Raw genomic sequence first — 55,311 nt, forward strand, 5'->3', positions numbered from 1 at the left:
AGCCATCGACTGCCATTCCTGCTTTCAGTGGCTGATGCCGACGCTGGATGCGTTCCGCAAGGACTGGCCGGAAGTGTCGCTGGACCTGTCGGCCGCGTTCTCTTTCGCACCCCTGCCCGCCCTGACGCGCGGCGATCTGGACGTCGTCATCACCTCGGACCCAGAACCAATGGATGCGGTGCGATATACGGCGCTGTTCGGCTATGAACTGGTTCTGGCGGTGCCCAGCCAGGGGCCGCTGGGCACGGCCCGGCGGATCGATCCCGAAGACCTGGCCGATCAGATCCTGATCACCTATCCTGTGGACCGCGGCCGCCTGGATATTTTTACGGCCTTCCTGGATGTGGCCGGCATCGAGCCGGCCGGCGTGCGCACGGCGGAATTGACCCCCATGATCGTACAGCTGGTCGCCAGCGGCCGGGGGGTCGCCGCCCTGCCCAGCTGGGCGCTGGACGAATACCGGAATCTGCCTGGCGTCCGGATCATACCGCTGGGTTCGGGAATCTGGCGCACGCTGCAGGCGGGTGTGCGGATCGAGGACGCGGACACGCCCTACGTGCAGGCGTTTCTGGAACAGGCGAGCAAGACCTGTTTCGAGACCCTGCCCGGAATCCGCACCGTGGCCTGACAGGATCAGACAGGATCGTCATCCGCCAAATCGCCCGCGCCCTCGAAGCGGGCGGACAGCACTCGCCGGATGCAGTCGGTGGTAAACCCCCGGCCGGCCAGGTAGCGGTACTGACGGGCATATTCGCGGGCATCGGCGGGGGGTTGCCCGAATTTTCGCTGCCAGACGCCCTGCGCGCGGCCCAGTTCGGACCCCTGCAGTTCGTGTTGCAGATCGCAGAGCTGCTGCGCATCCACGCCCTGCTGGCGCAGGGCCTGCACGATGCGCCTCGCCCCCTGGCGCGGCGCGGTGCGGTGCACATAGGCCTTGGCGTATCGTTCGTCGGACTGCCAGTGTTCGCGCTGCAGGTCATCGAGGACGGCTTCGATTTCCGCGGGATCATCGCTATATGCGGATAGCTTTCGGCGCAATTCAAGGCGGGAGTGTTCCCGCCGGGAAAGATAGGCCACGGCCCTGGCCTTGAGGCTGGGGCCGGACCGGGAGGCATCACTCATTCACGGCGGCGGACAGCCCACCCGAATTGCCACCGGCCGACTCGGCGCGCAGCGTGATCCCCAGGTGTTCACGCACCCGGTTTTCGATTTCGAACGCCAGGTCGGCGTGTTCTTTCAGGTAGTCGCGGACATTGTCCTTGCCCTGCCCGATGCGGTTGCCGTTATAGCTGTACCACGCGCCGGATTTGTCGATGAAGCCGGCCTGCACGCCCAGATCGATGATCTCGCCTTCGCGCGAGATGCCGGTGCCATACATGATGTCGAATTCCACCTGTTTGAAGGGTGGCGCGACCTTGTTTTTGACGACCTTGACCCGGGTTTCGTTGCCGACGACCTCGTCGCCCTTTTTGATGGAGCCGATGCGGCGGATGTCCAGGCGCACGGACGCATAGAATTTCAGCGCGTTGCCGCCCGTGGTGGTTTCGGGGTTGCCGAACATCACGCCGATCTTCATGCGGATCTGGTTGACGAAAATCACCATGCAGTTGGCGCGTTTTATCGTGGCGGTCAGTTTGCGCAGCGCCTGGCTCATGAGGCGGGCCTGAAGGCCCGGCAGCGAATCCCCCATGTCGCCTTCGATTTCGGCTTTCGGCACCAGGGCTGCCACCGAGTCGATGACGATGAGGTCGACCGAGCCGGAGCGCACCAGCGCGTCGGTGATTTCCAGCGCCTGTTCGCCCGTGTCGGGCTGCGAGATGAGCAGGTCTTCCAGGTTGACACCCAGATGCGAGGCATACTGGACGTCGAGCGCGTGTTCGGCATCGACGAATGCGCAGGTGCCGCCGATCTTCTGCATTTCGGCAATGACCTGCAGGGTGAGCGTGGTCTTGCCGGAGGATTCGGGACCGTAGATTTCGACTACACGTCCCCGCGGCAGACCACCGACGCCCAGGGCGATGTCCAGCCCGAGCGACCCGGTGGACACGACCTGAATGTCGTGTTCGACCTGGTTGTCGCCATAGCGCATGATGGAGCCTTTGCCGAATTGCTTCTCGATCTGCGACAGCGCGGCGGCCAGCGCCTTGGCGCGTTCGGGATTGGCCTTGCCGGTGCGTTCGTCCATGAGGGGGTTCCTTTCGTTGGGATCTTTGGGATCTGGTGCAGGGGAAATTATGGCACTAAATTATACTGTATAAAAAAACAGATGTGACAATCCCGACGCGCTCCCCAAAAAGGTCCATCGTTAACCCTAAATGACGCCATTCCCCGCCCATGAGAAAATCACTGGGAAAAAGGCGCACGTCAGCGCCCACCACCCGCCCCCCTGGATGTCATTCCCGCCATGCGTATCCTGATTGCCGAGGACGACAGTATTCTCGCCGACGGGCTGTCCCGATCCCTGCGCTACGACGGCTATGCTGTGGATGTGGTCCACGACGGCTCCAGCGCCGACTCCGCCCTGCAACTGCAGGCGTTCGATCTGCTGATCCTGGATCTGGGCCTGCCGCGTCTGTCCGGGCTGTCCGTGCTGCGCAAACTGCGCCAGCGCGGCACCCCCCTGCCGGTATTGATCCTGACCGCCGCCGATTCGGTCGAACAACGCGTCGAAGGCCTGGACCTGGGGGCCGACGACTACATGTCCAAACCCTTCGCTCTCAGCGAACTGGAAGCCCGCGTGCGCGCCCTGATCCGCCGGCACGGCGGCGCCCGCGCATCGGTGCTGCGCCATGGCCGCCTGGCCTTCGACCTGAACGGCAGGGTCGCCACCATCGACGAATCCCCGGTCGAACTGTCCGCCCGGGAAACCAGCCTGCTGGAAATTTTCCTGTCGCGCAGCGGCCGCATGATCAGCAAGCACCAGCTCGTCGACCTGCTCTGCGAATGGGGCGAGGAAGTCACGACCAACGCCATCGAGGTCTACATTCACCGCCTGCGAAAAAAGATCGAACCGGCCGGCGTGCGCATCCTCACCGTGCGCGGGCTTGGGTACTGCCTCGAACCCGAAAACCGCAGCCAGCCGGCCGATACGGCAGCCGTCGACTGACGGCGCGCCATGTTCGACAACCCCAGTCCCGCCCATGGCCGGCGTCGCCCCCGGCGCCACCCAACCCTGCTGGGCCGCATCCTGCTGTGGATGATCGTCCCCCTGTTCGTCCTGTGGTCGATCGGGATCGTGATCACCTACTTCATTTCCCTGAATATCGCCAACTCGCCCTACGACAAAACGCTGACCAGCCATCTGCGGCTGCTGCGCCACGAGGTCGAACAGCAGCGCCTGACCGCTGGCGTCACGCTGTCCGAATCGGCGCGGACAGTCCTGTCCGGCAACGGCGACGAGGCCCCGACCACGTGGCAGATCCTGGACGCCAACGGCCACCTGATGGCCGGCAATCCCAACGTCCCCACCCCGGAAAACTGGACCTACGACATCGACCAGATCCGCTTTCGCAATGCCACGCTGGACCATCAATCGATCCGGCTGGCCTACCTGTGGGGCGGACGCGACCGGGACGGCACCGGCTTCCTGACAGTTGTGGCCGAACCGGCACAGGCCCGCGCCACGCTGCAACAGGAAATCCTGACCGGGATGCTGACGCCCCAGCTCATCATTCTGCCGCTGGCCGCCATGCTGGCCGGCCTGGGCCTGACCCAGGGTCTGGAGCCGCTCAGCCTGCTGCAGGAACACATGCGCCGGCGCAAGCCCAGCGACCTGTCCCCCATCCGCGACGATCTGGCTCCGGCGGAGATCGTGCCGCTCATCGACGCCATGAACAACGTGCTGCAGCGCTTGTCGGCGTCCATCGAATCGCAGCGGCGGTTCGTCGCCAATGCCGCCCATCAGCTGAAGACGCCGCTGGCGGGCATCCGCACGCAATGCGAGATCGCCCTGCGCGAGCGTGAACCATCCCGCATGCGCGACAGCCTGCAGCAGCTCATCACCGGATCCCAGCGGGCCACGCGCCTGGTCAACCAGCTGCTGCTGCTGGCACGTGCGGAATCGCTGGACCCCAATCAATCGCGCACCACAGAACAGCTGGACCTGTACGCGCTGGCCGAAGACTGCACGGGGGAATGGGTGGCAACGGCCCTGGCGCGCGGCATCGACCTGGGTTTCGAATCCCCCGACGAGCCGCTGCCCGTATTCGGCAACCGCACCATGATCCACGAGCTGCTGAACAACCTGATCGACAACGCCCTGCTGTACACACCGGCGGGCGGCCAGGTGACCGTCCGCGCACTGCCCGACGGCGACCGGGTCTGCCTGGAAGTCCAGGATACGGGACCCGGCATCCCGCCCGATGAACAATCCCGGGTCTTCGACCGCTTCTATCGGATCCTGGGCCACGAGGCCGAGGGCAGCGGCTTGGGGCTGGCGATCGTGCGCGAAGTCGCCGAACACCACCAGGCCACGATCGACTTCCCGCCCCCCGGCAACCACCATGACCCGGTCAGCGCCGGGACCCGGCTGCGGGTCTCATTTCCCCGCGACAACGTCCCCAGGACCCGCACATGAATCGAGCCCATTCCGTGACGCCCGACGCGCTGGACGAGGCCAACCGACCCATGACGCACGAAGAGCGCCGGGTCATCCTGGCATCGTCCATGGGCACCGTGTTCGAGTGGTACGACTTCTATGTCTACGGCTCGCTGGCGGCCATCATCGCCCAGCATTTCTTCTCGGCCCTGAACCCGACGACGGGTTTCATCTTCGCGTTGCTCACCTTCGCGGCCGGTTTCGCCGTGCGCCCGTTCGGCGCCCTGGTGTTCGGCCGGCTGGGCGACATGGTCGGACGCAAATACGCCTTTGTGGTGTCGATCCTGATCATGGGCCTGTCCACCTTCCTGGTGGGCGTGCTGCCGTCGTCGGCCTCCATCGGCACGGCCGCGCCGATGATCCTGTTGCTGCTGCGCCTGCTGCAGGGGCTGGCGCTGGGCGGGGAATACGGCGGCGCCGCCGTCTACGTCGCGGAGCACGCCCCCCCGAACCGGCGCGGGTTTTTCACCAGCTGGATCCAGACCACGGCCACCACCGGCATGTTCCTGTCCCTGGTCGTGGTGCTGGGCACCCGCGCCACACTGGGCCAGGAAAGTTTCGATGCCTGGGGCTGGCGGGTGCCGTTCCTGATCTCCGTGCTGCTCCTGGTGATCTCGGTCTGGATCCGCCTGCGCCTGCACGAATCCCCCGCCTTTACCCGAATGAAGTCCGAAGGGCTGATTTCGCGCGCCCCGATCAAGGAAGCCTTCGGCCACTGGCGCAATCTGCGCCTGATCCTGCTGGCCCTGATCGGCCTGACGGCCGGCCAGGCGGTCATCTGGTACACGAGCCAGTTCTACGCCCTGTATTTCCTGACGGAAACCCTCAGGGTGGACGCCAGCATCGCCAATATTCTCGTGGCCCTGGCGCTGCTGCTGGCCTGCCCGTTTTTCCTGGTGTTCGGCTCCCTGTCCGACCGGATCGGCCGTAAACCCATCATCATGGCCGGCTGCCTGATCGCCTGCGTCAGCTATTTTCCGGTCTTCAAGGGCCTGACACACTACGCCAACCCGGCGCTGGAACGCGCACAGGCCCGGGCACCCGTGCGCGTGATCGCGGATCCGGCCAACTGCTCGCTGCAGTTCAACCCGATCGGGATCGCCTCGTTCACCAGTTCCTGCGACCTGCTCAAGGACTTCATGGCCAGCCACTCGGTGCACTACGTCAACCAGGCCGCGCCGGCCCGCACCGTCGCCTACGCGCTGGTGGGCGACCAACGCATCGATGCCTTCGAAGGCGGGAACCTGCCCCGCGCCGAGTTTGCCCGCCGCAATGCTGCATTGCAGCAGACACTCCGCGAGGCGGTCCGCAGCCACGGCTATCCCGCTTTCGCCGATCCCTCGCAGATCAGCTACGCCATGGTGCTGTTGCTGTTGTTCTTCCTGGTCCTGCAGGTCACCATGGTCTACGGGCCGATCGCCGCCATGCTGGTGGAAATGTTCCCCACCCGCATTCGCTACACGTCCATGAGTGTGCCCTACCACATCGGCAACGGCTGGTTCGGCGGCTTTGTCCCGCCCGTGGCCTTTGCGACCGTGGCCACCACGGGGAACATGTACGACGGTCTCTGGTACCCGGTCGTCATCAGCGCGATGACCCTGGTCGTCGGTGTGTTGTTCGTCCGGGAAACACGGCATAACGACCTGAACGCGCCTTGAATCGTTCAGAATATCGTCAGCGGTTCTCGCCTAGAATCTTGATGTGCATCAATTGACGGCCCGGATATCTTGTTCCCCCTTGTTGTCCTAGCCGATCGGCGATCGATGCACCACCGTCCATGCACCCCCCGCGAGCCTTTTTGTGTACGGACGGCTGCCTCTCCAGGCCCGGCGCAATCCGGGCCATTTTTTTGTGCGCAACCGGCCGACCTGGCCGGACAAGATCGGAACTGCCATCGCGTACAATCAAGACCCATTTCCACCGCCGCCCGCCGGCCCGCCCGCACAAGACCATGTGGTTCAAGAATCTCAAGCTCTATCGTCTCGCCCCCAACGCATCCCTGACCGCCGCCACCCTGGAAGCGGCGCTGGAACCCCTGGCCTTTCGCCCCGGCGGCAGCCAGGACAGCCAGGTGTCGGGATGGATGCCCCCGCGTGAGGACAGCGGCCTGGTCTATGCCCAGCACGGCCAGATCCTGATGCGGCTGCAGACAGAAAAAAAACTGCTGCCGACCACCGTGATCAATCAGGCCAGCCGCGCCCGCGCCCTGCAGATCGAAGAACAGCAGGGCTACAAACCCGGTCGCAAGCAGATGAAGGAAATCAAGGAGCAGATGACCATGGAGCTGCTGCCGCGCGCCTTCGTCATCGCCCATGACACGCGTGTCTGGATCGACACGGTCAACCACTGGGTCGCAATCGACGCGGCCGCCACAGCCCGCAGCGACGAAGTCCTGGGTCTGCTGGCCAAGACGCTGACGCCGTTTCCCATCCTGCCGCTGCACGTGGAGATGTCACCGGCCGCCGCCATGACGCTCTGGCTGACCGAGGAAGAACCCCCGGCGGGCTTTTCCATCGATCAGGATACGGAACTGCGCTCCACGGGCGAATCCCGGGCCACAGTGCGTTACGTGCGCCAGACGGTGGATACCGACGAGGTGCGCCGCCACATCCAGGCGGGCAAACAATGCACGCGCCTGGCCATGACCTGGAACGACCGCGTGTCGTTCGTGCTGACCGACAATCTGGACATCAAGCGAGTCGCCCCGCTGGACGTGCTGAAGGAACACCAGGACGCCCAGGCCGCCAACGACGCCGAGCGGTTCGACGCCGATTTCGCGCTGATGGCCGGCGAACTGGCCCGCATGCTCGACGACTTGGTGGCGGCGCTGGGTGGAATGAAAAGTTAGTACATCCCGTGAAACACGCTATCGTCCGGGCCGATATGTGACGGCGGCGTCCAGGTGACGTCGCGCAGCGAATGCTGCACCAGGTTCTCCACCCCCAGCAGCACCGCGAAGATCGCCATGCGCACCGGAATACCGTTGTCGGTCTGGCGGAAGATCGCCAGACGCGGATCATGGTTCAGATCCGTGCTGAGGTCGTAGGCCCCCTCGCGGCTGTCGCGCGGCAACGGGTGCATGACAATCACATCCGGCCCGCAGCTGGCGTCCACGATGGCGCGATTGACCTGAAAATCGGCGCTGTAGCCTTCCAGGTTTTCACCCGTGAAGCGTTCCTTCTGCACCCGGGTAGCGTAGATGACGTCCGCCCCCTTCAGGCCGGCCGCCAGATCGTGGGTCTGTTCCAGCACATGGCCATTCTTGCTGACCTGCTCCAGCAGGTATTCCGGCATCTCCAGGCCCGGCGGGGACACCAGGGTGAATTTCAGGCCACGATACAGGGCCAGCAGCTTGATCAGGGAATGCACGGTGCGGCCGTACTTCAGGTCGCCCGCCATGACGATATGCGCGCCATCCAGCAACTTTCCCAGCCGGGAAAACTCGGTCAGGATCGTGTAGAGATCCAGCAAGGCCTGGCTGGGGTGTTCGCCCGCCCCATCGCCGCCGTTGACCACGGGGATGTTGGTCGCGGCGGCGAACTCCGCCACCGAGCCCTTTTCCGGATGGCGGATCACCATGGCATCCACATAGCCGCTCATCACGCGGCTGGTGTCGTAGATCGATTCGCCCTTGGCCATCGACGAAAACGTGAAGCCCGTCGTATCGCACACCGAGCCGCCCAGCCGGCAAAACGCCGCGCCGAAGCTCACGCGGGTGCGCGTGCTGGCCTCGAAGAACAGATTGCCCAGCACGGCGCCTTCCAGCACCCGCGAGACCTTCTGGCGCCGGGCGATGGGCTGCATCAGGTCGGCCACCCGAAACAGATCCTCCACGGACTCGCGGCTGAACTGATCGACGGACAGCAGCTGATGCTTGTTGTCGATGGCGATCCGTTCCCGCAACGGGCCGGATTGTGCGCTTTGCGCATACTTTTCCGTGAGTGCGCCGTTTTCCACGATCTCGGTCACAAAACGCGACACCACTTCCGGCATCGTGCGGGCTTCCTGGGAGCCCTCCGGCAGAAGCCACGTGTCCAGTGCGCGACGTTTGACACCGATGCGGGCGGCAAACACATCGCGTGTCAGGTTTAAACGACGCATCGCGTCACGCAGGAAAACTTGCTGGGAAACGGCCATGATCAGATCCAATATACGCAATGCGTAGATTTTTAATCCAATACAACCAGATTCGCAAGTGAAATTTGATTTCCCTGGCAATCCGCATGAACCGCAACAATCGTCCGGGGTTCGATTCGCCAGGCACTGGCAAGTACTGAACCGCGCTACGGCACCCCCGCCACGGAACGGGCAGCGATTTCGGCGTTACGCAGCGAGCCAACGGCAAAAGCCAGTTTCTGTTCGCTGATGGGCGTCGCATAAGCCGGTGCGGCCAGCATGATCTGCCCCACGACCAAGGCCAGGCGCAGGCCTGGGTGGGCCGACGTTGCGGCACGCAGCTTCGCCAGACCCTCGTCCTTCAGGATCAGCACCAGCAGGCCGCCGCCCGCCTGGTCGGTCGCCGACTGGATGCCCATCAGATCACTGCGGTTGATGATCGCATCGGTGCGGACATACAGAATACCGGAAGGCTTCAGAGGCACCGGAGTCCACCCCGGATGATCATGGACATCGGCCAGGAACACCCTCAGATCGGTTGCCTGGCGGTCATTGGCAAGCGGCTGCACGGGATCCGAGCGAACCGGGGTATCCGCCATCCGATCCGCCGGCGGGGGCGCGTGATCGGGGACAGGCCCCGGACCCGGAACCGGAATCGCGACGGCCTGCGCGGCAGCAGGGCTCTGGGGCCCTGCGGGCCGCGACACTGAAGCGCCAGCCGAACCGGCTGCTGGCCCTGACAGCGAGACCGACTGACAGGCAGCCAGCACCAATACCGACAGAATCACAGCCATACGCCGCATCCGGTATCCGACGACAATCCCGCGCCCTGTCGATATCCCAGTCATCCGGATTCCCTGTCTCCGGCATCCAGGCCTATCCTTCATCATGAAGCCCCTCTTCCTGTTCTCATCGGGATACTTTATCGCAACCGGGCCGATTCCGGCGGCGCCACTATGCGATAATTCCGCTTCTTCGGCTGCCGTCAGCCATTCGCGCCGGCAGTCCGTGGGCCTCTAGCTCATGCCTGGTTAGAGCAGTGGACTCATAATCCATTGGTGCCGAGTTCGACTCTCGGGGGGCCCACCAGAATTGAATTCTTATCCCAATGCGAAAGCAATCCCTTCCGGCCGGCCCCGATCAGGAATGCCGGTCGATAGCGGTTCTATGACGTTCTAACTCAACCTTCCGCGTCCACATACATCCATCGCCCGTCTTCCCGTACGAAGCGGCTCGTCTCGTGGATGCGCGAGGCCCGGCCGTGGATCCGGACTCGTGCGACGAACTCGACGATCGCGTGATCCGCGTCCGGGTGGACGTGGCGGCGCACCTCCAGCCCCAGCCAGCGCGTGCCGGGTTCGTTGGGCTCCAGCCGGGATGGACGGGTGTCGGGATGCCAGGTCTGCATCAGATAGTCGATCTCGTCCAGCACGTAGGCGCTGTAGCGCGAGCGCATCAGCGTCTGGGCGTCGGGAGCCTGCAGGTGTTCGGGGCCGTGATGCCAGCGCCCGCAGCATGCCGCGTAAGTGGCGGAAAGACCGCAGGGGCACGGCTGATCGGGGCCGGACTGAAGGGATTGCTTTCGCATTGGGGTAGGAATTCAATTCCGGTGGGCCGCCCGAGTGTCGAACTCGGCGCCAACCCATAGGGGATCTGCTGGTTTTGAGCTTTAGTAATGGTAACGACAGGAAATGACGGTGATGGCAGTATCATCCACCGCATACACCAGACGGTTCGTATCATCGATACGCCGCGACCAGAAACCTGATAAGTTTTCCTTTAAAGCCTCGGGTTTGCCGATGCCATCAAAAGGTGTGCGGCGCACGTTGTCGATGAGCTTGTTGATGCGTTTGAGCGTCTTGCGATCCTGATCTTGCCAGTACACGTAATCGTCCCAGGCTGCGTCGGTCCAGCACAGCAGACGATCAGCCATCGACCGGCTCCTGTGCCTTGACCTTACCGGCACGATACTGCTCGATCGATTGGTTCAGGTGCTTTGCGTTGGCGGGGGAACGCAGCAGGTGTACGGTTTCCATCAGGCTGTTGTAGGAGTCCAGTGACATCACCACAGCGTCCTCGGCATCCCGGCGCGTGATGATGGTGGTATCCGCGTCATTGACCACAGCGTCCAGGACCGCCTTCAGGCTGTTGCGTGCTTCTGAAAAAGAGACAATTTTCATGTGAGCCTCACTTGTTCAACCTTCTGTACAAGTTTATCCCAAAGTCGCAACATGTACAACATAGCAGACAAGAATTGCCCCATGAGGCGTTGGACCGGAAAGCCGTTCGCGATACAGTCGTGAGTCTGCTTGCCCGTGGCGGCCGCGGAGATCCCAAGCAGCGCATGCAGGCGCGCGCGGTAGGTCGAGTAACCTTCATTTCGCAGTGCTTCAGCAAACATGGAAGACCTCCTGACAGGGGATGAGCCCAACGGTAGTGTTACTGGCGCAGCGCCGTCACCGGGGTCACCGTGGCGCCGCAAGCCCGCACCAGTTCAGCATCGTGGCTGGCAAACAACACGACGCGGTCTTGGGACCAGACCTTGAATTGATCCGCCAACACGGCGCGGGCCTGCGCATCCAGCCCGTTGCTGGGGCCGTCCGCGACGATGACCGCCGGATCGCCCAGCGCGGCAGCCGTCAGAAAGACCTTGCGGCGCGTGCCCGTCGACATCTGTTCGAACCGTTTGTCCAGGTGGGGTTCCAGCCCCAGCCGGTAGGCCAGATCCAGCACAGCGTCGTTCAGCGGCGCATTCTTTTCCAGGGCGACGTGTTCCAGCAGCCCGCGCCCCGTTTGGGAAGGAAAAGCCAGGCAATCGTCCGGCACATAGGCCAGCCGTGCTTTAGCCTGTCGTGGCGTGCGGGCCAGGGAATGCCCGTCGATCCAGACGTCTCCCGCATCCGGCGCGATGGCGCCTGCGATGATACCCAGCAGGCTGGATTTGCCTGTGCTGTCTTCCTCGCAGAGCGCGACACACCCAGGCGAAAACGTATGGGTCAGGCCCTGAAACACGAGGTGGTCGCCGTAGCGCTTGCTGAGTCGATCGATGTGTAGCATGCCGTCAGTGTACTCATTAGAAGGCTGGATGGATGCTCAGCGCCAGCATGGACGACAGCTGGCAGAGCGGCCTGCCGCAGCTTTGCTGCAAAGCATTGAAAGCATCCTGCACGGCCTGCAGATCGCGCTGGTTGGTCGGTTCCCGGGCGATGACGCCTGCCGCCACCAGGCGTGCGACCACGTGACTGGTCAACAAGAAAGTGTCTTTGCCTGCCAGGCGCAGGAACCCGGCCGCCGAACGCCCGCCCAGGCGCGCGCCGCGTTTGGCAAGCAGGCGCCACAGGCCAATGATGTCGGGAACCGGCCAGCCGGCGATGAATGTGCCAAAGCTGGCGCCCTGTTCCTGGCGAACATCCAGAATGAACTGGGCATTCCGGGGGATGGTCCTTAATTTGGCGCGGTCACGGATGATTTGACGATTTTGCATGTGCCGCTCGATGTCCGCGTCGTTCAGCAATGCCATGGTCTCGGGCACAAAGCCCGAAAAGGCGGCCTCGAAGGCGGGCCACTTCGCGTCGATCACCGAATGCTGCATGCCCGCCTGGAATATCCGCTGCGTCATCGCCGACAGGTACCGGTCGTCGCCTTTGCGCGTCAATTCTTCAGGCGTGAGCGCCTGGGGCAGGAAAGCCTCCATGGCGTCGTCGGAATCAAAACGGGCACGCACCGTGTCGTAGAGCCACTGATAAGTCAAATCCACTGTCGTTTCCCTGAATTCGCGGGCATGATCCCGTGCGCGCCTGGCGATGCTGCTTCGCCACTGGTTCAATTCTACAATCGGAGAGGTGGATCGCACCCCTTGGCCCAGGTATTCGTCCCGGTAGATCAAGCAGGTGATCAGTTGCCTTAGGCATGCGCCACGACTGATTCATATAGACTAGCGGACCCATATAAATTAGTATGTAAAAATCAATTTATGATATTTATACACTATGTCAGTTCTTTATTCCCCGACCGACAAAGGCTTTGATTCTCGTCTAGAGGCAATCGATCGCTGCCAGATCAGTCTGTTGCGCGAACTCGTCGGCCAGCAGGGTGGCCGACTGATCCTCAAGGGGGGCATGGCCATGCGGGCAGCGTTCGGCAGCCTGCGGCTTACCAAGGACATAGACTTTGATCGGGATCCCAGCCTCAGCCAGGCCGCCCTGAAGAAGGGATTGCGGAACAATCTGATCCGGGCGGCTACGACGGCAGGTATCAGATCTCCTCAGGCTGAAATCACCAAGGATACCAAGACCACCGTCCGAGCCCGGCTGCAAGGTATCGTTGGACATGGGACAGACATTCGCTTCGATGTCGAAGTGTCGGGACGCAGCACACCAACCAGAGAGAACGTGCGGGTGGAAATCGTCAGCCCGCCGTTGCAGTACGCCATGGCACCGTTTCCGGTCACCACCTACACCAACGAAGCATTGACTGTGATGAAAATCGCTGCGGCTTTATCGGAACAGCGTCACGCGCCCCGGGACCTGTACGATTTGCGGGATCTCGTCCGGGCCGGAGTAGATCCGACAGATCTACTTTCGCAACAGGACTCCGAACTGATCCAGGACTTCTCCAATAGAGCGTTAGGCAAACTAGAGATGCTTTCCTATGCTTTAGCTCGGCAGGAACTGTTGCCTTATTTACCAGAAGAAGAACGCCGCACCTTGACCGAGGAAGCGTGGCTCGAGACCACGCTTGCGGTGGCCGATCGTATTGTGGAATGGTGTGAGGCCGCCATGCGGCGCCCATGATGACGGAAAGGCAATCACCATGAAATCGGACTGGAAAGTGAATGCGGAGCGCCTGCTGATGTCAGCCGACAGCCCGCCGGTCCTGACAACCGCCATGCTGCATGCGCTGGTGACGACGGAGCATAACCGTGCACCCTCGACAGCCACCTTTAGCCGCTGGTTGGCCGAAATGGCTCGCCCAGGCAAACTGCAACAGGTAATCAAGGGGGTCTATTTGAACCGGCTAGGCCATCGCGACATCAGTCCAGCCGCCGCTTCCCACTGGGTACGGAGCCGTAGTGTGGTCAGTCTGTCCTGGGTGCTGGAGCAAGAACACGTCACCAACAACTTCGGAGACACCATCACCTGCGTCATCCCGATCGAGCAGGGCTGGCCGAACCCTCAGATCGGCGACAGGCGCACGGCCGCTGGCACATTCCGCTTTTTCGCCATGCCAGCGCATCTAGTGGATGAGCGAGCGGGCAGATTGAACGACATCCGCGATTTGCGGTTCAACTATCCCAGAACCACGCTGGAAAAGGCGTTGCTGGACTGGATTTACCTTGGCGCTTCAGGGCGCAGCCGACTGACGCGCCCACCGTTCGACCTGGATCTGGCTGCGTTGAATCGCCGCCGACTATCCCGGATCGCCAAGGCGATGGGCCTGTCCTCGCTGCTGAATGATTGGGTCAGGCAGTATGAAGCCTATCAAGCGGATAAGGATGTTCGTGAAAACTCAGCCACGAGACTGAAGATCTGATCCCGGCTCAGCTTCGAAACGAGGTTTTTTCTCAGCCTGCCACAGGTCGTACTGGGCCTGCATGTTAACAATATGCGGTCGCCACAGGGGCAGTTGACCATGTTCAATCGAAGGCAAACAATACTCTCACAATCTGTCCGAGGGGCTTCCAAATGATGACCGTTTTTCTGATCTGGATCCTGATCGGCATCGTCATCGGGCTGGTATACATTCCCTACCGCATCCCGGTGGACGACCTGGTCATGGGCAGCATGTAGGTAATTAAACGAGACCGATGCGATCGGCAGTAAGCCGAATGACGGGGTGGCTACCGGTTGCCTCGGCGTAGCGCGTGAGTGTGCGCATGGACGGCAGGGCGCGGCCGCTTTCCAGTCGCGCTATCGTCGACTGTGTCGTGTGCATCTTTGCCGCCAATTGATCCTGCGTCAGGCCAGCGAGTACGCGTGCGGCGATCAATTCCCGAGCAATGGCAAATTCCGGCGCCAGTGCGTCATACTCGGTGCGGGTCTCAGGATCGGCCAGCCTCTGAGCCTTGAGTCGGTCTAGGTCTTTCATAATTCAATCTCTCGTAGCCGGTTCAGGGCGGTATTGATAGCCTTGCGCGGTGTCTTAGGTGTCTTCTTCACGAATATATGCAGCACCATCAGCACTTGGCCGGTACGGGCCACATACATGCAGAAATTTAGCTCGGGTGTCAGCGGATAACGCTATCAACTCCGGTTCCGCTGCGGGAATCACCTTTACATGCCACGTTATCATTCTATCTCTTTTATGCTATGTTTTGTGGATGCCCTATCCGTTGTTCATGGCCCCCGGTTGTCGTCGCTCACCGAAGGACGGCTAAACGATCACGTGACTATCATGATCGTCGGTAACCATTGGCGGCCTGCCATGATGGCGGCGCATCCGGTAATGGAACGCTGTCATTGTGGATGCCGCTTCTCAAGCCAACCAGAGGGGAAAAGTACGAAGGGACAAAAGGGTCGCTCGGCTCTCGGCCCGTACCTACGGACTACATCAGCAATCCTTGCCCGAGTATTCCGATGATCATGACCACCGCTTCCGGCGCTCATGACTAGTACGTTCCAGCAGGGTTAAACTGCCCCCGGGCCTGTCACAGAATGTAGGTTATCGACGAGACCGATGAGATCGGCAAAGCCACCAAAATATCGGCTTATCCGGAAATCAGTCGCAACGCTGCCTGCGGAAGCTGATTGGCCTGAGTCAACGCAGCCACGCCTGCCTGCTGCAGGATCTGGGCACGCGTCATGTTCGACACCTCCACCGCATAATCGGCGTCCTGGATGCGCGAACGAGCGGCGGTCAGATCCGCCCCCGTGCCCGCATTTTGCTGGACGATCGATTCCATCCGGTTATCCAGCGCCCCCCATTCGCCGCGTTTCTGGTCCACCCTTTCGATGGCGCGATCAATGGTGGCGAGAGGATCCGGCGGCGTGCGCAGGCGCTGGGCAATGTCGGCCTCGTACAGCGTGATCACTGTCTTGTCAGCCGCCGCATTGCTGGAAACCGTAAACGGATAGTAGGTCGTCCCGTCCAACCGGGTCTTGTACATTGGATAGTACAGATAGACCTCGCCCATGCCATTGACCGTCTGCAGCATATACTGGCCCTGCTGATTTGCCACAACCTTTGCCGATTTATAAGCTGGATAGCCGCCGGAGGAACCATCCAGGCGAAACTCATACCCCCCCTTTCCATCATCCCGCATGACGTCGGCGATCACCCACCCATCCACATCGACATAATTGACCTGTACATTATTGTTCGACGGCTTCAAATAGGCCGTGGTCGTGCCGCTAACATACTGTTCATCACTGACCGAGATCGTCCGGCTGCGGTCAGACACGACCGTGACCTTGTCTTGCGCGCCCCCCGTGGTAATCGTGACATCCGCCTTGTAGTAGGCGTACTGACCGGACAACAGCTTTTCCTCAACGAAATAGTATCCGCCCAGATGCACCAGATTCATGTCCGGGTTGCCCACCTGATCCGTGCCATCCAGGCTCATCGTATAGGCCGCAGTCGCCAGGGATACCGCCGGCGCGGCCTGCAGCGGCTGCGACACGGGCCCCGGTAACGAGGCTTTGTCAATCGAAACACCGGTCTTGGCCTGAGCCGTGATCTGATGCTGATCGCCATGAATGGTGAGCTCGGCCTCACGGTAATAGGTAGTGCCTGAGACCTGATGCTGGATCCAGTATTTTCCGCCCGCGGTCACCACCGCGGCGCCGGACAGCGACAAGGCCCCACCGCCCTGGTCCAGATACTGCCAGCTGCTGATCGATTCCTGCACTGTAGCGGCCACGACCGCGCTATCCACACCGAGCGTCACCGCACTCTTTCGAGTGTCCGTATCGTAGGATGCGTTGATACGCACTTCCTGCAGGCGCCCGCCATTGCCATCCAGTTGCACCACTTGGCGACTGCTGGGTTGCGACATGCGCACCACATTGGGATTGTTGGTGGGCGGCACATAGCTGACGGATGTCCGGGCCGCATCATCCAGATCGATCCGATAAGAACTGCCCGCCAGCGTCGAAACCGGCGTGATCCGGCCAGGGAGTCCCTGCACAGTCAGATCCAGCAAGCCGAGCTCTCGCACACTAAACCCCGGTGGACGCATGTCGAGGGCAAGCTGATCGCCGTCGTCAGCCCCTACCTGTAGGGCGCGCTGCCCGGCGGTGCCATCCAGCAAGGAAATCCCATTGAACGAGGCCGATTGATTCAAGCGCTCGATCTCTTTGAGATTCATGTTGATCTCCGCCTGAATCGCATCCCCCGCGTCACCCGCATACTGCCCGCTCAGTCCCTGAACCGACAGTTCCCGAATCCGCTGCAGCCTGGCATTGATCTCTCCCAAGGCCCCCTGCGCCGTTTGGGACAAGGAAATGCCGTCATTCACATTGCGAGAGGCCTGCGTTAGCCCCTGAATCTGGGATGTCATGCGGTTGGCAATGGCCTGGCCGGCGGCATCGTCCTTGGCGCTGTTGATGCGCAGGCCGGAGGAAAGCCGCTGAATCGCGGCCTGCAAGGCGGAACCCGAGTTTTCCAGGTGGTGCTGGGCCGTCAAGCCGGGCAAGTTGGAGCGAACAGTCAGCATCGATACACAGGGTTATGGTTTGTTATCCATGAGCAGTCAGCCTGTTTAACGGCCGCTGTCAGCAAAAATTAAGGGAAAAAAAGCCCCACTTCCGTTGCCGGAGTGGGGCTTTCCTGCTGTGCAGCCTCTATACCATCAACAATGGCGGAAAGGCTGTTGACGATGTGCCGATTAACGCAGCAGCGTCAGCATGGTCTGCGGGGCCTGGTTGGCCTGCGCCAGCACGGCGGTACCGGCTTGTTGCAGGATCTGGCCGCGCGTCATGTTGGAGACTTCGGTCGCGTAGTCGGCGTCTTCGATACGCGAACGGGCCGCCGACAGGTTGGTGACGGTATTGTTCAGGTTCGAAATGGCGGATTCGAACCGGTTCTGTACGGCACCCAGCTGGCTGCGCAGGGAATCAACGCTAGCGATTGCGCTATCGACCGTAGCCAGCATATTGCCGGTGCGGCCACTGCGCAGGTCCGACAACGCCATGGTATCCGTCTTCAGCGAGAAGGTGGCGGTTGCGGTGCTGGTGACGGCGTCTTGCGGGTTGAGCGCGACGTAGAAATCCGCAGAAGTTCCGCTGGCGACAGTCAGACCATTGTTGGCCAGGTTGGTCGACTCTTGGGCGCTTGATGGTTGAATAGTCACTTTGGCGAACCAGTTGCCATTCGAGTCAACGAGTGCATTCCCACCGACAGTGACGCTGCCGTTGGCAACACCCAGACGCCCGGCCAAAGTGTTCGCAGTTGCTTCGGAAACCGCAGAACCGGTGACACTGGTGGTAGCACCGTAGGCCTTCTGGAAATCGGCAGCGGCGGCATTGGCAGTCGTGCCGGCGGGGCCGGTGACATTGAACGTCGACAGGCCGAGTGCCTTGCTGTCAATCTTCTTCAGATTGATGTTGATGGTTTCATTGTCATTGGCACCAACCTGGACGGTCAGCTTTTGGTCGCTGGCCAGCACCTTGACGCTGTTGAATTGCGTCTGCCCCGACACACGATTGACTTCATCCAACCGCTGATTGATTTCATCCTGGATGGACTTCAGGTCGCTGGCGGAGTTGGTCCCGTTGGCAGCCTGCACGGAAAGCTGACGAATCCGCTGCAGGTTGTTATTGATTTCGTTCAACGCACCTTCTGTTGTCTGGGCGATGGAGATGCCATCGTTGGCATTGCGGCCGGCTTGCGTCAGGCCGTTGATGTTTGCGGTGAAGCGGTTGGCGATGGCCTGGCCGGCGGCGTCGTCCTTGGCGCTGTTAATGCGCAGACCGGAGGACAGGCGCTGGATGGCGGAACCCAGTGCGGACTGGGACTTGGCCAGGTTGTTCTGGGAGACCAGAGCAAGGTAGTTGGTGTTGATAACAGCCATGAAAGACTCCTAAGTGGTTCGGCGAAGATCCGCCCTTGTTGCCCAGGATGACAAACCGAGTGACCTCCTGTTCCACCTGGTTAACGGCAAGAGGGCTCTCAACTTTAGGGATCTACAAAAAAATCATCCTGAACCTAATGACCGGCTGGGCAAGCCGCAGCCACCGTCAACTGGCAGGCGCGGCGGGCGCCGTCAGCCGCGCCCTGCCCAACCGGCAAACATCTGCGTGTAAGCGCCCTCGACACGACCAACAAACCCCTGGGTATCCGCCAGGTCACTGGAGTTCACTTCATCGATCAACCCGGCCTTGTTGAAGAATTTATCCGCCATTATCTTATCCGCAAGAGACACCGCCTTCTCTATGTATTTTTCCTCGGTGTCGGCCACCCATTCCGGATGACCGACACTGGTCAGGACCGATGCCCCGATGCGGCCAACACTGGGCCTGTCAGCCAGCGTGATAAAAGGCACACCCATATACAGCATGTCGAACAGGGTCGTTCCTGAATTATGGGGAAAACAATCTAGGCCGATGTCGGCCTTTGCAAGTGACGGCCAGGGCGGCGTGGCAAATCCCATATAAATCCGATCCGAAGAAATTCCGAACCCTAGAAACCTTAACCGTATGTCATCGCAAACCCCTGCGCTCCCAAAGTCCATGCTGTTGAGCACCAGCCTGGACCCGGGCACCTGACTCAATATGCTTGCCCAGCAACGAATGACCCTATCGTTCATTCTAATCACTCTGGAAAGGCTGATAAAGGTAATGATCTTATTTGACACCTGCGCAATCTGATCTTCCCGCTGATCCTGAAGAAATTCATTGGGAATTCCAGGCCTGTATGTTGCCCACGTTCCCTTAAGTTTCCAAACCTTTTCCGCAAACAGGGCCTCGAAACCTTGCGGGCACAGCACTTCATTGGCCAAATAATAATCAATGGCAGACAGGCCAGTCGTATAACCAAACCCCAGCCACGACACGGAAACAGGGGCAGGCTTCAGTGCAAACACGCCCAGTCTATTTCCCGCCGTGTGTCCTGCCAGGTCAACGAGTATATCTATTTCGTCATTTCTGACCATATCGGCAACCTGATTATCCTTTAGATTATATATGTTCCTCCAGTGATCAGATAACGACCTGAAAATTCCCGTATGGCCATCCTCAATACTCACGTTGGAATATGAATATATGACAAAGCGATCTCTATCATGATATTTATAAAGCGGATTGATGAATTTCGCGACCGCATGATCCTTGAAGTCTGGAGACACATATCCAATCCTTATCTTACGACCGGTATCTTGTTTGTTGCCATGCGGTCTTTGATAGGCATATATTTTACGGAAGAATTCATTTTCAAAATTTTGATAAATCTTGAAAATTTGATCCGCACTCATGTCATGAGCATAATTAACCATGAAGAGCAAATTATTATAAGCCAATATTTTGGCTTCTCTGGCCAGCCTTTTATTTCCTATGATACCTTGGCATATGGCAATGCCCTCCTTTGCTTTGCCAAGCTGAGAATACAGAGACGCCAAATTGACAATCAAAGAAACAGATTCACTGTCTTTTTCCAATCCATCCTTGAAATATCTTTCCGCAGCTTCTATCATCAACGCATGGCGACACGCGACCCCCAGTGCATTATATAAATAGTCCGGAGACCGCTCTTTATACAAAATCGGTCTGGAAATACGCAAAGCCTCTATTGCATTTCCTTTAACCGCAATAACAAGAACGATGGACGGATAAAGATCAGGATCGGATGAAACCCTATCCCTTGAACGAAATGCAATGGACAATGCTTCATCATATTTTCCCTGATAAGCAAGACATCGGATAAGAATGGATAGGGGTCTGGCAAGCTCGGGGAGCTTTTTGCACAGTTGCTTTGCGAGCAATTCAGCCTTTGCATGATCGGCTGCCACAAACATGCTTTCCAAGTCCGCCAGTTGCTTGTATTGTCCCGAAGAGACTTTAATCTTCCTTTCATGGTTCAGTTGCCCGCGCAAGCTGCCGTGTATGTACATATGCAACAGGTACATCACCCAGCACCCATCAGCGCCGTCCTTATCCGACAGGATTCTATCCAGCAAGATAAGCCAGCAGTCTGTGCGACGCGATAACAAAGCCAGTTTATTCAGTTTTCGAAGTAATTCATAAGCGATGCTTGAATCGGAAACGATCAGATCGGAAAAGTCATTTTCCTTATCTATTCTTGCAATATCATCTACATCCTCGTGAGATTGATCAAAATTTACTCTATTAAGGAGCAAAATCTCTAAAAACGCCAGCGAAAGATGAACAGGATTGCCCCACGAGTCCAGTATATCCGCGTGAAACTGCTTGACTTGATCGTCACCTTCTGATCCGCGCGAAGCGTGCAGCTCTGATATTAACTCAGGTAGCGGGAAAACCCCTTCGGGATTGCTTGACGGGTCCGCATCGCCATCCATGCAATAGTTCAATGCACCGGCATCGAATTGCTCGGATATGATCGATAAGACTGCATCGGATGAAAGCTGACACAACGTCTGCAGATCTTTGACGCTTAGACTGGATGGCCAACTAGCAGCCAGCATATCGAGAATATGAGCAGAATCCTCATTTTTGATCTTCTGCTGTCTTCCTTGATTATTCTGATAAATCTGACCTTCGTAGACAGGCGCCCAATCCATGGGTTCCCAGCATCCAGCCCAACGAAGATCTGCTAATTTACTGATTTCGGGAGAAGCACAGGGATTTATTTCACGCTCTACATGGGTCAGCAGCGTGTGCCGCCATAGCCTCGCGGTTGAAAAGTCCAGATACTGCTGACGAATGATGTCGGACTGACCTAGTGTCAGCAGGCTATTTGACGTATTTATCGATATGCCCCAATTTTTTGCCATGCCCAGGTGTGGGTGGCCATCCCCGATGCAAGCCAGTCCAGCCTGATTGGCAGCTTGGGCAAACTCCACATGATATCGTCCTAGAGCATCAGGACTGCCCATGATGATGGGCAGATAGCCTCGTTCGATTTTCCGGCGAAAGTATTCCGCGGCAACCTGCAAACTTAATCCTAGACTATCTGCGCTTGAATCAAAATTATCGAAGAGACTCAACGCCGTCAGCGCCTGTGCTTTCTGATCATCCTCATGACTACCCAGGTGATCCCGCAAATGCAATAGCAAGGCGTCCCTTACGATTTCGAGACTCTTTGCCCCCGGGAATGTCGGATAACCGACACAAGCGAGGCCGCCAGGTTCCAGAAGCGCCTTGCAACGATTCAGAAGATCCTGTGCGACCTCGGTGGGCAGATAGGCAAGCAAATCGGGGCAGATAATGAAATCGAAACTTCCCAATTCAGGGGTAATCTGATCCCAACTCACAGATACGGCATTATAATTTCTTAAGGAACTTAGTTGAGAAACATCAAGGTATGGCTGACCAATAGCCAAGTCTATGATCTGTGAATCAGGATATGACAGCGCACAGGTTGCCAATAGAGGATTATGGCTAATTCCCAAACTCAGAATTCGTGCCTTATTCAATTCGACGGCATCCACACCGTAAAGGTGCGCTGTGGCCCTTAATTGACTGAGTATGGGCTGTTCAATAGAGGCGCTAAAAAAATTTCCATTAAACAAGGCATCTAACATGATAGGCATAGGAAAAAATTATACGGTTTTGGTCATTTATGACTTGAGCACTCCCACCCAGACGACTGATTCACGCGGCTTCTAGCTTTCTCAAAAACCCGCCTGGTGCCACCGTCACCTGGATCCTGTCCTGCACATCAAGATCAAGCATAAAATCCTCGTGCGTCTCAAGGTATTTTTGTACGGCAGTCTTGGGGCTATTCCCCGGATCCCACGGACGATCCTCAAAAAAGCCCGGCGGCATGTCCTCCACGAAGGTATCGAACACCACGCAATAGCTGCCTGCGCTCACCAACGGCGCATACGCGTTCAGTTCGGCCAGCACGTGATCGTGCGTGTGATTGCTGTCCAGGCACACCATCACCTTCGAATAGCCCACCGCCAAGTTGCGCACGCGCTCGACGGTCTCGCCGGCGACGCTGGAGCCCTCGATCATCTGGATGCGAGAGGCCATCGGATGCCGTTCCATTGCAATCCGGTTGTGTTCTCGGATGTCAATATCGATGCCCAGCACCTTTCTGTTCGAGATCCGCGGATCGAACGACACGCCCGCCTCGATCGCATCGCACATGTCCAGCAGCGCCAGCATCGAGGCGCTCAGCGCCAGCGACCCGCCGTGGGCGATACCCGTCTCGATGATCAGGTCCGGCCTGACCGCCCAGATCAGTTCCTGCATCGCCACCATGTCCTGGGGGTACTGGATGATGGGCCGTCCCATCCAATCGAAGTTGTAGACGTACTTGCGCGCCATGGACTCGCGCAGCCAATCCTGGGATAGGCGCTTGAAATTCTCGTCGCGCCCGTACTGGGCGATACGCTCTGCCCGCTCCTGATGGAACGCGGCAACGGGGTCTTGGTTTGTCATGTGATGAGCCAATGAATGATTTATTGATCGGGAAACTTCCGGAATTCTTCCACCAGACTGGGCACTGCTTCGAGCACCGGCACAGGCTCAAAACCGAACTCCCCGCGGACCCGGGTGATGTCGATCGGTGGAAACCGGTATTCGGGCGCATCTGGCGCGTGTCCAACCGTACAATCGGTTGCGCGCGCCAGCGCGGCGCACCAGCGCTCATGCGTCAGATTGACGCCGCTAGCGACGTTGTAGACAGGAGCTTCCCCGTGCAGGCCAATCCGCATGATCAGCCCGACGGCGTCGCGCAACAGGATGTAGTCCTTCTCGGAACTCGGCGCGCTTTGCAGCAGAATGCGCCCCGAGAGCGCCTCCCGGATCAGTTCCGCATGAAAGTTACGGGAATGCGGATCGAACCCCACGACGTTCGAAAGGCGCGCGATGCGGCAGCGCGGCTTGCCTGAATGCAAGCAGATCGCCTCCCCTGCCAGCTTCGATAGGTTGTAAAGATCGGAAGGATCATGGGGGTTGACGGTCAGCGGCACGTCCTCATGCGCACGATCAGCGCCCGCGTACACGCGCGTCGATGAAAGATAGAGAAAGGACTGGAAGCGATGGCGCTCTAGCAAGTCCAAGAGCAGTGACACGTGCGCCCGCACGGTATCGAAGGGGCGGCTGCGAAAATCGGCTGTCATCCCAATACAATAGAATACGTGCCCCAGGTCTATGGCCAGATCCAGGTGCTCGCCCCTGCCGGGGGCATGAACCTCGTGGCCGGCATCAATCAAGGCCCGCGTCAGCGCTTGGCCGATGAACCCGCTCGCACCGAACACCGTGCAGCGAGTCATGAGCGGCTTCCCAACTGCCGCAAGGGGTTGCCGCCATACACGCCATAAGCCTGCAGGTCACCGCGCACGACGCTGCCCGCGGCGATCACCGCGCCCCGGCGCACGCGCGCACCATCGAGCAGCACGCAATTGGCCCCGATCCAGACATCGTCTTCAATCATGATACCGCCCTTGCCGGGCCGGAATCCCTGGCTGCGAATCAGCCGCTCACGCGACCGGTACTCGTGGTTCACCGGCGCGAAAGTGCAATTGGCCGCGATTGCAACGCTATCCCCGATCACGATCCCGTTGCCGGTGTAGAACACGCATCCCGAGTTGATCACCACATCGGCGCCGACGACCATGTCGCCCGTGCCCCCTGCGGGCTTGACCTTAACAAAGGAATCGACCACCGAGCGGGCTCCGATGACGATCCGTGAGCCCCTGACGGAATCCTCGATGTCGGCTAAGGGAGACACGACTGCAGACGGATCCACATCGATCATGCGACCTCCAGCCGCGGCACCGCCGTCACGAATCGCGCTCCTTGTTCGGCCAGGTACCGATTCTGCTCTCTAACTTCGGCTGCGATGTTCCACGGCAGGATCAGTACGTAATCGGGCCTGCGCTCGACCAGCGCCTGTGGCGCGAGGATCGGAATGTGGCTACCCGGCAGATACCTGCCCTGCTTGGCCGGGGCCGCATCGCACACGAAGGGCAGCAAGTCGGGTTTCACGCCCGCATAGTTCAGCAACGTATTGCCCTTGGCTGCGGCGCCATAGGCCGCCACGGTCTTGCCCAGGCGCTTTTGCTCCAGAAGGAAGCCCAGCAGATCATCCTTGACCCGATCGGCGCGTGCCTGAAAAGCCTGATAAGTGGCCAGATCCAGCAAGCCACTCTCGACTTCCAGGCGCAGTACACGCTCGACACCGGGCCTCTGCTCGATCATCGCTGCAGCATGGCAGCCGTAGATCCGTACGCTGCCGCCGTGCGTGGGCAGCTCCTCGACGTCGTAGATCCGCAGGTCCGCCGCCTCGAAGATACGCTGCACAGCGTGAACGGACAGGTAGGAGAAGTGCTCGTGATAGACCGTGTCGAACTGGTTGTTCTGGATCAGGCGCAGCAGGTGCGGGAACTCCAGCGTGATCGTGCCCTCGGGCTTCAAGGCGGCCGCCAGGCCGCGTGTGAAGTCATTGATGTCGGGCACATGCGCATAGACATTGTTGCCGGCAATCAGATCGGCCGGGCGCCCTTCGTGCGCCAGCCTCTTGCCCAGCGCTTCGCTAAAGAACTCGCGCAGCACCGGCACACCGATCGCCTCGGCTGCGGCCGCCGTGCCGGTCGTGGGCTCAATGCCCAGGCACGGGATGCCAGCGGCAACGAAGTTTGTCAGTAGGTAGCCATCGTTAGAGGCCACTTCGATCACGAAACTCTCGTTTCCCAATCCTAGGCGCTCGGTGATTGTCTGTGCGTAGCGCTGCGCATGAGCCAGCCACCCGCTCGATGTGCTGGAAAAATAGGCATAGTCGGGGCTGAACAATTCATCGGCGCGCGCGTAGTCCTCGGTCTGCACCAGCCAGCACTGGTCGCAAACGCGGACCTTCAGCGGAAAATAGGTCTCAGGCCGATTTAGGTCCTCGGCCTTCAGATAGGCGTTGGAGGGCGGTGCAAAGCCCAAATCCAGGAACGTATGGCGCAGCATCGCGCCGCAATGGCGGCAATTCATAAGTTCAAATCCAGTCCGGTAAATTCCGATGTCAGCCGGGGGTGTGTCTGGTCGCGCCCGGACTGCAGGGTGATCGGCAAAGGCCATTCGATCGCCAGCGACGGGTCGGTGGCCAACAGCCCCGCCTCGGCCTGGGCAGCATAGGGCGCTGTGTGCAGATATAGCAATTCGCAATCGTCAGTGAGCGCCTGGAAGCCGTGCGCGAAGCCCTCCGGAATCAGGAAGGCGCAGCCATTCTCGGCCGATAATTCTACGGCTCGCCATTGCAGGAACGTGGGCGACCCGGCCCGCAGATCCAGCCCCACGTCCCAGATCGCCCCGCGCAGACAGGTGACGAGTTTCATCTCGGCATGCGGCGGGCGTTGAAAATGCAGGCCCCGCACTGTTCCTTGCGACTGGGTTAAGGTGTGGTTGATTTGGGCGATAGATTTATGCCAGCCAGCGGGCGCCAGCTCTTCAGCGCAGAATAGCCTCGACAGGAATCCCCTCTCGTCGCCCATGCGCTGGCGCTGTACGACGCGCAGGCCCTCGATACCGGTCTCGGCGACGGTAAAGCGGCTCATGGCGCTGCGCCCGCTTGCTCGAACGCCTGGATGTCCGCCTCGCACAAGGCGCGGGCATCCGCACCTTCATTCTGAAGGCGGTACCAATTCATCGTCCGCACGATCGATTCTTGCAACCCCCAGCGCGGCTGTACACCCAGCACGGTGCGCGCCCGGGCGATCTCCAGGGCCAGCCAGCCGGCTTCATGCGGCCCTTCCGTGCCGTCGCCCCACTGGATGTCCCCGCTGCCATAGGCATGGCGCGCCCGCTCGATCACCTGACGCACGGTGGCGGCCTCGTGTGTGTGCGGGCCGAAGTTATAGGCGCCCGCCAGCGCCGGCTGCGCCTGCAGGGCCTCGGCCAGGCGCAGGTAGGCGCCAATGGGTTCGAGCACATGCTGCCAGGGCCGGGTCGCGCGCGGGCTGCGAATCTGCACGACCCGGCCAGCCTGCCAGCAACGTGCCGCGTCGGGAATCAGGCGGTCGGCCGCCCAGTCCCCGCCGCCGATCACATTGCCCGCCCGCGCCGAAGCCACCGCCACGCCCTGGGCGGCCAGCCAGGCGTCACGGTAGCTGGCGATCACCAGTTCGCTGGCCGCCTTGCTGGCGCTGTAGGGGTCGTGTCCGCCCAGCGCATCGTCCTCGCGGTAGGGATAGGCCTGCTCCAGATTACGGTAGACTTTGTCGGTCGTCACCATCACGGCGGCGCGCACGCTCTCCAGGCCGCGCAGCGCATCAAGCACGTGGGCCGTGCCCATGACGTTGGTGGCGTAGGTCGCCAGCGGATCCTCATAGCCGGCGCGCACCAGCGCCTGGGCAGCCAGATGAAAAACGATCTCTGGCTTGGCTTGACGAATCTGACCCGCCACGGCGTGCGCATCACGAATGTCAATGAAGTGGCTTTCGCAGCCATCGTCTACCCGAGCTAGGGAATAGAGGTTTCGTTCCTTGGATGGTGGCAATGCTATTCCCGTGACCTGGGCGCCTAGCCGATGCAGCCACAATGCCAGCCAACTGCCCTTGAAGCCCGTATGGCCGGTCAGCAGCACCCGTCGGCCCCGCCAGAAGGCAGGATCCGGATCAACCAAGGCTGGCTTGCCAACCTGCATCACGCCCAGGTCTTCCACGGCGCCTGACCCGACACCCATAGATCCTCCAGCAGATTCTTTTCCCGCAACGTATCCATGGGTTGCCAGAAACCACTGTGTTCAAACGCCATCAACTGGCCGTCACGCGCGAGCGAGGCGAGCGGCTCACCTTCCCAACTGGCCTGGTCGCCTTCGATGCGATCTAGGCACTTGGGCGAGAGCACGAAAAATCCACCATTGATCAATCCGCCATCACCTCGGGGCTTCTCGGTAAAGCCTGCCACCCGTTCGCCGTCGCGATTGAGCGCTCCATAGCGCCCTGGCGGCTGCACCGCCGTCACCGTCGCCAAACGCCCATGCTGTTCGTGGAACTGGATCGAGGCACCAATGTCCACATCGCTCACCCCATCACCGTAGGTAAAACAGAAGGCATCCTCGTCCTTTATATAATCGCGCACCCGCCGCAGACGCCCTCCTGTGAGGGTGCTCTCACCCGTGTCCACCAGCGTCACCCGCCAGGGCTCGGCATGCTGGTGGTGGACTTCCATGCGATTGCTCGTCATGTCGAACGTAACATCTGACATGTGCAGGAAGTAGTTGGCGAAGTACTCCTTGATCACATAGCCCTTGTAGCCGCAGCAGATCACGAAATCTCGGATCCCATGATGCGAATACATTTTCAGGATGTGCCACAGGATGGGCTTGCCCCCGATCTCCACCATCGGCTTGGGCTTCAGGTGGGTTTCCTCGGAAATGCGGGTGCCCAGGCCCCCCGCCAGGATGACTGCTTTCACGACAAGGCTCTTTAAGAAATGAAGTACTGCCAACCGACGAACCTGAATTGGTGCGACGATCACAAGCATTGACTCACAGCTTTATTGAAGTATAGGAAACGCCGGGCTGGCCCAATTCTTTGAACAATGGCCTGGATGGGGTGCCCCAAGCGACCTGACTGTAACCGTCGACGACAGCCCCGTGGTGTGCGCTCTTGTGATGGCAAGTGTGGAGTATTGATGAGCCGGTAGCCTGTCGCCCGGCTGATGCCCGCTTTTGCAGCAGCTGTCTCAATGGGATGGTTCTGTCTGAGCCTCATGAAAAGCCTCGTTTGGTGATCGGTTACATGGCGGCCCGGCACAACGGCGATTCTCTAGATTTGAAAACCACTACCGTAACGGACCGGCCGCGATCACAGCCCCCAGAACATCTGGCAGCGCGTCGGGTGCGTGCCTACGCACGGGCTACGCCCTCACTTCGGCATGCGCCCGACGCGCTGTCTCATCTTGATTGACGCTGAGTCTCACTTTGATTGTCGCGCCGCACACAATTCTTTCCGATTACGTCAGTGAATAGGTGATTGGGTTCATGTCGTTGTCGAAAAAATGATTATGAGAGATGTCACCACGATTATCTCTCAACCGATAAGTTGCTGTCACGCAGACACCAGTCCGGCTATTCATCAGGTAAGCGCCGTCGATGCTCTCAACGTTTGGATGGATACTGATTTCATTGCATCTTTGCTCAAGGACTTTGTAATTTTTGCCAAAAATAGTGCACAGATCCTTGTTGAAGGAAAATATTTTTCCTGGATCAAAGATTCCTGCACCAGTCCGTTCGCATTCGTGCCAGGGTGTGCCCTCCTTGATACGGATGAACTCAAGTTCATATCCACGCACTGATCCTTCTAGGATTTCCACAGGACGCCTCCTCATCGCATCAACGATTGCCGACTTTACTTCCGGTTTAATGCGCGGCCCCAGATAGATGCGTTTCAACGCAGTATCAATGTACAGCTTACGTCCCATCCTTCCAACAAGATATCTCCACTCTTTCTCATGCTGCCATTCTGTTCGCTTCTGACTTAATCGACTGAAGACTATTTCCATCGGATCAGAGGAAGATAGCCTTTCGCAGGTTATAGAGGCAGGGGCATTGGAACTGTATATCACCTGCATCGGCATCAAAGAGTCCCTGGGAAGATCAGAGACTATTAAATCCCGTGTATCAAACTCAAGGCACATACCTCCAAAATTACTACCATAGTATGCCCACAGTGGGTAGTCCAAGTAGGTTTCTGACATTGAGATTAAGCCAGAGCTACGTGCTGTCTTGGCAGTTTCTTCGAGAACTGAAGTCAATTGCGCAAGGATCTGATTAGGGAGAATCACTCCCATAGGATCTTCCAAGCCGGGGAATTCGAACAGCGCTTCCATGGGATCATTCATCTGTTCAAAGCTAGGAGCATAAAGATAGCTGCCACAGATCGCGTCAAGCTCTCGCTTCACCAATTCGCCATCGCCCAGTGGTCGGTATCTATACAACGTTGCTGGCGGAGGCCTTCTATTATTTGATTTCATGGGGGTAGTAAGTTCAGTGCTAAGAATCGCGAAAATTATTTTTCAAGAGATCACCGAAAAACCATCGGCCACCCTGTGATGCAGGTACCCTTCTACCTCGGTCACAATAGATGCTAGGGAAACCTTGCAATTACCTATATTTCCGCGCCAACTCGGCACCCAGTTCGAAATCGCTGAGCCACACATCCCACACTACCTATTGACGGCGGCCTGATCCTACTTCAAGTTAATCGGCTGGGCTTTGAAGGCATATCCGGCTGCAAATGCGGCGACTACAGGTAGCATAGGCGCATGCGCCGTAGAACCGAGCCCAGCCTGAATAGCCATTGTAGTGTACGCAGCTGCGACTCCAAGGGAGCCGCCGACTGATACTCTGATCGCCATATAGGAAAGATCCCACCGATCTGCCTTGCGTCGAGCGTGTGGACCCATCGTAAATGCGCCGTGATCAAGTAGGCGAGATGCGATGGAGATGCAGCCTCCCGCAAAGCCTGCAATAGCGGTGTTTATGGCGATTCCATTCATGGCATCAATAGCGAACCAAAAGGTGCCTATTACGATAAGAACAGCTACTGCAAAGCCGGCAACGATCGAGCACGTTTGTCCCGCTGGAGAAAGATCATTGGACGGAACAGCCGAGCTGCTTGGTGTTGGGGAGGATGAATTCACAGCGAAACCGAAAATGGTAAAAACGTGTTAACGTCAATCAATCCGTTAGCTTTAGGCTCTATATCAGTATGTTGCAGTATCGAGTTAATTCGAGATCAACACGACGAAGGAGCATGACTGACGCAGGTTCCCAAGCATTTAAGGATGGTATCGATTTGGACGGCCACCACTATTTTACGGGATCGTTCCCGGAGACACCCATGTGTGCTGGCAAGACGCGGTTTACGCAATAGGAAGAACAGCCGGTACTGCTCAAAGAACTTGGCCCGAAACCAGTACTTGTGACCGTCACCCAGAGTGCTGCCTCGCCGATATTCGGAGTGTGCGGGATCCTGCGGGCAGATTCAAGACGAGCCGAAACCAAATCCAACTCGTGCAAAATTCACGGCCATAGCCGAGCCGTACTGATCAGGGCAAGTATCCAGACCACATCTCCATCGATTTCGTAAACCAGTCTATAGCTTTCATGAGGTATCAGTTCGCGCGCTCCCGGAACCAGCCCCTCTTTGCCTAGCTTTGGATAAGTGGCCAATCGGCCCGCTGCGACACTAAAAAGGTCATCCATGCAGGCAGCCACCACAGGGTTATCAGCAGAGATGTAGTCCCAAATGTCAGCGCGATCTTGTTCCGCCTCTGGCGTCCAAATGACTTTCACTTTTACCCCGCCATGAGCTGGCGGCGCTTGGCTGCGAAGGCGGCTTCGACGTCTTCATTTGATCGACCCCGCCCTTCCCGCATCGAAACTCGGGCAGCTTCCACCTTCTGATGCAGGTATTCGTCGTACTCACGAGATCTGCGGCGTTGATCGAGGTACCCGCGCATCAACTCGCGCACGACCTGAGATGCAGGCCGATCATCTTCCATGGTGGCTGCCATGAACTCGTCACGCAGCTCTGCTTCCAGCTTCATCGTGAAAACCGCTTTTGTACTCATGCGAAGCTCCCAATTACATGCATTCTTAGTATATACCGAGTTAGTACCACATTAGGGCTGACGATGGTGTCAGGAGGATGGCTGCTTTCTAGTATCTTGTGAAATACCCGGTAGGCATCGTCACTGCTTTCATAGACGGGCTTAGTGCCCTCGTCGCTGACCCGCAGCGTGAGACCATCGGGCAGCCGCTCACCCACCTGGTCTACCGTAACGAATACCTGGGGCAAGGGGTGCAATTTACCTTTCCTGTCGTAAACTTATCGCAATGGCAGGACCGCCGTCTTGTGGCCTACGGTTACCCGCAAGACCAGATTCATGCGGTGGTGCCGCACCGGACGAACTGACCCAGCGCATTCACGCAGCCAGCACCGCTCAGTTAGAGACCTGGTCGCTGAATTTCGTGGACGCCGCCATCCTGGACGACGTGTTTCAGGATTGAATGCCAGCAGCGGCACGGTTGGCCACAAGACCTTGGGCGCAGAGCGATCAACGCTTCAACAACCGTCTTGTCAGCAGCGCTCGCAAGTCCTTGCGCGTATCGCAAACGATGTGGATGTAAAGCATATCGCCTTGCACTTCGTAGACGATGCGGTTCATGCCGGAAAGCGTCTGTCGGTATTGAGATAGTCCCAGTTCAGCGAGTTCAGGCGGGATGTGACCACTGAGTGGAAACGCCGCTGTGTTGCGTACCGTGGTCTTGATGCCTGCGTAGGTTCCCTGCCACGTAGCCTTGTCAAAAACCTGGGTGATGTACTGGCGCAGTTCCCTGATGTCGGTCTGGGCCTCATCAAGCAACACTGCTTTCACGACACGTCTTCCCCGTCCAGCTCGGTAAAGAAGTCTTCCGCATGACGGTAGCGGCCCTGTTCAATATCTCGCTGCCCCATCGCCAGTATCTTCAGAAGCGCCAGGGTCTGCTCTTTCTGCTCGTAGCTGTTCACATCCATGACGACCAGCCGGGCCTCTCCGTTCTGGGTAATCAGCATGGGTTCGCCGGTCTCAGTCACATCTTTGGCGATGTCGGCGGCATGGCTTTTCAGGTAGCTGATAGGCCGGACATGGGTGGCGAGCCTCATGGCAAGCTCCTGATAAGTGGCATGATAGGGGAAAATATAGACTGAATTTAGCCCCACGTCCAGTTTTTACAAGCTATGCGGCAATCTCCCTATGGACTCGCACCACGCACGATTGGCACCTAATCCAGGCCCTGGAAGACGTATTTCAGGACTGAATGTCAGCATGTTTCGATAAAACCCCGATAATTCCGACAGACCGCCGCCAGCGCCTCGGGCATACCCTTCAGGCCATCGGGCATGCGGATCCGCACTGGGCGGTTTGAGACGTTGAGGTTAGGAGAGCCGAGGGATTCCCAGGCGGTCGAAGTACTCGACCGTTAGCGCAGTGTTCAGTGATGTCCCACATCGTCATTCGACGATGGGCAGCGGCTTCCGGTCCTCGAACGCGGACTGCACGGCCTCGACGACGCGTAAGGCTCGCGCCTTGTCGCCGAGTATCGGGTACTCCTTCACGAGCTTGCCCGAAATCCGCCACCCATTCTCCTTGATCGATCGGATCATGCGTACGGCGTCCGAATCCGGCATTTCCAGCACATCCTTGATGCGCTGCTGTGCAAGCTCGAACCGCGCCAGCAGGCGCGCCTCGTCCGCCATTTCATGGCGGATCGTGTGCGCGACAAGCTGGGCCGTGTAGATCGCATGCTCGGTGAGATCCGGGTAACGCCAGGCAGCGTTGGCATCGTCGTAGGCATCGAACACGAAGTTCGACTTTACGCCGTCCTCGTACTCGACCATCTCCCCGAAACGATAGACAGCGTCGTACCGCCGCATGAAGGGTCGCGAGAACACTTCCAGTGCGCGGTCATAGCCGTGACCGAACTCGCGCACGCTGGTAATGGTCGCGGACACAGGCAGAATCACGCCAGCTGGAATTGCCTGATCACGCAACAACGTATCGTTGATCAGAAAGCGATGGATGCGTCCGTTACCGTCGCTCATCGGATGGAGATAGACAAAGCCGAACGCGATGGCAGCCGCCCGCGCTAGCGAGTCGCGCCCGCGGGTCGACTGCTCGAACGCTTGCAGCCCTGCCAGCATGTCGCCAAGCACCGAGAAATGCGGGCCTATATAGTGGACGACGTCCTCGCGGAGGGTGGCCTGGCCGACGAAGACTGGCGATCTGCGCACACCCAGCCGAAGTGCTGCCGTGCCCAGGATGCCCTTCTGCAGCACGGCCAGCCCATCGGCACCAAGCGGCTCGTCGAGCTTGCCGCAGTGTTCGGCCATGACGTGGGCGAACCGCTTGACCCTATCTGTCTGGTCGGCCTCGCGCTCGATCAGGAAACTCGCACGCGACTCCTTGAACGTAAGCCAAGCAGCGGCGCGCATCAGCACGTCCTCGCCAAACTGGTGGTCCAGTTCCGTGAGCGCATCCAGAGGGTTGAACCGCAGCAATTGAGTCAGCGCCTGGGAGCGCCGGATAATGGGGCAAAAATCCGGCGTACCCGGCAGGTTGTTGTTGACACGCCAGCGACGCTCGCGAACAGCTTTGGTACGCGTTAGATAGGCAGCATCGGAAACAGCATCGATGTAGGTTCCGCCAGTCAGGTCCGGGACGTCAAGCCGGCTGCCAGTAAGCCATTCATAGAAAAAGCCAGCCCGGCGCGCGTACTGCCCGAACGGCTCGGTGCGGCACCAATCCTCTAGCGGCCGAGGCCCGCAGGCAGCGAACAGCCGGGCGAAAAATTCGAGATGGATCTCCTCGTACTTCAGCCCAAACTCGAAGTGTCCGGCAAAGGTATCGGCCGGCCGGTAAACGGCCGGGTACTGGTTCTCGATGCCCTGGGGTGACTCTCGCGTCGCACGGGTAGTACCGATGACCGACGCCACACGCAGCGGCTGCACCGGCATGACGCCAAATCTGGCCTCCAGGGTTTTGAAACCGATCTGCATGCCATGAAAATCCATTACGGATCACTAAAAACGCTTATTTTTAGCGAAGAATTCCAAAAAACGATGATGCTATATCGTAAGCGCCCCCGTCAAGTAGACAGTGCTTGATAGAGATTCGGAGCCGTAGTCAATCGACTGCGTGAATTCTGGGCCAGGGGGTGCAATTTACCTTCCCTATCGTAAACTTATCGCAATGACAGCCAGCTCGATAAAACCCCGACCATTCCCGTGACTACACACACCTTTTCCCACCTGCCGCTCTCCCCCACCCAGCTCGATAACCTGGCAAATATGGGCTATCTGACCATGACGCCGATCCAGGCGCAGAGCCTGCCCGTCATCCTGGAAGGCCGCGATCTGATCGCGCAAGCCAAGACCGGCAGCGGCAAGACGGCGGCTTTCGGCCTAGGCATCTTGCATCACCTGGACCCCGCGCGGTGGGTGCCGCAGGCGCTGGTCGTCTGCCCCACCCGGGAACTGTCCGAGCAGGTCGCCACCGAACTGCGCCGCCTGGCCCGCGCCGACGGCAACATCAAGGTGCTGACGCTGACGGGCGGCGCCTCTGCACGCCCCCAGAACGAGTCGCTGGCGCACGGCGCCCACGTCATCGTCGGCACGCCGGGCCGCCTGTTGGACCACCTGGCGCGCCAAACGCTGGATCTGTCCGCCGTGCGCACGCTGGTGCTGGACGAAGCGGATCGCATGGTGGACATGGGCTTCTTCCCCGATGTGATGGAAATCGCCCGCGCCTGCCCGGACCGGCGCCAAACGCTGCTGTTTTCCGCCACCTACCCGGGGAGCATCCGCGAGGATGTCGAGCACCTGCTCACGAACCCCGAGTTCGTCAAGGTGGACGCGGTGCATAGCGAAACGCAGATCGAACAGCATTTTTACGAGATCGACGCGGCGGAGCGCTTCAACGCGACCGCCCTGCTGCTGCGTCATTTCCAGCCGGAATCGGCGCTCGCCTTCTGCAACACCAAGGCGGCCTGCGCCGAGCTGTCTGCTCATCTGAAACGGGCGGGATTCAGCGCGCTGGCGCTGCACGGCGACATGGATCAGCGCGACCGGGACGATGTGCTGGTGCAATTTTCGAACCACAGCAGCAACATCCTGGTGGCCACGGACGTCGCGGCGCGCGGGCTGGACATTCCTTCGCTGCCCATGGTGATCAATGTCGAGCTGGCCCGCGACCCTCAGGTGCACACGCACCGGGTGGGCCGCACGGGCCGGATGCAAGAATCAGGGATGGCGCTCAGCCTATGCGCACCGGATGAACACTATGTGGCGTCGCGCATTGCGCAGCAGCTTGGGCGCCCGCTGGACCTGAAGCCGCTGCCCCGCCCGCAGTCCGCTGGACGGCCCACCCAGGCGCCGATGGTGACACTGCTGGTGCTGGGCGGCAAAAAGGCCAAACTGCGTCCGGCGGATCTGCTGGGCGCACTGACGGGCGACGGCGGGCTGACGCGGGAACAAGTCGGCAAGATCAACATCACGGACCAGGTGTCCTACGTTGCGCTCAGCCGCGCCGTCGCGCGCAGCGCCTTTCCGCGCTTGGAAAATATCCCGATCAAGGGCAAGAAGCAGCGGATGAAGCTGCTGTCGTGAACGGGCAGTTGTCCCCGACCAGCGACACGACTGGGTGCACCGCCGATTCAAGCAGTGTCCGCAAGGTGAAACGCCGGCTTACTGACAAGCAATCCGCTGGCGTTCTCGCATTGTGCGTTGGCCCCGCACCACACACCACCCGCTATTGTGTGACAAACCATGGGGAAAGCGCCCAAGGATGGACAACCTGAGGATCTGTGTAACCGCTGGCAAGATCCAGGTTCAAGCCCCGGATTCCGGGCCCATAATTTCCATCATGAACGCCCTCATCGCACGCCGAATCGGCCAGTTTGCGCTCCTGCTGGCCGCAATATCCGCCCTGGGCGGATGCGCCGTCTACGAGCCTGCTCCCGCCTACTACTACGGTGACGGCGGACCGGTATACGCCGAGCCCCCCGCCTACTACGGCCCGCCCCCCGTTTATGTGGCGCCCCCGAGCTTGTTCTTCGGCTTCAGATCGGGCGGTTGGGGCCATCGGGGTTATCGGGGCCATGGGGGCTACCGGCACCACGGCTGGGATTGAAGCGTACGCGTGCTACCGTATGTGTTTCACCCCATCAAGAGGCCCGCGCATGCGCACTTACGGCGCCCAACTCATCGACGGCCACATTCACATCGAACAGCGGGATGCGCCCATTCCTCAGCCCGGACCACAGCAATTGCTGGTCCGCGTGCGGGCGGCGGGTTTGAATCGCGGGGAACTTCTGGCGCTGCATGCGCAGCCCCGCACGCCCGGGCAGGCGGCCAGCCTGGGGATCGAAGCGGCTGGCGAAGTCGTTCAGGCCGGGACCGACGCCCTGCCCTTCAAAGCCGGTGACCGCGTCATGGGGCGGTGCGGCGCCGCCTTTTCCGACTACGTGCTGCTGGACGCGCACGATGCCCTGGCCGTACCTGATCGCCTGTCCTGGCCACAGGCGGCGGCCATCCCGATCGCCACCATGGTCGTCTACGACATGCTGATAGCGCAAGGCCGCCTGTCGGCGGGCGAATGGCTGCTGGTCACCGGGATTTCCTCGGGCGTGGGCGTAGCCGCCCTGCAGCTGGCCAAGGCGCTGGACGTCCGGGTCATCGGCACCTCGGGCTCGGCACAGAAACTGGCGGCCCTGAAACCGCTGGGGCTGGACGTGGGCCTATGCACCCGCGATGCCGACTTCCACGACGCCGTCATGGACGCGACCGGCGGCAAGGGGGTGAACCTGATCGTCAACATCGTCGGTGGCTCGGTCTTTGCCGAATGCATCCGATCCCTGACCTTCGAAGGCCGGCTGGCGACAGTCGGCTACATGGACGGCATACTGGAAGGCCGGCTCGATCTCGCCGCCCTGCATGCCAGACGCCTGACGGTCTTTGGCGTGTCCAGCAAAGGCTACGGCCCCGAGCAGCGCCAGCGCATCGTCCAGGGTGTCGCCGACCGGATCCTGCCACTGCTCGCCGACGGGCGGCTCACTCCCCTCGTCGACCGGGTATTCCCGTTCGACGATCTGGCGGCGGGCATTGCCTACATGGAATCCAACGGACAGCTGGGGAAGATCGTCCTGGGCGACGACTGAGTCGCCCATTATTTAAAGTGCGTCGTCTCCTGCAGAAGGCTCAAGGCCTGCCGCACGCCATGCAACTGGTCCACCAGATGCAGGATGAGTTCGACGCCCGCATCATTGACGCCGAAATTCTGTTGCAGGTCCTGGATGAGCTCCACGCGCGCGATGTCGCACTCGGAAAACAGAACCTCGGAGGACGCCTCGTCCGGAATGAGCCACCGCTGCTCCAGCCAGAACTCCAGGGTCTGCTCCTGGAGGTTCGCGCTAATCAGAAATTCGTGTTTGGTCATGATCATGATGCTTCACCTGCGCGCGGATTGTGAGTCTTCCCCCTTTCCCATTGGGCGATGAACGCGTCGAGTTCGGGATCAGGCCGCTTGGGCAGCACGATTTTCAGCCGGACGAGTTCGTCGCCAAACCCCCCTTCGCGACGCGGCGCGCCCTTGCCCTTGAGCCGCAGTGTGGTACCGCTGCTGGAGTGTCCGGGAATCATCAGCATCACGTCGCCGGTCGGTGTGGGGGCCCGTACCTCGCCGCCCAGGATTGCTTCCGACAGCGATACCGGCAGTTCCAGGATGACGTCGTCCCCTTCCTGCCTGAAGCGCGGGTCGGGCAGGACCTCGACCTGGATGAGTGCATCGCCCGGACGACCGGTGCCGTGCCCGGGCGCGCCCTTGCCCTTCAGGCGCAGCATTCGGCCATCCAGCATGCCTGGCGGAATCGTCACGTCCAGCGTGCTGCCATCGGGCAGCGTGATTCGCTTGCTGGCTCCGGTCACGGACTCGACGAAACGGATGGACAAGCTGTACATCAGATCTTCGCCGCGCCGGTTGGCGTGGGCCTCGCGCCCACGGCGCAGGATCTCGGCAAAGATGTCGTCGTCCGAGAAATCCGCATAGGCCGCATCGCTGGTGTAGCGGTCCGTCTGATCTTGCGAGGCGAAGTCGCGGTAGTAATGACGCTTGGGTTGTTCCGCGCCGCCGGCATCGATCTCGCCCGCGTCGAATCGCAGGCGTTTCTCTGGGTCGCTCAGCAACCCGTATGCCACCGAGACTTCCTTGAATTTTTCTTCCGCAGCCTTGTCGCCCGGGTTCAGATCCGGGTGCAGCTTCTTGGCCAGGCGCCGATAGGCCTTCTTGATCTCGCTGAGCGGCGCGGTTCGCGCAACCCCAAGCACTGTATACGGATCTTGCACCATAAGCCTCGCTAGAACGTCACGACGTCAGTCAGATTACCATGCGGCATGGGTGACGCAAGTGATGTCGATGCGGTCGGTCAGCTCAGCTTGCAGGAACTGCCCTTGGGTAATGGCTACCGGGGGGGACTCAATCCGTACTTCGGGGCCCATAAAAGAACAAGGGCTTACAGACAAAAATCTGTAAGCCCTTGGTAATGCTGGTCGGGACGGCGGGATTCGAACTCGCGACCCCTTGCACCCCATGCAAGTGCGCTACCAGGCTGCGCTACGCCCCGAAAGACGTGAATTCTAGCACAGAATTCTCGGGGGCCGCTCGCCGATCCACGAACAGCGTGGAGCCCGGATGCTTCTTCGCCTGGGACTTGGCTTCGCTCGCGGCTTGGGCGATCTGATGGCGCGATTGGAAGGCGCCCGGTTCGACCCGGACCAGGCCCAGGGACAGCGCGGGCAGGCTATAGCGGCGGTGCAGGCCCTGGCGGTCCTCGGCCTCGTAGTTCTCGACGGCGCCCTGCCCCGCCTCGATCATCAGTTGCCGGATTTCACGCGTGAAATCGGCCAGCATGCGCTCGCAGCGCGCCCGCCAGTCCGCGCTGCGCAGCAGGATGATGAAGTCGTCGCCGCCGATATGTCCCAGGAAATCGTGCTGCTCGTCGACGTGGCGCGACAGGATCCGGCTGAGCAGCCGGATGACGTCATCCCCCAGGCGATAGCCAAAGATATCGTTGAAAGGCTTGAAGTGATCCAGGTCCGCATAGCAGACGGCAAACTGCAGGCCGCTGCCCAGATAGCGCTGGATCTGGCGATCGATGGGCACGTTGCCGGGCAGCTGCGTCAGCGGATTGGCATGCCGCGCCGCCCGCAGCTGCAGGCGGTTCAGCGCCTGCAGCAAGTCCTGGCTGGATCCCACGCCCAGGTAGCGCCCGCGCCCGGTGATGATGAAGTCGGTGGCCAGGGCGTGACCCTCGGCCTCGGCCAGCCAGCGGCTGAGCGTCAGCAGCGGCGTGTGCATGTCCACGATCAGCGGTTTGCTGTCCATGAACAGCCGGCAGGGGCTTTTACCATACAGCTCGCGCTGGAACGGCAGGGAAAACCGCTCCACCAGGCTGCTGCGCTTGAGCACACCAAGCGGACAGCCATCCTCCACCACCGGAATGGTGTAGAGGCCAGGCTTGCCCAGAAACAGACTGAAAACCGCTTCACTGGACATCTGGGAGGTGACGCTGGGAACACGCCGCAACAGTTGCAGCGCCCAGCCCTGCTCATCGTCCTGCGGCAGCCCGGGCTCCGCGCAGCATCGCAGCGCGTCCAGCCGCAGAGTGGTCAGATCGGACGACAGCCCCGTCCAGGCCCGGCGCGAGGGCTGCGCCTGCGGCCGATCGATGTAATAGCCCTGCGCGCAGGAAATGCCCTGATCGCAGACGCAAGCCAGTTCATCCACCGTCTCGATGCCCTCGGCCACGACGATGGCGCCAGCCACCGCCGCGATGTCGCTGATGGAACGCAGCATCTGCTGGCGCAGCAGATCGTCCTGGATCCCTCTGACAAAGGCCTTGTCGGTCTTGATGTACTTGGGTCGCAATTTCAGCCAGCGGCCCAGATTGGAGAACCCGGTACCCAGATCATCGATGGCGAACTGCACGCCTTGCGCCTGCAGCACCGCGATGACGGCCGCCAGCTCCGACCAGTTGCCATCGACCTCCTGTTCCGTCACCTCGACGACCAGGCGGCTGATGTCCAGCCCGGCCTGCAACAGCAGAGCCGGCAGGCTCGGTTCGGACTCGCAGGTAGCCAGCAAAGCCTGCGGACTGATGTTCAGGAACAGGCGGCCGGGCAGCCCCAGCGCGGCGAAGCGCTCGACGACGACGCGCGCTGCACGCAATTCCAGGGTGACCCCCTGTCCCAAGGCGCGCGCCGCCGAAAACAGAGGTTCCGGACTGTACAGCCGGCTGTCCCGAGGGCCGCGGATCAGCCCTTCGTAGCCCAGCGCGGCACCCTCCCGCAGCCAGACGATCGGCTGGAACACGGCGTCGAGGACGCCGCCCAGTATCAGGTCACGATCGGCGCTCGCCGGATCGATACCCGGGCCGACATCGGCCGCCAGACGGGCGGGCTGTTTCGGATCCGGCAGAGACCACATTGACACACCAACATCGAAAGAAATACGAGAGCACCGCCGGGGCAGGCAACCGCCCCGGCCGATGGCCATCCGTCAAAGCAGGCCCAGCTGCAGCTTGGCCGGTTCGCTGATCATCTCGCGGCTCCAGGGCGGATCCCAGACCAGATCCACAGTGGCTTCATCCACGCCGCCGATATTCAGCAGCTTGTTGCGCGCCTCGTCGGCGATCATCGTGCCCATGCCGCAGCCGGCGGCGGTCAGCGTCATCTTGATCTCGATGCGAAACCGGTCCGGCGTGGCGGCGGGCATGACCTTGCACTCGTAGACCAACCCTAGGTTGACGATGTCCACGGGGATTTCCGGGTCATAGCAGGTGGACAGCATGGTCCAGGCGGCGTCTTCCACGGATTCCACCGTGGCCGGGCCTTCATGGACATGCTTGACCTCTTCGGTGGGCTCAAAGCCCAGGGCATCGCCATCGACGCCCTCGATACGATACAGATTGCCTTCCACCATCACGGTGTAGGTGCCACCCAGCTGCTGGGTGATGACGGCCTCGCAGCCCGCCTCGATGGTCACGGGCGAACCGTAGGGCACGGTGACCGCCGGGCAGTCCCGGTTCACGATCACTTCCTGCCGATTGAAACTCATGATGTTACCTCTGGTTCATCGCATTATTCGGTGACGGCCGTATCGCGCGCCTGCACGATGGCGTTGTGCAGCGTATGCCAGGCCAGTGTGGCGCACTTCACCCGTGAGGGAAATTCGCGCACCCCGGACAGGACTTCGAGCTTGCCCAGATCGCAATCCGGGTGGGCTTCGGTCAGCATGGCGTGAATGTTGTGAAACAGGGATTCCACCTGATCCACGGACAAACCGCGCACGGCTTCCGTCATCAGCGACGCCGACGCGGTCGAGATCGCGCAGCCATGGCCGATGAAGCTGACATCCTGCACGACGCCATCCGCTACCTGGGCATAGACCGTCAGCTGATCGCCGCACAACGGGTTGTAGCCATCGGCCCGGTTCGAAGCATCGTCCATCGCATGAAAATTGCGTGGGTTGCGGTTGTGATCGAAGATGACTTCCTGGTAGAGCTCTCGCAGGCCGTCTTCTGTGTCTCTCATGCCTTACACCCCGAACAGTTTCTGGGCCTTGCGCACGCCCGCCACCAGGGCCTCGACGTCGCGCAGGTCGTTGTACAGGGCGAAGGACGCCCGCGCCGTGCCTGGAATGCCAAAACGCGTCATGAGCGGCATGGCGCAGTGGTGCCCCGCCCGGATCGCCACGCCTTCGGTGTCCAGGATCGTGCCCAAGTCGTGCGGATGGATGCCGTCGACCAGGAACGACAGGATCCCCGCCTTGTGCGGCGCGGTGCCGATCAGACGCACGCCTGGCAGTGCCTGCATGGCGGCGGTGGCTTCAGCCAGCAGCGCCGATTCGTGGGCGGCGATGCGGTCCAGCCCGATGCCGCGCACATAGTCGATCGCCGCGCCCAGGACGATCGACCCGGCGATGTTCGGTGTGCCGGCCTCGAAGCGCTGCGGGCCCTCGGCCCAGGTGCTGCCGTCGAAACTGACAGTGCGGATCATATCGCCGCCGCCCTGCCAGGGCGGCAGGTCCTTCAGGATCGAACCGCGCACATACAGCGCGCCGATGCCGGTCGGACCATAGATCTTGTGCCCGGAAAAGGCGTAGAAATCGCAGTCCAGGGCCTGGACGTCCACCGTCGCGTGCGCCACGGCCTGGGCGCCGTCGATCAGCACCAGGGCGCCGGCGTCATGCGCCAGGCGGGTCAGATCCTGAACAGGATTGACGGTCCCCAGCGCGTTGGACACATGAGCGATACCGACCAGCTTCGTGCGCGCGTTCAGCTGCGCCCGGAAGTCGTCCAGGTCGAGCTCACCCGAATCCGTGATCCGGACATGGCGCAACACGGCACCGGTGCGGGCGCACAGCAGCTGCCACGGCACGATGTTGGAATGGTGTTCCATCCCGGTGACCAGGATCTCGTCGCCGGCCCGCAGGGTCTGGCCCCAGGTCTGCGCGACCAGATTGATGGATTCCGTCGTGCCTCGGGTGAAGATGACGTTCTGGCTGTCGGGCGCGTTCAACAGCTCGCGCACTCGTTCCCGAGCCTGTTCGTACAGGTCGGTGGCATGCTGGGACAGCCAGTGCACGCCTCGGTGGATGTTGGCATTGGACTGTTCGTAAAACTGATCCAGCGCCTGGATCACCGCCCGGGGTTTCTGAGTGGTGGCGCCATTGTCCAGATAGGCCAGCCGGCGCTTGCGCACAGGCCGCGCGAGGATCGGAAAATCGGCTGCGCAGTCCAGCAGCGCGGCGCGGCCGCCGACCGCCGACAATGCATCCCCCGCCTCGTCATCGACGGCGAGACGGGCGCTTTCGCGAGAAGTCAGCGGCGCGTTCATGCGGCCTCCTGGAGGGCCATGCCGCCGGGCAACAGGGCGCGGATGGCCTGCTCGACCCGTTGGCGCAAGGGTACGAAATCGATGCGCGCAACACTGGCCGCCGCGAAGGCGTAGGTCAGGATGTCGCGGGCATGCGCCTCGTCCAGCCCACGCGTACGCAGGTAAAACAGGCTGTCGGCGTCGATCTGGCCCACGGTCGTGCCATGGGCGCATTTCACGTCATCGGCGTAGATTTCGAGTTCCGGCCGGGAATCCGATTTCGCCAGACGCGACAGCAGCAGGCTGTCATTGCGCTGGATGGCGTCGGTGCCGTCGGCACCGGGCGCGACCAGGATACGGCCGCTGAACACACCATGCGCGGTATCGGCCAGGATGCCGCGATAGTTTTCATGGCTGACGCAACGCGGCTTTTCGTGGCCGATCAGGGTGTGGTGATCCACGTGACGGCGCTGGTTCACGTAGTACAGCCCATTGAAGAGCGTCTCGCAGCGCTCGTCGGCGAAATGCGTGGCGATGTCGTGCCGCGCCAGGCGCGCGCCCAGGGACACCGAATGGGATGCGAAATACGACCCCCGCGACTGCACGGCATCGATTTCCCCCAGGTGCCAGGCCTGGGCCGATTCCTGTTGAAGTTTCAGATGGGTGATGCGCGCGTCGCTGCCCAGCGTCAGGCGGGTGGCGGCGTGGCGCAGATTGCTGGCGCCCGGCACACCGACGTAATGTTCGACCACGGTCGCCTGCGAATTGGCATCCGCCTGGATCAGGTGGCGCAGAAAATGCGCCGCCTGCGGCGACGCGGCCACGCATACCAGGTGGATGGGCTGCTCGACGGCCACGCCGCACGCCAGCCGGATCCAGGCGCCATCGCTGGCCAGTGCCAGGTTCAGGGCACTGGTGCTGTGGCCGTCCTCGGCCTGGCCATAGGCGGCCTGGATGGCCTCGGCGTGATCCGCCCAGGCCTGCGACAGCGGCAACAGGGTCGCACCTGCGGGCAGCGACCCGAGGTCGGACAACGCCGCGTCGAAAGCACCATCGACGAACACCAGCCAGTGGCCGGATTCGCCGGCCTTCAGCGAGGCGACGAGGTCGGCCACCGGCTGCGCGCCACCGTCCGCAAACGTTGCCGCCGCCAACGGCGACAGCGACGTATGACGCCAGGCATCGTTTCGGGTGGTGGGCCAGCCTTCGCTCATAAAGCGGTCCAGAGCCTGCCGACGCAAATCGGCCAGCCAGGGCAGCCGCGCTCCGGCCAGGGAATCCGCCCGCCGGCCCAGCACATCGGCCCAGACCTGAAGATCGGTACTCATGCGCGCGCCCCCGGTTTGACGCCGATCTTCTTGCCGTCGTCGGCCTTGGCGCCACGCGCGGCCGCCGGGGTCTGATTGACCCCTTCGATCCAGCCGTAGCCTTTTTCTTCCAGTTCCAGCGCGAGTTCGCGGCCGCCCGAACGCACGATCCGGCCGTGGGCCAGCACGTGGACGAAATCAGGCACGATGTAGTCCAGCAGGCGCTGATAGTGGGTGATGACGATCATGGCGCGATCGGGCGAACGCAGGCGGTTGACGCCATCAGCCACCGTCTTCAGGGCGTCGATGTCCAGGCCGGAATCGGTCTCGTCCAGGATGGCGAGTTTCGGTTCCAGCAAGGCCATCTGCAGGACCTCGTTGCGTTTTTTCTCGCCGCCTGAAAACCCTTCGTTGACCGAGCGGTACAGGAATTCATCGCGCATGCCGACGAGCTTCATTTCCGCCTTGGCTTTCTTGACGAAATCCATGGCGTCCAGTTCGGGCAGGCCGCGATGACGCCGTCCGGCGTTGACGGCAGCGCGCATGAAATAGGCATTCGAGACACCCGGGACTTCGATCGGGTACTGGAACGCCAGGAAAATGCCGGCACGGGCGCGCTCTTCCACGGGCAGGGCCAGCAGGTCCTGGCCTTCGTACGTGACGGTGCCGCCCGTGACCCGGTAGTTCTCGCGGCCGGTCAGCACCTGGGACAAGGTGCTTTTCCCGGCGCCGTTGGGGCCCATGATGGCGTGGACTTCGCCCGGATTGACCTCGAGGTTGAGGCCGCGCAGGATTTCCTTGTCCTCGATCGAGGCGTGCAGATCATTGATTTTCAGCATGAGATGGGCTCCTTAACCGACGCTGCCTTCCAGGCTCACGCCGAGCAGATTCTGCGCTTCGACGGCGAATTCCATGGGCAATTCCTTGAAAACTTCCTTGCAGAAGCCGTTGACGATCATCGACACGGCGTCCTCGGCCGACAGGCCGCGCTGCATGGCATAGAACAGTTGATCTTCCGCGATACGCGAGGCCGTGGCCTCGTGTTCGACGCTGGCGCTGGGATTCTGCACCTCGATGGTCGGGAAGGTGTGCGCGGCGCATTCCTTGCCGATCAGCAGCGAATCGCACTGCGTGTAATTACGGGCGTTTTCCGCCTTGGGCGTCATGCGCACCAGGCCACGGAACGTATTGCTGCCGTGACCGGCGGAAATGCCCTTCGAGATGATGGTGCTGCGCGTGTTGCGTCCCATGTGCACCATCTTCGTGCCGGTGTCGGCCTGCTGATAATGGTTGGACAGGGCCACCGAATAGAATTCGCCCGTGGAATCGTCGCCGCGCAGGATCACGCTAGGATATTTCCAGGTGATGGCCGATCCGGTTTCCACCTGGGTCCAGGAAATCCGCGAACGCGGCCCGCGACAGTCGCCGCGCTTGGTGACGAAATTGTAGATGCCGCCCAGGCCGTTCTCGTCGCCCGGATACCAGTTCTGCACGGTGGAATATTTGATCCGGGCGTCGTCCAGGGCGACGAGTTCCACCACGGCGGCGTGCAGCTGGTTTTCGTCGCGCATGGGCGCCGTACAGCCTTCCAGGTAGCTGACGATGGCCCCTTCGTCGGCGATGATCAGGGTGCGTTCGAACTGACCGGTATCGGCACTGTTGATGCGGAAATAGGTGGACAGTTCCATCGGGCATTTCACGCCCTTCGGGATATAGACGAAAGAACCGTCGGAAAAGACCGCCGAATTCAGCGCCGCGTAGAAATTGTCCCCCGGGGGCACGACCGAACCCATATATTTCTGGACCAGTTCGGGGTACGAGCGCACAGCCTCGGAAAACGAACAGAAGATGACGCCGACGTCGGCCAGCTGCTTGCGAAACGTCGTCGCCACCGACACCGAATCGAACACGGCATCGACCGCCACACCGGCAAGCTTCGCACGCTCGTGCAGCGGCACGCCCAGCTTTTCGTAGGTCTTCAGCAGTTCGGGATCGACATCTTCCAGGCTCTTGGGACCGTCCTTCTTCGATTTGGGCGCGGAGTAATAGCTGATGTCCTGGAAGTCGGGTTCCGGGAAATGGACCTTGGCCCATTGGGGCTGCGGCATCTTCAGCCATTCGCGGTAGGCGTTCAGGCGCCACTGCAGCATGAACTCGGGTTCGCGCTTGACCGCGGACAAGCGGCGAATCACATCCTCGTCCAATCCCTTCGGAAAGGTCTCGGCCTCGATCTGCGTGACGAAACCGGCGTCATACTCGCGATCGAGGAAGGAATCGAGCTTGTCATTGACAGTACTCATTTGGACAGACTCCAGTTCGGAATATTCGTAAGGGGCGGGTGCGCACCGGTCACGGCGACCACAGGCGCAGAGATGGGCCGCGCATCATCGACCATGTTGGCCAGCGTCACGGATTCCAGCGTGCGACGCACGATCAGGTTGATGCGCTGCCAGTGGGTGCGGATGTGGCAGGCGCCTTCGACGCTGCAGACGCCCGGCAGGGCCGTGCATTCCGTCAGGCCAAAGGGTTGATCCTCCAGGGCATCGATGATCTGGGCGACGTTGATGCGATCGGGCTCGCGTTCCAGGCGGTAGCCGCCATGCGCCCCGCGTGTGCTGGCGACCAGACCGTGCTGCGCCAGCAGTTTCAGGACTTTGCTGACCACGGGTTGACCGAGCCCCAGAGCCCCGGCCAGCTCGGCGGCGCTGCAGACGTGCGTCGGACGGGTTGCCATGTGCGTCAACACAAGGATTCCGTAATCGACGATCTTGCTGATCCGCAGCATGGGCTGGTCCAAGGGGGAGGAAATTCGGGAAACAAAATAGTACCGCTTTGGTACAGTATAGGTCAAACCCTGATGCCGCGGATCACGATTTCAGGCAAACGTGCCGTTGCGCGCCTGCCGGACGAACCTTTACGGCGTCTCGGCGGTGCGGGACTGCTGCAATTCCCACATCCTCGCATAACGGCCATCGCGTGCCAGCAGAGCATCGTGGGTGCCCTGCTCCACCACCCGGCCACCCTCCAGCACCAGGATGTGATCCGCATGGACGATGGTGGACAGGCGGTGCGCGATGATCAGCGTCGTACGCCCCTGGGCGATGCGGTCCAGCTGATCCTGGATGGCCCGTTCGGTGCGGGTGTCCAGCGCGCTGGTGGCCTCGTCGAAGACCAGGATGGGGGGTGATTTCAGCAGGGCCCGGGCAATGGCGACCCGCTGCTTTTCACCGCCCGACAGTTTCAGGCCCCGCTCGCCGACAGGCGTGTCGTAGCCCTGTGGCAGGGACGCCACGAAATCATGGATGTGGGCGGCACGCGCCGCCTCGATGACTTCGTCCTGCGTGGCACCGGGGCGGCCATAGGCGATGTTGTAGCCGATGGTGTCGTTGAACAGCACCGTATCCTGCGGCACGATGCCGATATGGGCGCGGACGCTGTCTTGCGTATAGTCGCGGATGTCGCGGCCGTTGATGCGCACGGCACCGGCGGTGGGGTCATAAAAACGGAACAGCAAGCGCGACAGCGTGGATTTCCCCGCGCCGGACGAGCCCACCACAGCCAGCGAGCCGCCCGCAGGCACCGAAAAGCTGACCTGGTGCAGGATCTGACGGTCCGCCTGGTAGCCGAAATCCACGGCATCGAAGCTCAAGCTGGCCTGATCCGCCTGCAAGACCGTGGCGCCCGGCCGGTCGGCAACTTCCTGATGATGCCCCAGGAGGTCGAACATGCGTTCCATGTCGGCCAGCGCATGCTTGATTTCCCGATAGACGAAACCCAGGAAATTCAAGGGCGCGTACAGCTGCGTCAGGTACGCGGACACCAGCACCACGTCACCCACCGTCATCCGGCCCAGCACCACGCCACGCGCGGACTGCCACAGCAGTGCCGTCATGCCGATGGTGATGATCAGGCCCTGCCCCATGTTCAGCAGATTCAGCGAAACCTGGTTGCGCACCGCCGAATCGACCCAGCCGCGCATATCGTGATCGTAGCGGCGGCTCTCGTAGGTCTCATTGCCGAAATATTTGACGGTTTCGTAATTCAGCAGGGCGTCGATGGCCTTGCCGTTGGCCTGGCTGTCCAGCGTGTTCATGGTGCGCCGGTACACCATGCGCCGTTCGGTGACCTTCAGGGTGAACAGCACGTAGGCCGCGATCGTGGCGAGCGTCAGCGCGGCAAAGATCCAGTCGTAGCGCCACAGCAGCACCCCGGTCACCATGGCGATCTCCAGCAGCGTGGGCAGGACGTTGAAGACCGTGAAATTGAGCAGAAAGCCGATTCCCTTCGTGCCACGCTCGATGTCGCGCGTCAGTCCGCCCGTGCGCCGCCCCATGTGAAACCGCAGCGACAGCGCCAGCAGATGGCGGAACACCCGGCTGGCGACCTGCTGAATGGAGCCCTGGGTGACCCGTGCGAACAGGGCGTCGCGCAGTTCGCCGAAAACCCCGGTCATCAGGCGCGCCAATCCGTAGCCGGCCAGCGCGGCCAGGGGGACCGTCAGCTGCGTGGAGGGCATCCCCAGCCCATCGATCAGATCCTTCAGGTAGATCGGGGTCGAGACATTGGCCAGCTTGGCCACGAGCAGACAGGCAAAAGCCAGCGTCACGCGGCCGCGAAAGGCCCACACATAGGGCCAGAGGGTCTTCAGAGTCTGCCAGTCGTCGCGTCGCGCGGGGGCCGGGCCAGTATGGGAAAAACGCATGGAAACGTCCGGAAATCTGGAGTGACAAGCTGCGGAGCCGCGACAGCGGCTGCACGGCGGGCTGCGCATACAATAGAGAGCATTGAAGGAAGCCCGGCTGATTGTATGACTGTTTCGGTTTTCGATTACGAAGTGGAACTCGGCGCCTGCGCCGCCGGTGACCGGTCCGCTTTTCACGCCCTGTATCGCCACGAGGCGCCCGCCATGCGTGCCCTGGCGCTAGCCATGCTGGGAGAGCCCGAACATGCCGATACCGTTCTGCACGAGACCTTCGTGCTGATCTGGCGTAACGCCGCTGGCTACAGCCCGACCATCGGCACCGCCCGCGCCTGGATGTACAGCATCCTGCGCTATCGGGCGCGGGCGCATGCGCGGCATCACCAAGAAGCGGGGGACTCGTCCCCGGAAAACCTGCCGCTGCCGACCCTGACACTGCGCACCGACGCCACCGCCGACACGATACCAGGCGCGCTGGCCGCTCTGCCCGCCCCCCAGCTCGAAGCACTGCTGCAGGCCTACCTGCACGGCGGTGACCCGGCCCGTATCGCCGCCCTGCTGGACCGTTCCGAACCCGACATCCAGGCATCCATCGAGGCAAGCCTGAGCCATATCGACGAGGCCGTGCGCGCATGAAATCGCACCGTTCCTATTCCGATCACGAAATTGCGTGCTATGTGCTGGGGCTGGACATGCCCGATCAGTCCCGGGACATCCAGGCGCGCCTGGCACAGGATGACGCGGCCGCCGCGCGGGCCCTGAAGTGGGAAACGTATTTTCTGGGCATCGTCGATGCGCTGCAACCAGCCCCGCCGCCCGCCACGGTGATCGCCCGGATCCAGGCGACCCTGGGAATGGAAGGCATGCCCATGCCGGAAGAGCCCCGCCCGGCGCCGATTCACGCGGCCGAACCTGATACACCATCATCCCCTCAGGAATCCTCGGGCCGCCTGGATTGGCGCCGCTGGCGGATTGGCCGCCATCGCATCGCCGTCATCGTCGCGGCCTGCATGGTAGCCGGCCTGCTCACCCTGGTGATCGGGGCCAATCTGCACCACACGACCAGCAAGGTCGTGCAACAACCGGTACAGCTGGAAACTCACTAAAAATGCAGGGCTGCCCCAAGAACGGCCCCGCATCGGAAAAACGCACCCGCGGCATCAGCCCGGCGGCGCCGGATCAAAGATCGCGCAAACCCGCTGCCTGATTGGGCCGGTCAGCAGCACCCAGCGCCCGGCCCAGGCGCTCGCGAATGCCCTGCAGTTCGGCTCGCAGGGACTGCAATTCGGCCCCGGTCAGGCGCACGGCAGCATCCTGGTCATGTGGCACGTCGGCACCCTCGCCCAAGCGGTTGCGGGCGCCGGCGATGGTGAAACCCTGTTCGTACAACAGATCGCGGATGCGGCGCACCAGCAGAACCTCGTGGTGCTGATAATACCGCCGATTACCCCGGCGCTTGACGGGCTTGAGCTGCGCGAATTCCTGTTCCCAGTAGCGCAGGATGTGCGGCTTGACGCCGCACAGTTCGCTGACCTCGCCAATGGTGAAGTAGCGTTTGGCGGGGATGGGCGGCAGCGCCGAAGAAGACGCGGCCGGTGTCATGCGGGTTCTCCGGTCGTCACGATGCCATCCTTGAGTTTCTGGCTGGCATGAAAGGTCACCACCCGGCGGGCCGAGATGGGAATGACCTCGCCCGTCTTCGGGTTACGCCCGGGGCGCGGCGGTTTATTGCGCACCTGAAAACTGCCGAATCCCGAAAGTTTGACCTCGACCCCCTGAACCAGGGCATCGCGGACTTCGGAAAAGAACGTATCCACCACGTCCTTGGCTTCCCGTTTGTTCAGGCCCACGCGCTCGAACAGCAGTTCGGCCAAGTGGGCTTTGGTCAGCGTCCGATCCGTATTCACCCGCAAATCTCCTATGTACGCAACCGGGCCCCATGCGCCTGGGACAGAGCCTCGGTCAGACGTTGCATGCAGTATTCTATCTGGCGCTCGTCGAGCGTCGCATCCTGCCCCTGGAACCAGAAACGCAAGGCCAGGCTGCGTTGTTCCGCGGAAGACGCATCGCGCCAAATGTCGAACAGTTTAATGTCTTTGACGACCGCGAGTGCGGCATCGGCCGCGATCTGGTGTTCAAGTGTATCAAGCAGGGCCTGCCATGGCAGCCGGGCATCGACCCAGATCGCCAGATCGCGCACCACGACCGGCTGCCTGGACAGATCGGCCGACTGCGGAAAGACGCGTTCGGACACGGCGTCGGCATCCAGTTCGAAGACCACCGGTGCATGCGCCAGATCCAGCGCCTGCGCCCAGCGCGGGTGAACTTCGCCCAGCCACCCGATCGGCCGCCCGTCCAGCAGCAGCCGGGCGCTGCGCCCGGGATGCAGCGCGGGATGGCTGGCGGCCTCGCAGCGCAACCCGGCGGCGCGAGCCCCCAGCAGGGATTCGAGATCGCGCTTCATGTCGAAGAAATCGACGGGGCGCACGGCTTCACCCCACTGTTCGGGCAGGGCCGGCCCCCAGGCCGCGGCTGCCAGATGGGTGGGCTGCGCCACACCGGCCACGGACAGGTCGCCGTCGGCCACGGATGCGTCCCGCGCAAAGACACGGCCCAGTTCGAACACGCGGACCCGGGTCTGGCGGTGCTTGGCGTTGTGCGCGATGTTGGCAAGCAGCCCGCCGATCAGCCCGGATCGCATCACCGCCAGCTGGCTGGCGATCGGATTGAGCAGCCGGATCGGCTGTTCATTGCCGCAGTAGTCGCGTTCCCAGGCCTCTTCGACGAAGGAAAAATTGATGACCTCCTGGTAATCCAGCGCCGCCATGGACGCGCGCATGGCATGCGGACCGTACAGGGTTTCGGGCTGGGCCCGCATCAGGGCGGGCGCGACCGGCGGCAGGTCGGGGATCCGGTCGAAGCCGTAAATGCGGGCGACCTCCTCGATCAGGTCTTCTTCGAGGTTCAGATCGAAGCGGGCCGCCGGCGGGGTCACCAGGAAGTCCTCTCCGTGGTGTGCGAATTCGAACCCCAGGCTCGCGAAGATGCCGGTGATCTGCTCGGCCGACAGGTCGATCCCCAGCACACGCACGCAGCGCGACAGGCGCATGCGCACGGGGGCGCGGGACGGCAGCCGGAGGATCTGGTCATCCAGGGGGCCCGCCTGCCCGCCGCAGATATCCAGAATCAGCTGCGTCATGATGTCCAGATGCGCGGGAATGGTGGAAAAATCCACGCCCCGCTCGAAGCGGTGTCCGGCCTCGGACGTGAGTTTGAAGCGGCGCGTCAGGCCCATGATGGCCTCGGGCCACCAGAATGCCCCTTCCAGATAGACGTCCGTGGTGTCCAGCGTAACGGCCGAGGCGTTGCCCCCCATGACGCCGGCCAGGCTTTCCAGCGCCTGGTCGGTGGCGACGACGCCCACGTCGGGCGCCAGCGCGACGGTCTGGCCATTGAGCAATTCCAGCTGCTCGCCCTCGCGCGCCCAGCGCACGGTCAGGCCACCCTGAATGCGCCGCAGATCGAACACATGGGTCGGCCGGCCCAATTCCAGCATGACGTAGTTGGAAATATCGACCAGCGCCGACACGCAACGCTGCCCCGCGCGTTCCAGGCGGGATTTCATCCAGTCGGGCGTGGCGGCACGGGCATTCACGCCGCGCACGATCCGGCCCGCAAAGCGGCCGCACAGGTCCGGCGCCTGAACCTGAACCGGCAGACGGTCCTGGATCGTCACCGGCACGGCGGGGACTTCGGGCGCGCGCAGCGCGCAACCCGTCAGGGCGGCGACTTCCCGCGCCACGCCCAGGATGGACAGGCAGTCCGCCCGGTTGGGGGTGAGCTTCAGGGTGAAGATCGTATCGTCCAGATCCAGGGCGGCCCGGATATCGGTGCCCGGGGTCAGGTCGGCGGGCAATTCCAGCAAACCGGAATGATCCTGGGACAGCCCCAGCTCGCGCGCCGAGCACAGCATGCCGCGGGACTCGACCCCGCGCATCTTGACCGGCCCGATCTTCATGCCGCCAGGCAGTTCGGCACCGACGCGTGCGAGCGGCACTACGAGGCCAGCAGCGGCGTTGGGCGCGCCGCAGACGATCTGCAGTGCGGAGCCAGTGCCATCATCGACCTGGCAGACACGCAGTTTGTCGGCGTTGGGATGGGGTTCGGCGGACACGATGCGCGCCACAACCACGCCCGCGAACGGCGGCGCGTAGGGATCGGCGTCCTCGACCTCCAGGCCGGCCATGGTCAGCCGGTGGGACAGGGCTTCGCTGTCGATGTCGGGATTGGCCCAGGCACGCAGCCATGATTCTGGAAATTGCATGATTCGGATTCCGTATCGCGAGAGCCTAGACGTTGAACTGACGCAGGAAGCGCAGGTCGCCCTCGAAGAACTGGCGCAGGTCGTTGACGCCATAGCGCAGCATGGTCAGGCGCTCGAGACCCGAGCCGAAGGCAAAGCCGATGTAGCGTTCCGGATCCAGGCCGAAATTGCGCACGACTTGGGGATGGACCTGCCCGGAGCCGGAGATTTCCAGCCAGCGGCCCTGGTTCGGCCCCGAGGTGAACATCATGTCGATCTCGGCCGACGGTTCCGTGAACGGGAAGAAGGACGGACGAAAGCGCAGCGTCAGGTCATCGGTTTCGAAGAAGGCACGCAGGAAATTGGTGTAGACGCCCTTCAGGTCGGCGAAGGAGATGTCCTCGGCGATCCAGAGGCCTTCGACCTGATGAAACATGGGCGAATGGGTGGCGTCGCTGTCCACGCGGTAAGTGCGCCCCGGGGCGATCACCTTGATGGGCGGGGTGTTCATGCGCGCGTAGCGCACCTGCATGGGGCTGGTGTGCGTGCGCAGCACCAGCGGCAGCCCGCCCGCATCCTGCATGTCCACGTAGAACGTGTCCTGCATGGAACGCGCCGGATGATTTTCCGGATTGTTCAAGGCGGTGAAGTTGGTCCAGTCGTTCTCGATTTCGGGGCCGTCGGCCACGTCGAAACCGATCGACCGGAAAATCTGCTCGACGCGCTGCCAGGTGCGGATCACGGGGTGGATGCCGCCCGTGCCACGCCCGCGACCCGGCAAGGTCACGTCGATGGTTTCCGCAGCCAGTCGCTGATCGAGCACGGCCTGCGCCATTTCGGCACGGCGCGCATTCAGCAGGGCTTCGACCTGCTGCTTGGCTTCGTTGATCAGCGCCCCCCGGGTGCGCTTTTCCTCGCCCTGCAGGCCGGCGAGCCCCTTGAGCAGCGCGGTCAGCGACCCCTGCTTGCCCAGGAATGCGGCCTTTTCATTTTCCAGGGTCGCCGCGTCCCGCGCTTGTGCGAAACGATCCCGGGCCTGGGCGATCAGCTCGTCGAGCGTCGTGTTCATAGTTTCTTCCAAAACGCAAACGGAGCCCGAACGAGCTCCGTTTGCGATGAAACAGAATCGAAAACGAAACTGGTTCGGTCAGACTGCCAGTGCGGATTTCGCCTGGGCCACAATGGCGGCAAAGCCGGCCTTGTCGCGCACGGCCATGTCGGCCAGGACCTTGCGATCGAGTTCGATCGAGGCCTTCTTCAGACCGGCGATGAACACGCTGTAGGTCACGCCGAGTTCACGGCAGCCCGCATTGATGCGGGTGATCCACAGGGCGCGGAAGGTGCGCTTTTTATTGCGGCGATCGCGGTAGGCGTACTGGCCGGCACGCATGACCGCCTGTTTGGCGACCCGGAAGACATTACCGCGGCGACCACGGTAGCCCTTGGCGGCCTTGATGACTTTTTTATGGCGTGCACGAGCTGTGACGCCGCGTTTGACGCGAGGCATGAGAGATCTCCGATCAGGCGAAAGGCAACATCGCCTTCACGGAGGCAACGTTCGTTTCATGGACAGCAGCCGAACCACGCAGCTGGCGTTTGTTCTTTGTGGTTTTCTTGGTCAGGATATGACGCTTGAAAGCCTGGCCGCGCTTGATGGAACCACTGCCGCGCACCTTAAAGCGCTTGGAAGCGCCTTTTTTGCTCTTCATCTTGGGCATGACGATTACTCTGTTGGCTTGGCGAATCCAGGTGGCCCGACAGACCGGACGCTTGGATGACCTGCAATTCGCAAACATGATGAAC

The 55,311-nt window shown here is 61.1% G+C and carries 57 protein-coding genes, 2 tRNA genes and 1 pseudogene (1 of these 60 running past the window's edge); 13 read left to right on the forward strand and 47 right to left on the reverse strand.

The features are described 5' to 3' along the window. On the forward strand, positions 1 to 628 hold the 3' portion of the coding sequence (locus ABCV34_RS04450) for a LysR substrate-binding domain-containing protein (protein ID WP_345798016.1). Its footprint begins 287 nt before the window's first position; only the last 628 of its 915 coding nucleotides appear in the window; the start codon falls outside the window, past its left edge; its stop codon occupies positions 626 to 628. A 5-nt stretch (positions 629 to 633) separates the two neighbouring features. On the opposite strand, the gene recX is transcribed toward ABCV34_RS04450, so the two are convergent. After that, positions 634 to 1,122 carry a recombination regulator RecX gene (recX, locus tag ABCV34_RS04455; RefSeq protein ID WP_345798017.1) on the reverse strand — a complete coding sequence of 163 codons (489 nt, stop codon included), beginning with the start codon at positions 1,120 to 1,122 and terminating at the stop codon, positions 634 to 636. Beyond that, on the reverse strand, positions 1,115 to 2,185 hold the full coding sequence (recA, locus tag ABCV34_RS04460) for a recombinase RecA (RefSeq protein WP_345798018.1): 1,071 nt from the start codon (positions 2,183 to 2,185) through the stop codon (positions 1,115 to 1,117). Before recA ends, recX begins: the two co-directional genes overlap by 8 nt. A gap of 219 nt (positions 2,186 to 2,404) precedes the next feature. On the opposite strand from recA, the gene ABCV34_RS04465 reads away from it, so the two are divergent. The 4 genes from ABCV34_RS04465 to ABCV34_RS04480 all read left to right on the forward strand — a co-directional run bounded on the left by ABCV34_RS04465 (position 2,405) and on the right by ABCV34_RS04480 (position 7,445). Continuing rightward, a complete protein-coding gene (locus ABCV34_RS04465; RefSeq protein WP_345798019.1) occupies positions 2,405 to 3,106 on the forward strand; it encodes a response regulator transcription factor in 702 nt (233 codons plus the stop codon). Positions 3,107 to 3,115: 9 nt separating this feature from the next. Continuing rightward, entirely contained in the window at positions 3,116 to 4,576 is a 1,461-nt protein-coding gene (locus ABCV34_RS04470) for a sensor histidine kinase N-terminal domain-containing protein (protein WP_345798020.1), read from the forward strand. A 50-nt stretch (positions 4,577 to 4,626) separates the two neighbouring features. Continuing rightward, positions 4,627 to 6,255, forward strand: coding sequence for an MFS transporter (locus tag ABCV34_RS04475; RefSeq protein WP_345798703.1), 1,629 nt, complete (start codon positions 4,627 to 4,629; stop codon positions 6,253 to 6,255). A 293-nt stretch (positions 6,256 to 6,548) separates the two neighbouring features. Continuing rightward, positions 6,549 to 7,445 (forward strand): recombination-associated protein RdgC, encoded by an 897-nt coding sequence (locus tag ABCV34_RS04480; RefSeq protein WP_345798021.1) that lies wholly within the window; start codon positions 6,549 to 6,551, stop codon positions 7,443 to 7,445. Here the strand turns inward: ABCV34_RS04480 and ABCV34_RS04485 are convergent. Both ABCV34_RS04485 and ABCV34_RS04490 read right to left on the reverse strand, forming a co-directional pair. Next, complete coding sequence (locus tag ABCV34_RS04485) at positions 7,442 to 8,734, reverse strand: aspartate carbamoyltransferase (protein WP_345798022.1); 1,293 nt, start codon at positions 8,732 to 8,734, stop codon at positions 7,442 to 7,444. The genes ABCV34_RS04480 and ABCV34_RS04485 overlap by 4 nt on opposite strands. A 146-nt stretch (positions 8,735 to 8,880) precedes the next feature. Next, entirely contained in the window at positions 8,881 to 9,507 is a 627-nt protein-coding gene (locus ABCV34_RS04490) for a hypothetical protein (protein WP_345798023.1), read from the reverse strand. 216 nt (positions 9,508 to 9,723) lie between these two features. On the opposite strand from ABCV34_RS04490, the gene ABCV34_RS04495 reads away from it, so the two are divergent. Beyond that, positions 9,724 to 9,802: transfer RNA gene (locus tag ABCV34_RS04495), tRNA-Ile, on the forward strand. Positions 9,803 to 9,893: 91 nt separating this feature from the next. On the opposite strand, the gene ABCV34_RS04500 is transcribed toward ABCV34_RS04495, so the two are convergent. From ABCV34_RS04500 to ABCV34_RS04525, 6 genes are all read right to left on the reverse strand, one after another. Next, entirely contained in the window at positions 9,894 to 10,301 is a 408-nt protein-coding gene (locus ABCV34_RS04500; RefSeq protein WP_345798024.1) for a YchJ family metal-binding protein, read from the reverse strand. 81 nt (positions 10,302 to 10,382) lie between these two features. After that, a complete protein-coding gene (locus ABCV34_RS04505) occupies positions 10,383 to 10,646 on the reverse strand; it encodes a Txe/YoeB family addiction module toxin (RefSeq protein WP_345798025.1) in 264 nt (87 codons plus the stop codon). Then, the gene (locus ABCV34_RS04510; protein WP_345798026.1) at positions 10,639 to 10,893 is read right to left on the reverse strand and encodes a type II toxin-antitoxin system prevent-host-death family antitoxin; all 255 of its coding nucleotides are present in this window, start codon (positions 10,891 to 10,893) and stop codon (positions 10,639 to 10,641) included. Before ABCV34_RS04510 ends, ABCV34_RS04505 begins: the two co-directional genes overlap by 8 nt. After that, entirely contained in the window at positions 10,890 to 11,114 is a 225-nt protein-coding gene (locus ABCV34_RS04515) for a hypothetical protein (protein WP_345798027.1), read from the reverse strand. Before ABCV34_RS04515 ends, ABCV34_RS04510 begins: the two co-directional genes overlap by 4 nt. Before the next feature lie 38 nt (positions 11,115 to 11,152). Then, a complete protein-coding gene (locus ABCV34_RS04520) occupies positions 11,153 to 11,770 on the reverse strand; it encodes an ATP-binding cassette domain-containing protein (RefSeq protein ID WP_345798028.1) in 618 nt (205 codons plus the stop codon). A 16-nt stretch (positions 11,771 to 11,786) separates the two neighbouring features. Then, the gene (locus ABCV34_RS04525) at positions 11,787 to 12,470 is read right to left on the reverse strand and encodes a DNA-3-methyladenine glycosylase I (protein ID WP_345798029.1); all 684 of its coding nucleotides are present in this window, start codon (positions 12,468 to 12,470) and stop codon (positions 11,787 to 11,789) included. Between the two features lie 232 nt (positions 12,471 to 12,702). Between ABCV34_RS04525 and ABCV34_RS04530 the strand changes: the two genes are divergently transcribed. Beyond that, positions 12,703 to 13,506, forward strand: coding sequence for a nucleotidyl transferase AbiEii/AbiGii toxin family protein (locus tag ABCV34_RS04530; RefSeq protein ID WP_345798030.1), 804 nt, complete (start codon positions 12,703 to 12,705; stop codon positions 13,504 to 13,506). Positions 13,507 to 13,525: 19 nt separating this feature from the next. After that, on the forward strand, positions 13,526 to 14,245 hold the full coding sequence (locus ABCV34_RS04535; protein ID WP_345798031.1) for a hypothetical protein: 720 nt from the start codon (positions 13,526 to 13,528) through the stop codon (positions 14,243 to 14,245). A 261-nt stretch (positions 14,246 to 14,506) separates the two neighbouring features. Here ABCV34_RS04535 and ABCV34_RS04540 read toward each other — a convergent pair whose 3' ends face one another. The 19 genes and pseudogenes from ABCV34_RS04540 to ABCV34_RS04630 all read right to left on the reverse strand — a co-directional run bounded on the left by ABCV34_RS04540 (position 14,507) and on the right by ABCV34_RS04630 (position 34,328). Beyond that, positions 14,507 to 14,800 carry a helix-turn-helix transcriptional regulator gene (locus ABCV34_RS04540; protein WP_345798032.1) on the reverse strand — a complete coding sequence of 98 codons (294 nt, stop codon included), beginning with the start codon at positions 14,798 to 14,800 and terminating at the stop codon, positions 14,507 to 14,509. Further along, the gene (locus ABCV34_RS04545; protein WP_345798033.1) at positions 14,797 to 14,919 is read right to left on the reverse strand and encodes a type II toxin-antitoxin system RelE/ParE family toxin; all 123 of its coding nucleotides are present in this window, start codon (positions 14,917 to 14,919) and stop codon (positions 14,797 to 14,799) included. The genes ABCV34_RS04540 and ABCV34_RS04545 overlap by 4 nt, the downstream gene beginning before the upstream one ends. Before the next feature lie 500 nt (positions 14,920 to 15,419). Beyond that, entirely contained in the window at positions 15,420 to 17,366 is a 1,947-nt protein-coding gene (locus ABCV34_RS04550) for a flagellin (protein WP_345798034.1), read from the reverse strand. 171 nt (positions 17,367 to 17,537) lie between these two features. Continuing rightward, entirely contained in the window at positions 17,538 to 18,722 is a 1,185-nt protein-coding gene (locus tag ABCV34_RS04555) for a FliC/FljB family flagellin (RefSeq protein WP_345798035.1), read from the reverse strand. A 192-nt stretch (positions 18,723 to 18,914) separates the two neighbouring features. Continuing rightward, complete coding sequence (locus ABCV34_RS04560) at positions 18,915 to 22,367, reverse strand: hypothetical protein (protein ID WP_345798036.1); 3,453 nt, start codon at positions 22,365 to 22,367, stop codon at positions 18,915 to 18,917. 70 nt (positions 22,368 to 22,437) lie between these two features. Continuing rightward, a complete protein-coding gene (locus ABCV34_RS04565) occupies positions 22,438 to 23,232 on the reverse strand; it encodes a cephalosporin hydroxylase family protein (RefSeq protein ID WP_345798037.1) in 795 nt (264 codons plus the stop codon). A 20-nt stretch (positions 23,233 to 23,252) separates the two neighbouring features. Further along, positions 23,253 to 24,068 carry an NAD(P)-dependent oxidoreductase gene (locus ABCV34_RS04570; protein WP_345798038.1) on the reverse strand — a complete coding sequence of 272 codons (816 nt, stop codon included), beginning with the start codon at positions 24,066 to 24,068 and terminating at the stop codon, positions 23,253 to 23,255. Further along, positions 24,065 to 24,553 carry an acyltransferase gene (locus ABCV34_RS04575; protein ID WP_345798039.1) on the reverse strand — a complete coding sequence of 163 codons (489 nt, stop codon included), beginning with the start codon at positions 24,551 to 24,553 and terminating at the stop codon, positions 24,065 to 24,067. The genes ABCV34_RS04570 and ABCV34_RS04575 overlap by 4 nt, the downstream gene beginning before the upstream one ends. After that, complete coding sequence (locus ABCV34_RS04580) at positions 24,550 to 25,773, reverse strand: class I SAM-dependent methyltransferase (protein ID WP_345798040.1); 1,224 nt, start codon at positions 25,771 to 25,773, stop codon at positions 24,550 to 24,552. The genes ABCV34_RS04575 and ABCV34_RS04580 overlap by 4 nt, the downstream gene beginning before the upstream one ends. Continuing rightward, complete coding sequence (locus ABCV34_RS04585; RefSeq protein ID WP_345798041.1) at positions 25,770 to 26,336, reverse strand: dTDP-4-dehydrorhamnose 3,5-epimerase family protein; 567 nt, start codon at positions 26,334 to 26,336, stop codon at positions 25,770 to 25,772. Before ABCV34_RS04585 ends, ABCV34_RS04580 begins: the two co-directional genes overlap by 4 nt. Continuing rightward, complete coding sequence (rfbG, locus tag ABCV34_RS04590; protein WP_345798042.1) at positions 26,333 to 27,463, reverse strand: CDP-glucose 4,6-dehydratase; 1,131 nt, start codon at positions 27,461 to 27,463, stop codon at positions 26,333 to 26,335. The genes ABCV34_RS04585 and rfbG overlap by 4 nt, the downstream gene beginning before the upstream one ends. After that, positions 27,424 to 28,197 (reverse strand): glucose-1-phosphate cytidylyltransferase, encoded by a 774-nt coding sequence (rfbF, locus tag ABCV34_RS04595; protein WP_345798043.1) that lies wholly within the window; start codon positions 28,195 to 28,197, stop codon positions 27,424 to 27,426. The genes rfbG and rfbF overlap by 40 nt, the downstream gene beginning before the upstream one ends. Positions 28,198 to 28,737: 540 nt before the next feature. Continuing rightward, complete coding sequence (locus tag ABCV34_RS04600) at positions 28,738 to 29,613, reverse strand: DUF2971 domain-containing protein (RefSeq protein WP_345798044.1); 876 nt, start codon at positions 29,611 to 29,613, stop codon at positions 28,738 to 28,740. A gap of 1,046 nt (positions 29,614 to 30,659) precedes the next feature. Further along, a pseudogene (locus ABCV34_RS04605) lies at positions 30,660 to 30,770 on the reverse strand (type II toxin-antitoxin system YhaV family toxin); the annotation flags it as partial. Between the two features lie 38 nt (positions 30,771 to 30,808). Continuing rightward, positions 30,809 to 31,081 carry a type II toxin-antitoxin system RelE/ParE family toxin gene (locus tag ABCV34_RS04610; protein WP_345798045.1) on the reverse strand — a complete coding sequence of 91 codons (273 nt, stop codon included), beginning with the start codon at positions 31,079 to 31,081 and terminating at the stop codon, positions 30,809 to 30,811. Positions 31,082 to 31,083: 2 nt separating this feature from the next. Continuing rightward, complete coding sequence (locus ABCV34_RS04615) at positions 31,084 to 31,359, reverse strand: antitoxin of toxin-antitoxin stability system (protein WP_345798046.1); 276 nt, start codon at positions 31,357 to 31,359, stop codon at positions 31,084 to 31,086. Positions 31,360 to 31,845: 486 nt separating this feature from the next. Next, complete coding sequence (locus tag ABCV34_RS04620; RefSeq protein ID WP_345798047.1) at positions 31,846 to 32,166, reverse strand: type II toxin-antitoxin system RelE/ParE family toxin; 321 nt, start codon at positions 32,164 to 32,166, stop codon at positions 31,846 to 31,848. Continuing rightward, positions 32,163 to 32,435, reverse strand: a complete 273-nt coding sequence (locus tag ABCV34_RS04625) for a type II toxin-antitoxin system Phd/YefM family antitoxin (protein WP_345798048.1) — start codon at positions 32,433 to 32,435, stop codon at positions 32,163 to 32,165. Before ABCV34_RS04625 ends, ABCV34_RS04620 begins: the two co-directional genes overlap by 4 nt. 348 nt (positions 32,436 to 32,783) lie before the next feature. Further along, the gene (locus ABCV34_RS04630; protein WP_345798049.1) at positions 32,784 to 34,328 is read right to left on the reverse strand and encodes a Fic family protein; all 1,545 of its coding nucleotides are present in this window, start codon (positions 34,326 to 34,328) and stop codon (positions 32,784 to 32,786) included. 228 nt (positions 34,329 to 34,556) lie between these two features. Here ABCV34_RS04630 and dbpA point away from each other — a divergent pair, with 228 nt between their 5' ends. From dbpA to ABCV34_RS04645, 3 genes are all read left to right on the forward strand, one after another. After that, entirely contained in the window at positions 34,557 to 35,936 is a 1,380-nt protein-coding gene (gene dbpA, locus ABCV34_RS04635; RefSeq protein ID WP_345798050.1) for an ATP-dependent RNA helicase DbpA, read from the forward strand. A 256-nt stretch (positions 35,937 to 36,192) separates the two neighbouring features. Next, positions 36,193 to 36,459, forward strand: coding sequence for a hypothetical protein (locus ABCV34_RS04640; RefSeq protein WP_345798051.1), 267 nt, complete (start codon positions 36,193 to 36,195; stop codon positions 36,457 to 36,459). Positions 36,460 to 36,508: 49 nt separating this feature from the next. Continuing rightward, on the forward strand, positions 36,509 to 37,486 hold the full coding sequence (locus tag ABCV34_RS04645) for a zinc-binding dehydrogenase (protein ID WP_345798052.1): 978 nt from the start codon (positions 36,509 to 36,511) through the stop codon (positions 37,484 to 37,486). An 8-nt stretch (positions 37,487 to 37,494) separates the two neighbouring features. Here the strand turns inward: ABCV34_RS04645 and ABCV34_RS04650 are convergent, their stop codons facing one another. The 12 genes from ABCV34_RS04650 to ABCV34_RS04705 all read right to left on the reverse strand — a co-directional run bounded on the left by ABCV34_RS04650 (position 37,495) and on the right by ABCV34_RS04705 (position 49,208). Then, positions 37,495 to 37,770, reverse strand: a complete 276-nt coding sequence (locus ABCV34_RS04650; protein WP_345798053.1) for a chaperone modulator CbpM — start codon at positions 37,768 to 37,770, stop codon at positions 37,495 to 37,497. Next, on the reverse strand, positions 37,767 to 38,672 hold the full coding sequence (locus tag ABCV34_RS04655; RefSeq protein WP_345798054.1) for a J domain-containing protein: 906 nt from the start codon (positions 38,670 to 38,672) through the stop codon (positions 37,767 to 37,769). Before ABCV34_RS04655 ends, ABCV34_RS04650 begins: the two co-directional genes overlap by 4 nt. Positions 38,673 to 38,870: 198 nt before the next feature. After that, positions 38,871 to 38,947, reverse strand: a tRNA-Pro gene (locus ABCV34_RS04660). Further along, the gene (locus ABCV34_RS04665) at positions 38,938 to 40,809 is read right to left on the reverse strand and encodes a GGDEF domain-containing protein (RefSeq protein WP_345798055.1); all 1,872 of its coding nucleotides are present in this window, start codon (positions 40,807 to 40,809) and stop codon (positions 38,938 to 38,940) included. The genes ABCV34_RS04660 and ABCV34_RS04665 overlap by 10 nt, the downstream gene beginning before the upstream one ends. A gap of 72 nt (positions 40,810 to 40,881) precedes the next feature. After that, positions 40,882 to 41,439 carry a putative Fe-S cluster assembly protein SufT gene (gene sufT, locus ABCV34_RS04670; protein WP_345798056.1) on the reverse strand — a complete coding sequence of 186 codons (558 nt, stop codon included), beginning with the start codon at positions 41,437 to 41,439 and terminating at the stop codon, positions 40,882 to 40,884. A gap of 23 nt (positions 41,440 to 41,462) precedes the next feature. Further along, the gene (gene sufU / locus ABCV34_RS04675; RefSeq protein ID WP_345798057.1) at positions 41,463 to 41,915 is read right to left on the reverse strand and encodes a Fe-S cluster assembly sulfur transfer protein SufU; all 453 of its coding nucleotides are present in this window, start codon (positions 41,913 to 41,915) and stop codon (positions 41,463 to 41,465) included. A gap of 3 nt (positions 41,916 to 41,918) precedes the next feature. Beyond that, positions 41,919 to 43,220, reverse strand: a complete 1,302-nt coding sequence (locus tag ABCV34_RS04680; RefSeq protein ID WP_345798058.1) for a cysteine desulfurase — start codon at positions 43,218 to 43,220, stop codon at positions 41,919 to 41,921. After that, the gene (gene sufD, locus ABCV34_RS04685) at positions 43,217 to 44,527 is read right to left on the reverse strand and encodes a Fe-S cluster assembly protein SufD (RefSeq protein WP_345798059.1); all 1,311 of its coding nucleotides are present in this window, start codon (positions 44,525 to 44,527) and stop codon (positions 43,217 to 43,219) included. The genes ABCV34_RS04680 and sufD overlap by 4 nt, the downstream gene beginning before the upstream one ends. Continuing rightward, positions 44,524 to 45,345, reverse strand: a complete 822-nt coding sequence (gene sufC, locus ABCV34_RS04690) for a Fe-S cluster assembly ATPase SufC (protein ID WP_345798060.1) — start codon at positions 45,343 to 45,345, stop codon at positions 44,524 to 44,526. Before sufC ends, sufD begins: the two co-directional genes overlap by 4 nt. A gap of 12 nt (positions 45,346 to 45,357) precedes the next feature. Next, the gene (gene sufB / locus ABCV34_RS04695; protein WP_345798061.1) at positions 45,358 to 46,806 is read right to left on the reverse strand and encodes a Fe-S cluster assembly protein SufB; all 1,449 of its coding nucleotides are present in this window, start codon (positions 46,804 to 46,806) and stop codon (positions 45,358 to 45,360) included. Beyond that, positions 46,803 to 47,291, reverse strand: a complete 489-nt coding sequence (locus ABCV34_RS04700) for an SUF system Fe-S cluster assembly regulator (protein WP_345798062.1) — start codon at positions 47,289 to 47,291, stop codon at positions 46,803 to 46,805. Before ABCV34_RS04700 ends, sufB begins: the two co-directional genes overlap by 4 nt. Positions 47,292 to 47,420: 129 nt before the next feature. After that, complete coding sequence (locus ABCV34_RS04705) at positions 47,421 to 49,208, reverse strand: ABC transporter ATP-binding protein/permease (protein ID WP_345798063.1); 1,788 nt, start codon at positions 49,206 to 49,208, stop codon at positions 47,421 to 47,423. Positions 49,209 to 49,313: 105 nt separating this feature from the next. Here ABCV34_RS04705 and ABCV34_RS04710 point away from each other — a divergent pair, with 105 nt between their 5' ends. Then, positions 49,314 to 49,841, forward strand: a complete 528-nt coding sequence (locus tag ABCV34_RS04710; protein ID WP_345798064.1) for a sigma factor — start codon at positions 49,314 to 49,316, stop codon at positions 49,839 to 49,841. Then, positions 49,838 to 50,311, forward strand: a complete 474-nt coding sequence (locus tag ABCV34_RS04715; RefSeq protein WP_345798065.1) for a hypothetical protein — start codon at positions 49,838 to 49,840, stop codon at positions 50,309 to 50,311. Before ABCV34_RS04710 ends, ABCV34_RS04715 begins: the two co-directional genes overlap by 4 nt. A 73-nt stretch (positions 50,312 to 50,384) precedes the next feature. On the opposite strand, the gene ABCV34_RS04720 is transcribed toward ABCV34_RS04715, so the two are convergent. From ABCV34_RS04720 to rpmI, 6 genes are all read right to left on the reverse strand, one after another. Then, positions 50,385 to 50,807, reverse strand: coding sequence for a MerR family transcriptional regulator (locus ABCV34_RS04720; protein WP_345798066.1), 423 nt, complete (start codon positions 50,805 to 50,807; stop codon positions 50,385 to 50,387). Continuing rightward, positions 50,804 to 51,112 carry an integration host factor subunit alpha gene (locus tag ABCV34_RS04725; protein ID WP_345798067.1) on the reverse strand — a complete coding sequence of 103 codons (309 nt, stop codon included), beginning with the start codon at positions 51,110 to 51,112 and terminating at the stop codon, positions 50,804 to 50,806. Before ABCV34_RS04725 ends, ABCV34_RS04720 begins: the two co-directional genes overlap by 4 nt. A gap of 11 nt (positions 51,113 to 51,123) precedes the next feature. Then, the gene (pheT, locus tag ABCV34_RS04730) at positions 51,124 to 53,529 is read right to left on the reverse strand and encodes a phenylalanine--tRNA ligase subunit beta (protein ID WP_345798068.1); all 2,406 of its coding nucleotides are present in this window, start codon (positions 53,527 to 53,529) and stop codon (positions 51,124 to 51,126) included. A gap of 25 nt (positions 53,530 to 53,554) precedes the next feature. Next, on the reverse strand, positions 53,555 to 54,577 hold the full coding sequence (gene pheS / locus ABCV34_RS04735; protein WP_345798069.1) for a phenylalanine--tRNA ligase subunit alpha: 1,023 nt from the start codon (positions 54,575 to 54,577) through the stop codon (positions 53,555 to 53,557). 78 nt (positions 54,578 to 54,655) lie between these two features. Next, the gene (gene rplT / locus ABCV34_RS04740) at positions 54,656 to 55,015 is read right to left on the reverse strand and encodes a 50S ribosomal protein L20 (RefSeq protein ID WP_345798070.1); all 360 of its coding nucleotides are present in this window, start codon (positions 55,013 to 55,015) and stop codon (positions 54,656 to 54,658) included. A 13-nt stretch (positions 55,016 to 55,028) separates the two neighbouring features. Then, positions 55,029 to 55,226, reverse strand: a complete 198-nt coding sequence (gene rpmI / locus ABCV34_RS04745) for a 50S ribosomal protein L35 (RefSeq protein WP_043682165.1) — start codon at positions 55,224 to 55,226, stop codon at positions 55,029 to 55,031. Positions 55,227 to 55,311: the final 85 nt, after the last annotated feature.

This window comes from Castellaniella sp. MT123 (assembly GCF_039614765.1).
GTDB lineage: Bacteria > Pseudomonadota > Gammaproteobacteria > Burkholderiales > Burkholderiaceae_B > Castellaniella.

What these genes read in the sequence shown, in the direction of transcription:
- ABCV34_RS04700 (WP_345798062.1), bottom strand. Translation starts at nt 47,291, where the DNA reads ATGCTGCGGATCAGCAAGATCGTCGATTACGGAATCCTTGTGTTGACG.
- ABCV34_RS04580 (WP_345798040.1), bottom strand. Translation starts at nt 25,773, where the DNA reads ATGAATTGCCGCCATTGCGGCGCGATGCTGCGCCATACGTTCCTGGAT.
- ABCV34_RS04530 (WP_345798030.1), top strand. Translation starts at nt 12,703, where the DNA reads ATGTCAGTTCTTTATTCCCCGACCGACAAAGGCTTTGATTCTCGTCTA.
- ABCV34_RS04720 (WP_345798066.1), bottom strand. Translation starts at nt 50,807, where the DNA reads ATGACACCGGCCGCGTCTTCTTCGGCGCTGCCGCCCATCCCCGCCAAA.
- recX (WP_345798017.1), bottom strand. Translation starts at nt 1,122, where the DNA reads ATGAGTGATGCCTCCCGGTCCGGCCCCAGCCTCAAGGCCAGGGCCGTG.
- ABCV34_RS04470 (WP_345798020.1), top strand. Translation starts at nt 3,116, where the DNA reads ATGTTCGACAACCCCAGTCCCGCCCATGGCCGGCGTCGCCCCCGGCGC.
- ABCV34_RS04520 (WP_345798028.1), bottom strand. Translation starts at nt 11,770, where the DNA reads ATGCTACACATCGATCGACTCAGCAAGCGCTACGGCGACCACCTCGTG.
- ABCV34_RS04655 (WP_345798054.1), bottom strand. Translation starts at nt 38,672, where the DNA reads ATGGTGCAAGATCCGTATACAGTGCTTGGGGTTGCGCGAACCGCGCCG.
- ABCV34_RS04550 (WP_345798034.1), bottom strand. Translation starts at nt 17,366, where the DNA reads ATGCTGACTGTTCGCTCCAACTTGCCCGGCTTGACGGCCCAGCACCAC.
- ABCV34_RS04475 (WP_345798703.1), top strand. Translation starts at nt 4,627, where the DNA reads ATGACGCACGAAGAGCGCCGGGTCATCCTGGCATCGTCCATGGGCACC.
- ABCV34_RS04540 (WP_345798032.1), bottom strand. Translation starts at nt 14,800, where the DNA reads ATGAAAGACCTAGACCGACTCAAGGCTCAGAGGCTGGCCGATCCTGAG.
- ABCV34_RS04565 (WP_345798037.1), bottom strand. Translation starts at nt 23,232, where the DNA reads ATGACAAACCAAGACCCCGTTGCCGCGTTCCATCAGGAGCGGGCAGAG.
- ABCV34_RS04465 (WP_345798019.1), top strand. Translation starts at nt 2,405, where the DNA reads ATGCGTATCCTGATTGCCGAGGACGACAGTATTCTCGCCGACGGGCTG.
- ABCV34_RS04625 (WP_345798048.1), bottom strand. Translation starts at nt 32,435, where the DNA reads ATGAGGCTCGCCACCCATGTCCGGCCTATCAGCTACCTGAAAAGCCAT.
- ABCV34_RS04585 (WP_345798041.1), bottom strand. Translation starts at nt 26,336, where the DNA reads ATGAGCCGCTTTACCGTCGCCGAGACCGGTATCGAGGGCCTGCGCGTC.
- ABCV34_RS04570 (WP_345798038.1), bottom strand. Translation starts at nt 24,068, where the DNA reads ATGACTCGCTGCACGGTGTTCGGTGCGAGCGGGTTCATCGGCCAAGCG.
- ABCV34_RS04490 (WP_345798023.1), bottom strand. Translation starts at nt 9,507, where the DNA reads ATGGCTGTGATTCTGTCGGTATTGGTGCTGGCTGCCTGTCAGTCGGTC.
- ABCV34_RS04600 (WP_345798044.1), bottom strand. Translation starts at nt 29,613, where the DNA reads ATGGAAGCGCTGTTCGAATTCCCCGGCTTGGAAGATCCTATGGGAGTG.
- sufD (WP_345798059.1), bottom strand. Translation starts at nt 44,527, where the DNA reads ATGAGTACCGATCTTCAGGTCTGGGCCGATGTGCTGGGCCGGCGGGCG.
- pheS (WP_345798069.1), bottom strand. Translation starts at nt 54,577, where the DNA reads ATGAACACGACGCTCGACGAGCTGATCGCCCAGGCCCGGGATCGTTTC.
- ABCV34_RS04615 (WP_345798046.1), bottom strand. Translation starts at nt 31,359, where the DNA reads ATGAGTACAAAAGCGGTTTTCACGATGAAGCTGGAAGCAGAGCTGCGT.
- ABCV34_RS04505 (WP_345798025.1), bottom strand. Translation starts at nt 10,646, where the DNA reads ATGGCTGATCGTCTGCTGTGCTGGACCGACGCAGCCTGGGACGATTAC.
- recA (WP_345798018.1), bottom strand. Translation starts at nt 2,185, where the DNA reads ATGGACGAACGCACCGGCAAGGCCAATCCCGAACGCGCCAAGGCGCTG.
- ABCV34_RS04630 (WP_345798049.1), bottom strand. Translation starts at nt 34,328, where the DNA reads ATGCAGATCGGTTTCAAAACCCTGGAGGCCAGATTTGGCGTCATGCCG.
- sufT (WP_345798056.1), bottom strand. Translation starts at nt 41,439, where the DNA reads ATGAGTTTCAATCGGCAGGAAGTGATCGTGAACCGGGACTGCCCGGCG.
- ABCV34_RS04510 (WP_345798026.1), bottom strand. Translation starts at nt 10,893, where the DNA reads ATGAAAATTGTCTCTTTTTCAGAAGCACGCAACAGCCTGAAGGCGGTC.
- ABCV34_RS04665 (WP_345798055.1), bottom strand. Translation starts at nt 40,809, where the DNA reads ATGTGGTCTCTGCCGGATCCGAAACAGCCCGCCCGTCTGGCGGCCGAT.
- ABCV34_RS04555 (WP_345798035.1), bottom strand. Translation starts at nt 18,722, where the DNA reads ATGGCTGTTATCAACACCAACTACCTTGCTCTGGTCTCCCAGAACAAC.
- ABCV34_RS04640 (WP_345798051.1), top strand. Translation starts at nt 36,193, where the DNA reads ATGAACGCCCTCATCGCACGCCGAATCGGCCAGTTTGCGCTCCTGCTG.
- sufB (WP_345798061.1), bottom strand. Translation starts at nt 46,806, where the DNA reads ATGAGTACTGTCAATGACAAGCTCGATTCCTTCCTCGATCGCGAGTAT.
- ABCV34_RS04650 (WP_345798053.1), bottom strand. Translation starts at nt 37,770, where the DNA reads ATGATCATGACCAAACACGAATTTCTGATTAGCGCGAACCTCCAGGAG.
- ABCV34_RS04480 (WP_345798021.1), top strand. Translation starts at nt 6,549, where the DNA reads ATGTGGTTCAAGAATCTCAAGCTCTATCGTCTCGCCCCCAACGCATCC.
- ABCV34_RS04710 (WP_345798064.1), top strand. Translation starts at nt 49,314, where the DNA reads ATGACTGTTTCGGTTTTCGATTACGAAGTGGAACTCGGCGCCTGCGCC.
- ABCV34_RS04680 (WP_345798058.1), bottom strand. Translation starts at nt 43,220, where the DNA reads ATGAACGCGCCGCTGACTTCTCGCGAAAGCGCCCGTCTCGCCGTCGAT.
- ABCV34_RS04705 (WP_345798063.1), bottom strand. Translation starts at nt 49,208, where the DNA reads ATGCGTTTTTCCCATACTGGCCCGGCCCCCGCGCGACGCGACGACTGG.
- rfbG (WP_345798042.1), bottom strand. Translation starts at nt 27,463, where the DNA reads ATGGGTGTCGGGTCAGGCGCCGTGGAAGACCTGGGCGTGATGCAGGTT.
- ABCV34_RS04560 (WP_345798036.1), bottom strand. Translation starts at nt 22,367, where the DNA reads ATGTTAGATGCCTTGTTTAATGGAAATTTTTTTAGCGCCTCTATTGAA.
- sufU (WP_345798057.1), bottom strand. Translation starts at nt 41,915, where the DNA reads ATGAGAGACACAGAAGACGGCCTGCGAGAGCTCTACCAGGAAGTCATC.
- ABCV34_RS04515 (WP_345798027.1), bottom strand. Translation starts at nt 11,114, where the DNA reads ATGTTTGCTGAAGCACTGCGAAATGAAGGTTACTCGACCTACCGCGCG.
- ABCV34_RS04500 (WP_345798024.1), bottom strand. Translation starts at nt 10,301, where the DNA reads ATGCGAAAGCAATCCCTTCAGTCCGGCCCCGATCAGCCGTGCCCCTGC.
- rplT (WP_345798070.1), bottom strand. Translation starts at nt 55,015, where the DNA reads ATGCCTCGCGTCAAACGCGGCGTCACAGCTCGTGCACGCCATAAAAAA.
- ABCV34_RS04535 (WP_345798031.1), top strand. Translation starts at nt 13,526, where the DNA reads ATGAAATCGGACTGGAAAGTGAATGCGGAGCGCCTGCTGATGTCAGCC.
- pheT (WP_345798068.1), bottom strand. Translation starts at nt 53,529, where the DNA reads ATGCAATTTCCAGAATCATGGCTGCGTGCCTGGGCCAATCCCGACATC.
- ABCV34_RS04715 (WP_345798065.1), top strand. Translation starts at nt 49,838, where the DNA reads ATGAAATCGCACCGTTCCTATTCCGATCACGAAATTGCGTGCTATGTG.
- ABCV34_RS04485 (WP_345798022.1), bottom strand. Translation starts at nt 8,734, where the DNA reads ATGGCCGTTTCCCAGCAAGTTTTCCTGCGTGACGCGATGCGTCGTTTA.
- ABCV34_RS04645 (WP_345798052.1), top strand. Translation starts at nt 36,509, where the DNA reads ATGCGCACTTACGGCGCCCAACTCATCGACGGCCACATTCACATCGAA.
- sufC (WP_345798060.1), bottom strand. Translation starts at nt 45,345, where the DNA reads ATGCTGAAAATCAATGATCTGCACGCCTCGATCGAGGACAAGGAAATC.
- ABCV34_RS04575 (WP_345798039.1), bottom strand. Translation starts at nt 24,553, where the DNA reads ATGATCGATGTGGATCCGTCTGCAGTCGTGTCTCCCTTAGCCGACATC.
- ABCV34_RS04545 (WP_345798033.1), bottom strand. Translation starts at nt 14,919, where the DNA reads ATGTATGTGGCCCGTACCGGCCAAGTGCTGATGGTGCTGCATATATTC.
- rpmI (WP_043682165.1), bottom strand. Translation starts at nt 55,226, where the DNA reads ATGCCCAAGATGAAGAGCAAAAAAGGCGCTTCCAAGCGCTTTAAGGTG.